Source organism: Pseudomonas sp. AD21 (genome assembly GCF_002878485.1).
Taxonomy (GTDB): domain Bacteria; phylum Pseudomonadota; class Gammaproteobacteria; order Pseudomonadales; family Pseudomonadaceae; genus Aquipseudomonas.
In genome coordinates, this window is record NZ_NQYG01000025.1 from 1 (window position 1) to 57,671 (window position 57,671).

Consider the following 57,671-nt stretch of genomic DNA (forward strand, 5'->3'; position numbering starts at 1 on the left):
CTGGTTATTTCAGGTCGATGTATGACAGGAGACAACTCGGTCGGCCCCCTCTCCCTCCCAGAGGGAGAGGGGACCGATTGGGGGATATTGAAGAAATACACCGACTTGAACGCTCTGCTTTGAATCCATAATCGACTGGTTATTTCAGGTCGATGTATGACAGGAGACAACTCGGTCGGCCCCCCTCTCCCTCCGGGAGAGGGCTGGGGTGAGGGTGCTTTTCGCTTTTCAGACCTTGAACTGATTGATCAACCGCCGCTGCTGCTCAGCCAATTTGGTCAAATCCGCGCTCGCCGAACTCGACTCATCCGCACCGCCCGCCACTTCATTGGCCACTTGCCCGATGTTGATCACATTGCGGTTGATGTCATCCGCCACCGCGCTCTGTTCTTCGGCCGCACTGGCAATCTGCGTGTTCATGTCGTTGATCACCGACACCGCCTGAGTAATCGTTTCCAGCGCTTGAGCCGCTTTCGCCGCGTGCTGCACGCTTTCATCGGTACGGTTCTGGCTGTCTTCCATGACCCGCACGACATCGCGGGTGCCCTGTTGCAGTTGCTGGATCATGCTCTGGATTTCTTCGGTGGCCTTCTGGGTCTTCTGCGCCAGATTGCGCACCTCGTCCGCCACCACGGCAAAACCGCGCCCTTGTTCGCCGGCACGCGCCGCTTCGATCGCCGCGTTCAGCGCCAGCAGGTTGGTCTGTTCGGCGATCCCGCGAATCGCGGTGAGGATCGCGTTGATGTTCTCGCTGTCCTTGGCCAGGGCCTGCACCACCTCCACGGCTTTGCCGATTTCCACCGCCAGCACGCCAATCGAATTCGAGGTGTCACGGACAATCTGCATGCCTTGCCCTGCGGCCTGATCCGCATGGCTGGCGGCTTGCGCGGCCTGGGTGGCGTTGCGCGCGACGTCTTGCGCAGTCGCGGTCATTTCCTGCACGGCGGTGGCGACCTGATCGATCTCGGCCATTTGTTTCTGAATGCCGATGTTGGTGCGAATTGCGATGTCGGCGGTGTGTTCAGAGGAATCGCTGACGCTCTGCACCGACGTCACCACCTGCGTGATCATCGCCTGCAACTTGGCGAGGAAGGTGTTGAAGCCCTTGGCAATCGAGCCGAGCTCATCGCTGCGATCACTGCTCAAGCGACGAGTCAGATCGCCTTCACCTTTGGCGATGTCATCCAGCATGGCGACCATTTGCTTGAGTGGTCGGGCGATGCCGTGACCGACCAGCCAGATCACCAGCAGGCCGACGCCGGCGATGATCAGACCGACGATGGCCATGCCGAAGGTATCGGATTTGCGCTGGGCATCGAGGTCGGCCTGGAGCTTCTGCAGATCCGCCATCACTGCGTTCAGTGGCAATTGCAGCATCAAGGTCCAGCGGGCGTCGGTCTGGCCGATGCCGAACGGCAGGTACAACTCGATGCGGCCCTTGTCCTTGTTGACCGAGTAGGTGACTTCGCCGCGCTTGAGATTGGCCATGTTGGCGATCTGCTCGGCGTCGAGGATGTCGCTGACCTTCTCACCGAACTTGCTTGGGTCCTTGGTGTAGGCAACGATCCGGCCGTTGCCGCCGATCAGGGCCATTTGCCCGGCACCGCTGTAGAGTTTCTGGTTGGCGCCGAGGAGCATGTCCTGGATGAAGTTCACCGACAGGTCGGCGCCGACAATGCCCTGGAATGCGCCGTTGAGCATGATCGGCTCAATGAACGAGGCGAGCATGACGATCTTGTCGCCGACCTTGTACGGCGCCGGATCGATCACGCAGGATTTTTTGCTCTCTTTCGAGCACAGGTAGTATTCGCTGGCGCGCACGCCGGTGGACAGGACTTTCTGGTCGTCGACGTCCGCCAGTTTGTCCAGGCCGAGGGTGCCGTCGTCGTTGCGGAACCACCATGGCAGGAAGCGCCCGTTGGCTGCGTCGATACCCACCACGCTGGTGCCGACGTAGGCTGCGTCATTGTGGTCCAGTGCGTTCTTTTCCCAGCCGATGTAAGTGCCGAGAATCTTCGGATTCTTCTCGACGTTCTCTTTGATCAGGCTGATCAACTGCTCGCGGCTGACGGTCAGGCGCGGCTGACCATCGGCGCCCGGCGTGCCGAGCAGGGCGTTGACGCGCACCAGTCCGCCGGCAATCAGCAGCGGCGCTTCGAGTTCGCGCTGGATCTGGCTGACCTGGGTCTGCGCCAGCGAGGTCAGGCGTTGTTCGATGACTTGCTCGAACTGCGCCTGCGTGCGCTGTTGCACCATCTCTTGCGTACGGGCGCCGGAAAACAGCGCGTACAGCACCAGCGCGGCGACCACGCTGAGGACAATGGCGCCGGCCAGGGCGGCGACGGAAAACTGGATCGACTTGAACTTCATGGGAGCTCCGCACGCAAGAGGACGTCTGCGCTGTTGTATCGGCAGCAGGCATTGCGCCATGAGTGCTGAGCGGAACAATGGGGCGGGGGATGTCGCAAATGGATCGGTGTGCGACGCAGTGGTAGCGGGTTCGCCGGTCGCTGTGAATTTTTTACGACAGGGGTGGTGGGAAACGTCGAAAAGACACTGCAACACGTCTGTTGTATCTGGCGTCGATACAATTACCCGCCTAGGATACGCGCATGTTTTCAGGGAGCTTTTGAATGAACAAGACATTGGTTGTAAGTGCACTGAGCGCAGCGCTGTTGCTGGCCGGTTGTCAGTCGGTCAACACCACCAGCGGCGGAGCCGTGGGGGTGGAGCGCAAGCAGTACATGTTCAGCATGCTGTCCTCGCAAGAGGTCGACCAGATGTATGCCCAGTCCTATCAGAAGACCGTTGGCGAAGCGTCGAGCAAAGGCGTGCTGGACAAGAGCAGCCCGGAGGCCAAGCGGGTTCAGGCGATTGCCAACCGGCTGATCGCCCAGGCGCCGAATTTCCGCCCCGATGCCGCGCAATGGCAGTGGGAGGTCAACCTGATCAAGAGCGATGAGCTCAACGCCAACTGCGGTCCTGGCGGCAAGATCATTTTCTACACCGGGCTGATCGACAGCCTGAAACTCACCGACGATGAAATCGCCGCAGTGATGGGCCATGAAATCGCCCACGCCCTGCGCGAGCACGGTCGTGAAGCGATGTCCAAGGCTTACGGGATCGAAATGGCCAAGCAGGGCGCTGGCGCGTTGTTCGGTCTGGGTCAGGACAGTCTGGCGCTGGCCGACACCGTCGCCAACTACGGCATGACCTTGCCCAACAGCCGCGCCAACGAAAACGAAGCCGACCTGATCGGCCTCGAACTGGCCGCCCGCGCCGGGTACAACCCGAATGCCGCGATCACCCTGTGGAACAAGATGAGCAAGGCCTCGGAAGGCGCACCGCCAGAGTTCATGAGTACCCACCCGGCCTCGGCCAGCCGGATCGCCTCGTTGCAGGCGGCGATTCCGAAGGTCATGCCGCTGTACGAGAAAGCCCCGAAATCCTGAGTCCGTCGCAGTTCCTGTGCCTGATGGGATTGATTGTGGTGAAGGGATTGATTGTGGCGAGGGGATTTATCCCCGATGGGGTGCGAAGCGCGCCCAAAACCTGATGTCTCAGAGTGTCAGGCATACCGCAGTTTAGGTTTGGGGCTGCTTCGCAGCCCCATCGGGGATAAATCCCCTCGCCACAGGTTGTGGGTAGTTCAGTAGATGAAGTTAAACCCAGCCACTGCTCTGCATCGCCTTGTACACCGCAACGATCGCCAGAATGAAGAACGCCGAAGCCGCCAGGCGACGGATCAAGGTCAGCGGCAATTTGTCCGCGGCAAAATTACCCGCCAATACCACCGGCACGTTGGCAATCAACATGCCCGCCGTCGTACCGATAATTACCAGCCACAGCTCAGGGTATTGCGCCGCAAGCATCACCGTGGCGACCTGAGTCTTGTCGCCCATTTCGGCCAGGAAGAACGCGATCAGCGTCGTCAGGAAAGGCCCGAACTTGCGCGCAGTGCTGGCTTCATCGTCGTCCATCTTGTCCGGGACCAGGGTCCACAGGGCAGTGGCGGTGAAGCTTGCGGCGAGAATCCAGTGCAGGACCGAGTCTGAGAAGAAACTGCCGAACCAGGCGCCTACCGCACCGGCTGCTGCGTGGTTGGCCAAGGTCGCGGCGACGATACCGGCAATGATCGGCCAGGGTTTGCGAAAGCGAGCGGCGAGAATCAGCGCGAGCAGTTGCGTCTTGTCGCCGATTTCGGCCAAGGCAACGATTGCGGTGGGAACGAGTAATGAGTCCAGCATCAGGATTTCCTAAGGGGCGGGTCGACACGGCTATGACACGTACAGCCTTCCCGCCCCGGGTAAGGTGTGCGTGTCATAGGTCTTGTCAAACCCTGCGATCCGTCTGGTGCGGACGCTTGGGTCGCATACGCCATGATCTGAGGATCAAGTATGTTGACGTATGCCGGACGAGCTTGGCGCTCGTGGGAGACTACTCCCCTAGGACGGAGCGGATTCTGCCTAGGCAGAACCCATTCGGCAAGTGCTAATTTTCAGCCACGCTTGGCGCGGTAGATGCGGAAACCATTGCCTTCAGCCTTGATCGCACACACGCCCAGATGCTCTTCGATCAGTGGCTGATACTTCAGGAAGCTGTTCGCGACCAAGCGCAGTTCGCCGCCGTTTTTCAGATGTTTCGCCGCTTTTCGCAGCAAGTTTTCGGTGGCGAAATAATCGGTATGAACCCCGACATGGAACGGCGGGGTGCTCAGAATCGCGTTCAAACCCATCGGCGCGGCGTCGATGCCATCACCGGTCAGCACCTCCGCTTCCAGACCGTTGGCAGCCAATGTCAGGCGACTGCTGGCGGCGGCGAACGCATCGACGTCGAGCAAAGTGACCTGATTGTGCGGATACCGACGTTTTACCGCAGCGCCCAACACGCCCGCTCCACAACCGAAATCCAGCAGATGACCGCTCGGCAGTTTGTCCAGATGCTCCAGCAGCAGGGCGCTGCCGCGATCCAGTCGACCATGGCTGAACACGCCCGGCAGGCTGATGACTTTCAACGGGCCTTCGGCCAGCGGCAACTCATAGGTCTGCGCCAGGCTTTCCAGTGATTTGGCTTGCGGCGCGTTGGCCACGGTGACCTGCCACAGTTGGCAATGGCGCGCGCTGTCAAGTTTGCGTGGTTTGCCGAACGGGTTGAGCTGTTTCGATGCGCCTTCGATACCGCTGCGCTTTTCCCCGACCAGAAACACCTCACGCCCGGCCAGACGCGCGGCCACGGCGTTGAGGATGTAGTCGGTCAAATCCTTGGACTTGGGCAAAAACACCACGGCGCTGTCGAACTCGCGCTCCGGCACGTTCACGCCAAAGTGGCTGCGACCTTCGAAGCGCACATCGAGTGCGGCCTGGTCACCGGCATGCCAGCACCAGCCGAACGCATTGGGCAGGCGCCCGAGCAAATCGTCGGCGGGCAAACCGGCCAACAACAGCGAACCCTGGAATAACTCGGGCTGACGAAGCAGTACTTCACTGCGCGGATCCATAACTGCTCCTTGGAAAAAAGTGCCGCAGTTTATCAACTGACGACCCGCAGCGCTTTACCGCTGAAGAACGCCTGCGCGTTTTCGCTCAATTGGCCGACGATGCGCTGCCGCGCCTCGCGACTGCCCCAGGCGTTGTGCGGGGTGACTATAAGGCGTGGAATATCGGCGGCCAGCAATGGATTGCCGTTGACCGGTGGTTCGACGCTCAGCACATCGGTGGCCGCGCCGCCGAGATGGCCGTTGCGCAAAGCATCAGCCAGGGCTTGTTCGTCGATCAGACCTCCACGGGCGGTGTTGACCACAAAGGCGCCGGGTTTCATCGCCGCCAGTTCGTGTGCACCGATGAAGTGCCGGGTGTGTTCGTTGAGCGGGCAATGCAGGGTCAGGGCGTCGATCTGTGGCAGTAACGCCTCCAGCGGCAGGCGATCCGCGCGGGCAGGGCGGCCCGGAATCTGCCCGAGCAGTACGCGCATGCCAAATGCTTCGGCCAGTCGCGCGACGGCGCCGCCGAGTTCGCCGTGACCGAGCAGGCCGAGGGTTTTGCCTTCCAGTTCGACGATCGGGTAGTCCAGCAGGCAGAACTGTTTTGCCTGCTGCCAGCGACCTTCGCCCACCGCTTTCTGGTAGTCAGCCAGGCGCGTGGCGAGGTTGAGCAGCAACATGATCGTGTGTTGCGCCACCGACGGCGTGCCGTAACCCTGACAGTTGCACACGGTGATGCCGTGGGAGCGGGCCGCTTCCAGATCGACGTTGTTGGTGCCGGTGGCGGTGATCAGGATCAGCTTCAGATCGGGGTTGGCGGCCATCGCGGCGGCGTCGATACGGATCTTGTTGGTGATCGCCACGGTGGCACCTTGCAGGCGCTCGCTGACCTGTTCGGGCAAGGTCTGGGCGAACAGTTGCAGGTCGCTGAAGCAGGCGCGCAACGGGCTGAGGTCGAGATCGCCGAGATCCAGAGACGGGTGATCAAGGAATACGGCGCGGCGCGGGTTCGTCATCAACTGTACCTTTTGTGCGGTGAACGGAAGGCGTAATCTGCCGAGCCTACCAGATGAAACAATTGGTTACGCACAGCGCCCGAAAGTCTCATGCGATACATCGCCAAGTGAATAACTTTGTGGCGAGGGGATTTATCACCGATGGCTGCGAAGCAGCCCCAAAAACATTTTTTTTGGGTGTTTCAGGCGCACCGCAAGCAATGGGTTTGCGACTGCTGCGCAGTCGGTCGGGGATAAATCCCCTCACCACAGTAACTGCGTTTCCTACAGATTTTTTAATAGACCAAGCTGCCCCAGAGGAGCCCCCATGTACTGGACCGAGTTCTTGACCGTTGCACTGATCCATCTGCTGGCCGTGGCCAGCCCGGGCCCGGACTTTGCCGTGGTGGTGCGCGAGAGCGTGACCCATGGCCGACGCGCGGGCACCTGGACCGCATTGGGCGTAGGCACGGCGATTTTCCTGCACGTGGGCTATTCGCTGTTGGGCATCGGCCTGATCGTGTCGCAGTCGATCGTGCTGTTCAACGCGTTGAAATGGGCGGCTGCCGCTTACCTGCTGTACATCGGCTTCAAGGCCTTGCGCGCGCAACCGGCGAAACCCGTCACTGACGATCTGCACAAGGAGGCCGGTGTACGTACCGCGCGCGGCGCTTTCACTTCTGGCTTCGTCACCAACGGCCTGAACCCGAAAGCCACGCTGTTCTTCCTCTCGCTGTTCACCGTGGTGATCAACCCGCACACCCCGCTGGCGGTGCAGGCCGGTTACGGGGTTTACCTCGCCGTTGCGACGGCTGTCTGGTTCTGCCTGGTGGCGATGCTGTTCAGTCAGCAACGCGTGCGTGCCGGTTTCGCCCGCATGGGCCACTGGTTCGACCGCACCATGGGCGCGGTGCTGATCGCCATCGGCGTGAAACTCGCGTTCACCGAGATGCACTGAGTAAGCACCGCGATCAACTGTGTGTGCGGGCTTGCTCGCGAATGCGTCGGATCAGTCGACTTCAGAGGTGACTGGAAGACCGCTTTCGCGAGCAAGCCCGCTCCCACAGGGGAGCGAGGCGATTCCTACAACAGTTCGCTGAGTTTGCTCAGGTTGTTGAGGTATTCGCGCGGATTCTCCCCGAGCAAACGGCGAAACATCGCGCTGAACGCCCGCGCGCTGCCGTAACCCAAGTCCCGTGCCACGCTTTGCACGCTGTCCCCGGCGAGCAGGCGCGGCAGGGCTTCCATCAGGCGCAGTTGCTGGCGCCAGGCGTTGAAGCTCATCTTCAGTTGTCGTTGGAACAGCCGCGCCAGGGTGCGTGAGCTGGCACCGACCTGTTGCGCCCAGTCTTCCAGGGTGTTGGGGTGATCGGGTGTGTGCAGCAGCGCCAGACAGATGTTCTGCAGGCGCCGGTCAGTCGGCATCGGAATGTGCAGCGGCAGGTTTTCCAGGCTGGCCAGTTCTTCCAGCATCAACTGCTGGATCAGCGGATTGTCCGCGTGCGGCGGGCCCTGTACGGCGCGCAGGATCAACTCGCGCAGCAGCGGCGTTACCGCCAGCACGCAGCACTGTTGCAGGCTGGCCGGTGACAGCTCGGGGGCGATGAACAGTGAGCGCATCTGCACGTCGCCGGACATGAATATCTCGTGTGCGACTTGTGGCGCAATCCACACCGCGCGGCTCGGCGGAATCACCCAGGCACCCAGGTCGGTGACCACGCGCATGATCCCTCTGACGGCATACAGCAACTGCGCCTCGCGGTGCAGGTGCAGCGGCTGGTGTGCGCCGTCCAGATAATCCCGGGGATAGGCACTCACCGGGCCGTGTTCGAAATGGGTGATTAACATGTCTGATTCGATGACTTGGTTGGCAGGTATGCGCTTTGTCGCCAACTTAGCATAGAGCCGCTGACAACCATCCGCCCATAACAAACACAAGCGTGCCGCCATGAACCAATCTCGAAACGTCATACGTTATGTCAACGCCGCCCATGTGATCGATCACATGTTCATGCTGATTTTTCCCGCCGCCGTGCTCGGCATGACCCAGGCTTTTGGTCTCGACTACGCCGCGCTGATCGGCCTGTCGCTGGGCGGCTTCATTGCCTTTGGCGCCTGCTCGCTACCGGCTGGCTGGTTAGGTGATCACTGGAGTCGGCGGCAGATGATGCTGGTGTTTTTCTTCGGCATTGGCGCCTCGGCGATCTTCACCGGGCTGAGCACTGGCCCGACGATGCTGGTAGTGGGGCTGACCCTGATTGGCATTTTTGCAGCGATCTATCACCCGGTGGGCACCGCTATGCTGGTGGCTTATGCACAGAACCGTGGGCGGGAGATCGGCATCAACGGCATGTGGGGCAACCTTGGCGTGGCGTTTTCGGCGCTGATCACCGGGTTGCTGGTGGCGCAGTTCGGCTGGCGTTCAGCGTTCGTGTTACCGGGGGTGGTGGCAATTGTGCTGGGAATCGGTTTTGCCTTGCAGGTGCGTGAGGAGCCGATCCCGCGGCGTCCGCACACCGCCCTGAAAGGCGTTGCGGGGCAACGGATTTCGATGGTCATGGTGTTCACGGTGCTGGCGCTGGCCACTGCCACCGGCGGCGTGGTGTTCAATGCCACGACCATGACCTACCCGAAGCTGTTTCAGGAGCGTCTGCATGACTTGTTCGCCTCGCCGCAAACCCTTGGCGTGGTGGTCAGCCTGGCGTACGCCTTCGGTGCGGTGGCGCAATTGAGCATCGGCCAGGTGCTGCACCGGGTCAGCCTGAAATGGCCGTTTATTGTGTTGACGCTGTTTCAGGCGCCGCTGTTGTACGCCATGGCGTATGTCGATGGCTGGGCAGTGATCGTGCTCGGTGCGGCGTTCATGTTCGTGGTGTTCGGTCAGGTGACGGTGAACGATTCGATGGTCGCCAATTTCGTTGCGCCGCAGTGGCAGTCACGGGTCTTCGCCCTGCGTTACTGCCTGTCGTTCGGCGCCAGCGCAACGGCGATTCCGCTGATTGCCTATGTCGAACCGCGCCATGGTTTTGTCGGGCTTTACTTGATTCTGGCGGGTTTCGGCGCGTTGACCTTCCTCGCTGCCGTGTTTTTCCCACGCACTCCTTCCGAAGCGGCTGTAGGGCAAACGGCCTGATCGGCGCTGAATACCGGCAAATGCTGGCGCAAAGCTAGCATTTGTACGGTTCTGCAAATCATTCCTTTGGCTGATTTGGCTGGGGTATAACGGCTCTAGAGTAATGCTCTCTACGCCAACACCGTGCAGCCAGAAAAGGGATTCATATGTTGCAGACTCGCGTCATTCCCCCGGCCGATGGGGCCTACCAGTATCCATTGCTGATCAAACGGCTGCTGATGTCCGGCGCCCGTTACGAGAAAACCCGCGAGATCATCTACCGAGACCAGTTGCGCTACAGCTATCCGACCCTGATCGAGCGCGTGGCGCGGCTAGCCAACGTGTTGACGGCGGCCGGGGTGAAGGCGGGTGACACAGTGGCGGTGATGGACTGGGACAGCCATCGCTACCTGGAATGCATGTTCGCCATCCCGATGATCGGCGCGGTGATCCACACCATCAACGTGCGCCTCTCGCCGGAGCAGATCCTCTACACCATGAACCACGCCGAGGACCGCTTTGTGCTGGTCAACAGCGAGTTTGTCGGGCTGTACCAGGCCATCGCGCCGCACCTGACCACGGTGGAGAAAACCCTGCTGCTGACCGATCTGCCGGAGAAGACTGCCGAGCTGCCGAACCTGGTCGGCGAGTACGAGCAACTGCTGGCCGCCGCCAGCACGCAGTACGACTTCCAGGACTTCGACGAAAACTCGGTCGCCACCACGTTCTACACCACCGGCACCACCGGCAACCCGAAGGGCGTGTACTTCACCCATCGGCAACTGGTGCTGCACACCATGGGCGTGTCGACCATCATGGGCGCGATCGACAGCGTGCGGCTGCTCGGCACCAACGACGTGTACATGCCGATTACCCCGATGTTCCATGTGCATGCCTGGGGCCTGCCATACGTGGCGACCATGCTCGGGCTCAAGCAGGTTTATCCGGGGCGTTACGACCCTGAATTCCTGGTCGAGCTGTGGCGCAAGGAGAAGGTCACGTTCTCCCACTGCGTGCCGACCATCCTGCAAATGCTGCTCAACGCCAAAGGCGCGCAGGGCACCGATTTTGGTGGCTGGAAAATCGTCATCGGTGGCAGCGCGCTCAATCGCACGTTGTATGAAACCGCCAAGTCCCGGGGCATTCAACTGACGGCGGCGTACGGCATGTCGGAGACCGGGCCACTGGTCTCATGCGCGCATCTGAATGACGAACTGATGGCCGGCACCGAAGACGAGCGCACCACTTACCGGATCAAGGCCGGTGTGCCGGGGCCGCTGGTCGAAGCGGCGATTGTCGATGCCGAGGGTAACTTTCTCCCGGCCGACGGCGAGACCCAGGGTGAACTGGTGCTGCGTGCGCCGTGGCTCACCGAAGGTTATTTCAACGAGCCGCAGAAGGGCGCCGAACTGTGGGCTGGTGGCTGGTTGCACACCGGTGATGTGGCGACACTCGACAGCATGGGCGTGATCGACATCCGTGACCGGATCAAAGACGTAATCAAGACCGGCGGCGAGTGGATTTCCTCGCTGGACCTCGAGGACCTGATCAGCCGTCACGCGGCGGTACGTGAAGTAGCAGTGGTGGGCATCGCCGATCCGCAGTGGGGCGAGCGCCCGTTTGCGCTGCTGGTGATCCGCGAAGGGCACATGATCGGCGCGCGCGAGCTCAAGGAACACCTCAAGCCATTCGTGGAGTTGGGGCACCTGAGCAAGTGGGCGATTCCGAGCCAGATCGCCCTTGTTACGGAAATTCCCAAGACCAGTGTCGGTAAACTCGACAAGAAGCGCATCCGCCTCGACATCACCGAATGGCAGGCCAACAACAGCACCTTCCTCTCGACGCTCTGAGCGTCTGCTGGCGCGCCGAAAACGGCGCGCCAGACCCACCAAGCAAGCGCTTGGCTTGTTAAATTCAAATTTTCAGCCATCCTTGCGAGGCCGACATGTGTCGGACTGGCGAAAGGACTGTTCCAGAGTGGCCGGCAGCTGCAAATCACACTTTAGAGGGATCAAGCAATACCACCTGCTGGCTATAGTCCGCTCAAGGATTTTTAAGAACGGGGCACACGCACAACACGGGGCGATGCAACTTTGGAGTGACGTCGGGCGGCTACTGGCTCCCGGTCTTCCAGGCGTTTTTAAAAGTACTCACTGCCATAACAATAATGCACATGGAGTAGCGTCGATGACATCAGTAAACCAGTTCTGGCGCCGGGCTAAACTGCCTCTGGCCGTCAGTCTTGCCTCTACGCTCGCCGGGCCCGCATTCGGCGTCAGTTTCAACGTCGGTGAAATCGAAGGTCAGTTCGACTCCTCGCTCTCCCTGGGCATGAGTATTTCGACTCAGCAGCCGAACAAGGATCTTATTGGTGTCAACAACGGCGGCAAGGGCCTGTCCCAGACTTCCGACAACGGTCACCTGAACTTCAAGAGCGGCCAGGCCTTCTCGAAGATCTTCAAGGGCATCCATGATCTCGAACTGAAATACGGTGACACCGGGGTCTTCGTCCGGGGCAAATACTGGTACGACTTCGCGCTGCAGAACCAGGACCTGGAATACAAGGACGTCAGCAACCACAACCGTGATGTCGCGGCGCGTTCTTCCGGCGGGCAGATCCTCGACGCCTTCGTTTACCACAACTACTCGATTGCCGATGAGCCAGGTTCGGTGCGTCTGGGCAAGCAGGTGGTGAACTGGGGTGAAAGTACCTTCATCGGCGGCGGCATCAACTCGATCAACCCGATCGACGTTTCCGCGTTCCGCCGTCCGGGTGCCGAGATCAAGGAAGGCCTGATCCCGGTCAACATGTTCTACGTGTCCCAGAGCATCACCGAAAACCTCTCGGCCGAAGGTTTCTACCAGATCGACTGGCAGAAAACCGTGACCGACAACTGCGGCACGTTCTTCTCGCAGCCGGACATCGTGACCACCGGTTGCGACGACAACCTGCGAGTCCTGAACAAGCGTTCGACGATTCCGGGCATCGCGCTCGGCCCGTTGGCCAACGCTGGCGTCGACGTCAACGATGAAGGTGTGCTGGTGCGCCGTTCGCCTAACCGCAATGCGCGTGACAGCGGGCAGTGGGGCGTGTCTGCCAAGTACATGTTCGACCCGCTGGCCACCGAGTTCGGTGCCTACTTCATGAACTACCACAGCCGTGCGCCGATCTTCAGCGCCACCGGTGCGCCGCAGTCGATTTATAACGGCGTCAAGGCGTTGCCAGGGCCGTTCCAGGCGCTGGGGCCGCTGGTGGTCGCGGGCAACTCGGAATACTTCATCGAATACCCTGAAGACATTCGCCTGTACGGTCTGAGCTTCTCCACCACCCTGCCTACCGGTACGGCGTGGAGCGGTGAGGTCAGCTACCGGCCGAATGCGCCGGTGCAGTTGAACTCCACCGACATCCTGTTCGCCGGCGTGCGGCCGCTGGGTGGCGCGTTGACCAATGCGTCGATCCTCAACGGTGTGCCTGGCCAGGACCTGCACGGCTACAACCGCAAAGAGATCACCCAACTGCAAACCACCCTGACGCACTTCTTCGATCAGGTGATGGGTGCCAACCGTCTGACCCTGGTAGGTGAAGTCGGTGTGACCCACGTCGGTGGCCTGGAAAGCAAATCCGAAGCCCGTTACGGCCGCGACCCAGTGTTCGGTCCGGGTGAGTTGCCATCGACCGGCGGCCTCAACACCTGCTCGCAGATCCTCAACACCTCCACCATCAACGGTGCCGGCCCAGGGGCTTCGCGCGACAACGTTTCCAGCAACTGCAACAACGACGGTTTCACCACGGCCACCTCGTGGGGCTATCGCGCTCGCGCCATCTGGGATTACAGCGACGTGTTCGCCGGTGTGAACCTCAAGCCGAACGTAGCCTGGTCGCACGACGTGAAAGGCTACTCGCCAGGCCCTGGCGGCAACTTCGAGGAAGGTCGCAAAGCGATCAGCCTCGGTCTGGATGCCGAATACCAGAACACCTACACCGCGAGTCTGGCCTACACCAACTTCTTTGGTGGCGACTACAGCACAGTGGATGATCGCGACTTCGTTGCCCTCAGCGTTGGCGTGAACTTCTAAGCAGAGTTTTTTCAGGACGAACATACATATGAAAATAACAAAGAGTCTGTTCCACGCCGGTGTTCTGGGATTGTCGTTGCTGGCGACCAGCGTCATGGCGGCCGTTCCCGCCGCCGAAGCCGACAAGCTGGGCAAGAGCCTGACCCCGATGGGCGCCGAAATGGCCGGTAACGCCGACGGCTCGATCCCGGCCTGGAAACCGCTGCCGAAAAATGCCGGCACGGTCGACAGCAAGGGCTTCCTGTCCGATCCGTTCGGCAGTGAAAAACCACTGTTCACCATCACCGCTCAAAACGTCGACCAGTACAAGGACAAGCTCGCTCCGGGCCAGTACGCGATGTTCAAGCGTTATCCGGACACTTTCAAAATGCCGGTCTACCCGTCCCATCGCGGTTCGACCGTGCCGGATGGCGTGTTCGCCGCCATCAAGAAAAACGCCACCACCACCAATCTGGTCGCTGGCGGCAACGGTCTGGAAAACTTCGACACGGCTGTGCCGTTCCCGATTCCGAAAAGCGGTCTGGAAGTGATCTGGAACCACATCACCCGCTATCGCGGGGGCAGCGTGACCCGTCTGGTGACCCAGGCGACCCCGCAAACCAACGGCTCGTTCAGCCTGGTGTATTTCCAGGACCAGTTCGTGTTCCGCGACAAGATGAAGGACTACGATCCGGCCAACCCGGGCAACATCCTGTTCTACTTCAAGCAGAAAGTGACCGCGCCGGCCCGCCTGGCCGGTACCGTGCTGCTGGTGCACGAAACCCTCGACCAGGTGAAGGAGCCGCGCAAGGCGTGGGTCTACGCGACCGGTCAGCGTCGCGTGCGCCAGGCACCGCAAGTGTCCTATGACGGTCCGGGTACTGCCGCGGACGGTTTGCGTACCTCCGACAACCTCGACATGTACAACGGTGCGCCGGATCGCTATGACTGGAAGCTTGAAGGCAAGAAAGAAATCTACATTGCCTCCAACAGCTACAAGATCGATTCGCCGACCCTCAAGTACACCGACATCATCAAGGCCGGCCATATCAACCAGGACCTGACCCGCTACGAGCTGCGTCGCGTCTGGCACGTGGTGGCAACCCTGAAACCGGGTCAGCGTCACATCTACGCCAAACGTGACTTCTACATCGACGAAGACACCTGGCAGGCAGCGGTCATCGACCATTACGACGGTCGCGGTCAGCTGTGGCGTGTGGCCGAGGCGCATGCCGAGGACTACTACGACAAGCAGGTTCCGTGGTACGCGCTGGAAGCCCTGTATGACCTGCAATCGGGCCGCTACCTGGCACTGGGCATGAAGAACGAAGAGAAATCGGCGTATGACTTCGGCTTCTCTGCCACCAAAAGCGAATTCCAGCCGGGCAACCTGGGCCAGGACGGTATCCGCTAAGCTTTGACCCGAGGCCGCATCCTCGAAAAAACGCCCCGACTGGTTCGGGGCGTTTTTTTTGCGTAGCGATTTTGTAGCCATTTGTAGCAACAACTTCATATGCACGCCGTTTAAGGCTAGTCTGCGGACATCTGCCACGCCGCCAACAGCCATTCAAACAAGAGCCGGCCATGACTGATCTGTCCCCGCTTCCGGGTCCTGCAAGCGTTGCCGTCGCGACACTGGACGGGCGTTTTTTTCGCCCGCCGTTGCCCGACGGATACGTATTGCGACCGCGTCTGTGCGAGCGCCTGAGCGCCGGCCTCGGTGGACGTCTGTTGCTGGTCTGCGCCCCTGCAGGTTTCGGCAAGAGTTCGCTGGCGGTGGAGTTCTGTCAGAGCCTGCCGGCGCACTGGCAAAGTCTCTGGTTGGGCCTGAGCCCGCGAGACAACGACCCGGGGCGGTTTCTCGAGCGATTGCTGGAAGGGCTGCAGGATTACTATCCGGACCTGGGCAGCCGCGCGCTCGGGCTGTTGAAAATGCGCCAGCGCCATCAGCCATTTGCCTTCGAAGAATGGCTCGACGGCTTGCTCGATGAGCTGGCGCTGCAACTGCAACCCACGGCGCCGCTGTTGCTGGTGCTCGACGATTACCATCTCGCCCAAGGGCCGGTGCTCGACCGTTGCCTGCAGTTTTTCCTCAATCACTTGCCCAATGGCTTGCTGGTCATGGTCACCAGTCGTCAGCGCCCGGACTGGCATCTGGCGCGTCTGCGCTTGTCGCGCCAGTTGCTCGAGCTGCATGAACAGGATCTGCGTCTGACCCATGATGAAGCGCTGGCGCTGCTCGACCGGCACAGCAGCTCATTGCGTGGCGAAGCCCTGGAGAACCTGATCCAGCGCAGCGAGGGCTGGGTCGCCGGGCTGCGTTTCTGGTTGCTCGCGGTCTCCGAGGCCGGCAGCGAGGCTGCGTTGCCACCCGCACTGAACGGCGGGGAAGGGCTGATCCGCGATTACCTGCTGGAAGAAGTCATTGATTGTCTGCCCGCCGAGGTGCAGGCGTTTCTCTACGACACCGCGCCTCAAGAGCGATTCTGCAGCGAGCTGTGCGATGCGGTGCGCGAAGCCCACGACAGCGCCGAAATTCTCCGGTTTTTGTTGGCGCATCAGGTATTTCTGGTGCCGTTGGACGAACACGGTCACTGGTATCGCTACCACCATCTGTTTTCCGATTTGCTGCGCAGCCGACCCGTCACCCAGACTCTGGTGCCGGCGGCGACCTTACACCTGCGCGCCTGCCGCTGGTTCAATGCTCAAGGCTTGCTGGATGAAGCGGTAGAGCAGGCCTTGCGCGCCGGTCATCTGGATGTCGCGGCCAACTTGGTGCAGAACCTGTCCGAGGAGCAACTGCTCGCCGAACAGAATGTCGGCATGCTGCTGCGCTGGAAAATGGACTTGCCCGACAGCCTGCTGATCAGTACGCCTCGGTTGATCGTGCTGTACAGCTGGGCGTTGGGGCTCGCCTGTCAGCTTGATGCTGCCGAAGAGTTATCCAGTCATCTGAGCCGCTTTCTGCCGGCACCCTCGGCTTCCGCGCAGAAGTCGATGCTCGCGCAGTGGCTGGCGCTCAGCGGGATCATCGCCCGTGGGCGCGGGCATCGTGAGCTGACCCAGCGCTATTGCAGCGAGGCGCTGGAAAGCCTGCCGGTCAAGCGTTACGGGCAACGGCTGATGTGCCTGTCGACGTTATCCAATCTGGCGATTGCCGACGGCGACCTGTGGCGTGCCCGGGGCTTGAATCGAGAGTCCCTTGAGCTGGCGCAACGCGTCGGCAACCCGTTGTTCGAGGCCCTGGCGCATTACGACCGGGCGCGGGTATTGCAGTCGCGCGGGGAAATTCTGCGCGCACTGGATGAGGTGCATCAGGGCCTCGATCGTCTGCGCGGGCTGTCGGCGCAACGTCTGTACGCGGTGCGTGCGCGGCTGACCCTATACGAAGGTTTTCTGTTGTCCATGCGCCTGCAGCCACAGGCAGCCCGTGCTCGATTGCTGACCGGGCTGGCTGAAGCGCGCGCCTGTCGCGATATCAGCGTGTTGATCGGCCACTGCGTGATCGCTCGTCTGGACGGAAGTTCAGGCGAGTTTGCCAAGGCTTTTGCCGAGCTCGCCGAAGCTGAGCGCCTGATGCATATCTGGGACGTGCCGCCGATCTATTACCTGGCGATGATTACCCTGGTCAAATGCGAACTGTGGCTGGCGCAAGGCCGAATCGATCTGGCCGAGGCCTGGCTGGCACGACTGGGCCAGACCTACACCGGCGAACGCGCAGCGGCGCCACCGGAATTTCATCCACAGCTGCCGTTGCACGTCGAGCTGCAGCAAGCGTTGCTTGATGTGGTTCAAGGGCAACCGATGCTCGCCGAAGGGCGGTTGAATGTGCTGTTGGAAAACGGTCAGCAAACCGGTCGACAGTTGCTGTGTGTGATGGCGCTGGCGCAGAAGGTCGCCTTGTTGCTGGGCACTGGCCGCGAACCGGAGGCGCGCAAGGCGTTGAGTCAAGCGCTGGAAGCGGCGGCTGGTGGCGTGATGCAGCCGTTTGACGCACTGATCAGAGAACATCCGGACTGGTTGCGCAGCCAATTGCACGCCTCACCGGCGTTGGCAGGACAGCAGTTACTGGCGCATTTTCCGCAGGTGCCGGCACGGCCGGTCATTGAGTCCGCGGCTGCCGAACAACTCAGCAGTCGCGAGCTGGCGGTACTGCGTTTGATTGCCCAGGGCTGTTCGAATCAGGAAATCAGCGAGCAATTGTTCATTTCGTTGCATACGGTAAAAACTCATGCCAGCCACATCAACAGCAAGTTGGGGGTGGAGCGGCGTACGCAGGCGGTGGCGCGAGCGAAGGCGCTGGGCGTTTTGACCTAGCGCCGCGAACTTGATCGACGCCAACAAAAACGCCCCGAGCAGTCGGGGCGTTTTTGTTGGCTATCCGACCTGCGAGCAGGTCGGATAGCGGTTGTATCAGGCCACCAGATCGTTGGCGCTGAAGCTGTTCACACCCACCAGCTGGATCTCGAAGTCGGCACCGGTGTTGCCGCTGACGTTGCCTGACAGCACGTGGTCGACGAAGCGCAGTTGGCCTGCGCCGGTGAAATCGGCTGCACCGATGAAAGAGAAACCGTTGAAACCAGCATCCAGCAGGTTGGCATCAAATTTCGTCAGGTCGATTTTGTCGCCCTGTGCGCTGTTGAAGTCAGTGATGACGTCGCGCAGATTGCCAGTACCGGTTTCGTTCCACGCGTTGAACACGAAGGTGTCAGCACCTGAACCACCCGTCAGCGTATCGGTGCCCAGACCGCCGATGAGAATGTCATTGCCGGCTCCGCCGTTGAGCAGGTTGTTGCCGTCATTGCCAGTCAATTTGTTGTTCAGGGCGTTACCGGTACCGTTGAGGTTGCTGCTGCCTGTCAGTTCGAGATTTTCCAGGTTGTCACCCAGAGTCCAGTTCACCGACGACCGTACGGTATCTATTTCACTGGCCAGAGTGCTGGTTTCGATGACCGTGTCGCCGGCGTTGTCGACGATGTAGGTGTCGTTGCCCAGACCGCCGATCATGGTATCGGCGCCCAAGCCGCCATCGAGGGTGTTGTTGCCATCGTTGCCGGTCATGCGGTTGTTCAGCTCGTTGCCGGTACCGTTGAGGTTGGCAGTGCCGATGAGCAGTACGTTCTCGACATTGGCGCCGAGGGTGTAGTCGATGGAGGCGAAGACCCGGTCGATTTCGGTCAGTGAGGTGCCGGTCTCGACAACCACGTCACCGATGTTGTCGACGTAGTAGGTGTCGTTGCCGGCGCCACCGATCATGGTATCGGCGCCCAGGCCGCCATTGAGGGTATTGACCCCGTCAGTACCGGTGAGCACGTTATTCAGGTCGTTGCCGGTCAGATCAAGTACGCCGCTGCCAAACAGTTGGCCGTCCTCGACATTGGCAGACAAGGTGTAGCTGACCGAGGACTTGACCAGATCATGGCCTTCACCGCTCAGTTCGGTGACGATGTCACCAGCGTTGTCGACGATATAGGTATCGTCGCCGGCACCGCCGATCATGGTGTCGGCCCCGGCCTTGCCATCGAGGATGTTGTTGCCGGCGTTACCGGTCATGCGGTTGTTCAGCTCGTTGCCGGTCCCGTTGAGGTTGGCAGTGCCGGTGAGCAGCACGTTCTCGACATTGGCGCCGAGGGTGTAGTCGATGGAGGCGAAGACCCTGTCGATTTCGGTCAGCGAGGTGCCGGTCTCGACAACCACGTCACCGATGTTGTCGACGTAGTAGGTGTCGTTGCCGGCACCGCCGATCATGGTGTCGGCCCCGGCCATACCGTTGAGGGTATTATTCAGATCGTTGCCGGTCAGCTTGTCGTTGAAAGCCGAGCCAATGGCGTTCTCGATCTTGGCACCAATCGCGATCCCGAGTCCGTCATTGACCAAGGTGTTGTTGGTGAGGTCGGTGAAGGCTTTGCCGATCTGACTGTAGGCGCCCTCATTCAAATTGATGTTGACGGCTGCGAGCTGGTTGCTGCCATCAATGGTGTCATTGCCACCTGCATCCCAGATCGTCTCGAAGACGGACTGGTTGGCATCCCATTTGTACACGTTGTCGCCGGTTTGCCAAAGCATGTTGGCGCCATACAGGCTTTGCATCGCAATGATGTCCAGCACCATTGGCGTCGTTGGCTGATAGGAGTAGTTGCTGTTGTAACTCATCACGGTGAAGTGAACGTCATCAAACGACGGATCGAGCAATTGTTTGTTGGCTGCACTTGTATCGAAAGGATGCTTGAGGCCCAGGGCATGTCCGATTTCATGCACAAACGTCAGGTAATCGTAGGTGCCCTTGACCGGATTCGGATCATCGGTAGCCATCCCGACCCATACATCGCCCGCAGCGGGCAGGTTGTCAGGAAAGTAAGCCCAAGCCGCCGTTTTGTTGTCCATCAATCGATAGCCGCCGAAGCGCAGATCACCCACAGTGCCCAGGTTATCGCTGGTGAGGGTGAAATTGATGTTGGCAACGGCGCTCCACGCCCCCAGGGCCCCGATAATCGAAGTCTTCTGCGCGGTCGTCAGTTCATACAGTGCGTTGTATTCATTCTTGGGGCTGTAATTGGTGGCGAAATACGAAGTCCCCGGAGCCATGAAGCTATAGCTGAGGTTGGTCGCCCCGAACGGATTTCAGTCGGATCCGAGCCAGAATTTACCGGCAATAAGGCTGTCGACGAGCGCGTTGCCAGTCAGTGAAGCGGGAAACGTGAAGGAGTACGTCAAGGGCGTAGGCATGCGTGGATTTCCTGAGTGCGCTGCGGCCCTTCCTGAATGCGACCGCTACAAAAAAATGCGATTTTGCACCAGAACCAGACTGTTTGACATCATTGGGCCACTATTTTTCTGATTGGTGGCGTCAAATTACTGACCGGGCGATCTGTATCGGCTTTTGAAGTAGAATTCTGAAACAAGCCCCACTACCGTTCGTCCAGGATTTCCCATGACTGCTCCCAGCCCTGCGCTCATTCGCGAGACCTTCCCCGTCGGCCCGCTCCAGTGCAACTGCACGATCATCGGCGACCCGATCAGCAAAAAAGCCATCGTCGTCGACCCGGGCGGCAATCCCGACCTGATCATGGCGCGCCTCGATGCCCACGGCCTGAAAGTCGTCAGCATCATCCACACCCACGCGCATCTCGATCACTTCCTCGCCTCCGGGCAGATGAAAGAAAAGACGGGGGCGACCCTGCATCTGCACAAAGAGGATCAATTCCTGTGGGACAACCTCGAGATGCAATGCCAGATGTTCGGCGTGCCTTACACCCCGGTGCCGTCGCCGGATCGCTGGTTGAGCGACGATGAAGAACTGGCCTGCGGCTGCGGTGTGGCGCTGCATACGCCGGGACATACACCCGGTTCCATGAGTTTTTGGTTTTCCGAGGCTAAGCTGTTGATTGCCGGCGACACGCTGTTTCGTCGCGGCGTAGGACGCACGGATTTGTGGGGCGGCGATCAGGCGACCATCGTGCGATCGATCAAGCAGCGGCTGTACACCCTGGACGAAGACGCAACAGTGATCACCGGGCATGGCCCGGACACGCGTCTTGGGGATGAAATGCGCGAAAACCCGTTCGTGCGCGCCTAAACATTTTGTCACGAGTGTGCGGCGGAATTTTTCGGCATTGTCATGATCCAACGCCCGCAAAGGTCTATTGCCTAGGGCCGCTGCCACACAGAATGCGAAAAAACCAGGAGCTCTTCATGTTCACCACGCCTCGTTTGATTATTGTTGCTACCGCTGTGGCCATGTTGGCCGGCTGCGCCTCACCTAACCCGTATGACAATCAGGGGCAGGCCGACGGTGGCTCGCAAGGCATGAGCAAAACCGCCAAGTACGGCGGTCTCGGCGCTTTGGCCGGTGCCCTGGCGGGTGCTGCCATCGACCACAACAACCGTGGCAAGGGTGCCTTGATCGGCGCGGCGGTGGTGGGTGCTTCGGCCGCCGGTTACGGTTACTACGCCGACCAGCAAGAGAAAAAACTGCGCGCCAGCATGGCCAACACCGGGGTTGAAGTGCAGCGTCAGGGCGATCAGATCAAACTGATCATGCCGGGCAACATCACCTTCGCCACCGATTCGGCGAACATCGCGCCAAGCTTCTATCAGCCACTGAACAACCTGGCGAATTCGCTGAAAGAGTTCAATCAGAACCAGATCGAAATCGTCGGTTACACCGACAGCACCGGCGCCCGCCAGCACAACATGGACCTGTCCCAGCGTCGTGCGCAGAGCGTGGCAACCTACCTGACTTCGCAAGGTGTCAGCGGTGCCAACCTCTCGGCCCGTGGCGCTGGTCCGGATAACCCGATTGCCAGCAACGGTGACGTCAATGGCCGTGCGCAGAACCGCCGCGTTGAAGTCAACCTGAAGGCGATTCCGGGTCAGCAGTATGGTGGTCAGCAGCAACAGCCGGGTACGGTTCAGCAGTATCCGTAACTGAATGCCTGAATGAAGAAATGCCCGGTCCTGGTGATCGGGCATTTTTTTGTGTGGCCCGTGCCGGCCCCTTCGCGAGCAAGCTCGCTCCCACAGGTGGTGATGGTGTACACAAAATTTGTGTTCCACGCCTGACCCTGTGGGATCGAGCTTGCTCGCGAAGGGGGCATAACAATCAGCCACAAATCATCGGACACAAAAAAGCCCCCGGACACATCACTGTCCGGGGGCTTTTTGTTTGCAGCGAAGGCTGACTACTTCTGCAAACCGCTGATTACTTCTTCAAGCCATAGTGCTCATCGAGCATGCCCGGTGAGTTCGGGGTTTTCGGTGCGTAGTCGCGTGGCGGCTCCTGATCGCGCGGCGGCGTCAGGCGTTCGCGCGGTGCCTGTGCGGCATCGGCGTGCAAAGCGGCGATCAGGCGTTGACGGGTCTGCTCGTCCAGGGCCAGGCGGTTGGCGCCCTCGGCGAGATGATCCTGTACTTCCTGATAGCTCTGGGTCAGCTTCTTGACCAGCATCGCAGTGCTGTTGAAGTGGGTGACCACCTCGTTCTGATAGCTGTCGAAACGCTCCTGGATATCATCCAGTTGACGCTGCGTACGGCTCGGCGCGGCATTCGGTGCGACGCGAGCGATCAGGAATCCAATGGCGACACCCACAACCAGGGCAAGAGTCGGTAACAACCAAACTAAGAGCGAGTGTTCCACGAGTCCTTCCTCTATAAACGGCTTTGCTTTACGTTAACGGCTCGAACCTGCGCTGTATACCGCGATTCACTCGCAATAGATTGGCACAGACAATTTGCTAGACGAGTCGACCCGATTCGAGGTCACGGAGTTCCTTCCTTGCTGATGCGTGAAACCCCTGTAGTGATTGCCGGCCCAGTCGGCCAGATTGAAGCGCTGTACCTGGATAATGAGCAGCCACGCGGCGTCGCGTTGATCTGCCATCCCAACCCGGTGCAGGGCGGCACCATGCTCAACAAGGTCGTCTCGACCCTGCAGCGCACCGCACGTGACGCGGGTCTGATTACCTTGCGCTTCAACTATCGCGGCGTCGGCGCCAGCGAAGGCTCCCACGACATGGGCAGCGGTGAAGTCGACGACGCTCAGGCCGCCGCCGCATGGCTGCGCGAGAAACACCCGGATCTGCCGCTGACCCTGTTCGGTTTCTCCTTTGGCGGATTTGTTGCAGCAAGTCTCGGCGGTCGTCTCGAAGCCCACGGCGTGCAGCTCAAGCACCTGTTCATGGTCGCGCCGGCGGTGATGCGCCTGGGCGATCAGGATCAACTGCCGCAGCAGGGCGAACTCACCGTGATCCAGCCGGAAACCGACGAAGTGATCGATCCGCAACTGGTCTACGACTGGTCGGAACAACTCCATCGCCCCCATGAGCTGCTGAAAGTGGCAGAATGCGGACACTTTTTTCATGGCAAGCTGACCGATCTCAAGGATCTGCTCCTGCCGCGTCTCTCGAATTGATTGCAGTCTGACAAGCGATTACCCATGACGAACCGTACCCGTATCCTCACCGGCATCACCACTACCGGCACGCCGCACCTGGGCAACTACGCCGGCGCCATCCGCCCGGCGATCCTTGCCAGCCGCGACAGCAATGCCGATTCGTTCTACTTCCTGGCCGACTACCACGCCCTGATCAAATGCGATGACCCGCTGCGCATCCAGCGCTCGCGTCTGGAAATCGCCGCGACCTGGCTGGCCGGTGGCCTGGATGTCGACCGCGTGACGTTCTACCGTCAGTCCGACATCCCGGAAATCCCTGAGCTGACCTGGCTGCTGACTTGCGTCGCGGCCAAGGGCCTGCTCAACCGCGCGCACGCCTACAAGGCCTCGGTGGACAAGAACGTCGAGACCGGTGAAGACCCGGATGCGGGCATCACCATGGGCCTCTACAGCTACCCGGTGCTGATGGCGGCGGACATCCTGATGTTCAACGCACACAAGGTGCCGGTCGGTCGTGACCAGATCCAGCACGTGGAAATGGCGCGTGACATCGGTCAGCGCTTCAATCACCTGTTCGGCCAGGGCAAAGAGTTCTTCACCATGCCCGAAGCGCTGATCGAGGAAAGCGTGGCGACATTGCCAGGCCTCGACGGGCGCAAGATGTCGAAAAGCTACGACAACACCATTCCGTTGTTTTCCAGCGCCAAAGAGATGAAGGACGCGATCTCCCGTATCGTCACCGACTCCAAAGCGCCGGGCGAAGCGAAAGATCCGGACAACTCGCACCTGTTCACCTTGTTCCAGGCGTTCGCCACGCCTGCGCAGGCTGACGAGTTCCGCAGCGAACTGCTCGGTGGCTTGGGTTGGGGCGAGGCGAAGAATCGTCTGTTCCAGCTGCTGGACAACGACCTCGGCGAAGCGCGCGACAAGTATCACCAGTTGATCGAGCGCCCGGCAGACCTGGAAGACATCCTGCAAATCGGCGCGAAGAAGGCCCGTGCTGTGGCGACGCCGTTCCTCAATGAATTGCGTGAAGCGGTTGGCCTGCGTTCTTTCGTCAATCAGGTGCAAGTCGCTGCAACCACCAAAAAGAAAGCCGCGAAAGCCGCGCGTTTCGTCAGCTTCCGCGAAGACGACGGCAGCTTCCGTTTCCGTCTGCTGGCGGCCGATGGCGAGCAACTGCTGCTGTCGCGCAACTTCGCCGACGGCAAAACCGCAGGCCAGGTGACCAAGCAACTGCAATCCGGTCAGGCGCTGGACATCCGCAATCAAGACCTGAGCTTCAGTGTCTGGCTGCAAGGCGAGTGCGTCGGCGACAGCCCGGCCTTCGCCGATGCCGCTGCACGTGATGCGGCCATCGAGGCCCTGCGCGTTGCGCTGACCCCGGTTCAGGACTAATCCACGGCGCGGCCCGACCAAGGGCTGATTGCCATTCCTACGGGCCGTCGCTACAGTGACGGCCCGTTTTTGTTGCCTTGCTAACGAATTATGACGCCCCTAGAACGATACCAAGCTGATCTGAAACGCCCGGACTTCTTTCACGACGCCGCGCAGGAAACTGCTGTGCGTCATTTGCAGCGCCTGTACGAAGATCTGATCGCCGCTGACCAGAACAAGCCGGGCCTGCTGAGCAAGCTGTTCGGCAAGAAGGATCAGACGCCGGTCAAGGGTCTGTATTTCTGGGGCGGTGTGGGCCGCGGCAAGACTTACCTGGTCGACACCTTCTTCGAAGCGCTGCCGTTCAAGGAAAAGACCCGTACCCACTTCCACCGCTTCATGAAGCGTGTGCACGAAGAGATGAAAACCCTTGGCGGCGAGAAAAACCCGCTGACCATCATCGCCAAGCGCTTTGCGACTGAATCGCGGGTGATCTGCTTCGATGAATTCTTCGTCTCCGACATCACCGACGCGATGATCCTCGGCACGCTGATGGAAGAACTGTTCAAGAACGGCGTGACCCTGGTCGCGACCTCGAACATCGTCCCGGACGGCCTGTACAAGGACGGCCTGCAGCGTGCACGCTTCTTGCCGGCCATCGCGCTAATCAAGCAGAACACCGAAATCGTCAACGTCGACAGCGGCGTCGACTACCGTCTGCGTCACCTCGAACAGGCGGAGCTGTTCCACTATCCGCTGGACGAAGCGGCTCACGAAAGCCTGCGCAAGAGCTTCCGTGCGCTGACGCCAGAGTGCACTGCAGCGGTCGAGAACGATGTGCTGATGATCGAGAACCGCGAAATCCGCGCCTTGCGCACCTGCGATGACGTGGCCTGGTTCGATTTCCGCGAACTGTGCGACGGCCCACGCAGCCAGAACGACTACATCGAACTGGGCAAGATCTTCCACGCCGTGCTGCTCAGCGGCGTCGAGCAGATGAGTGTCACCACCGACGACATCGCCCGGCGCTTCATCAACATGGTCGACGAGTTCTACGACCGTAACGTCAAGCTGATCATTTCTGCCGAAGTCGAGTTGAAAGACCTGTACACCGGCGGACGCCTGACGTTCGAATTCCAGCGTACGCTGAGCCGTCTGCTGGAGATGCAATCGCACGAATTCTTGTCCCGGGCACACAAGCCTTAAACAGATTCGGCGAATAAAAAGGGCCTGCAATTACAGGCCCTTTTTTTATCTCGAATTCACCGGCCCGCGCACACTGATCATTCCCACGCTCCGCGTGGGAATGCATACCGTGACGCTCTGCGTCACATTCCGGGGCGGACGCAGAGCGTCCATTGGCAGCATTCCCACGCAGAGCGTGGGAACGATCATCGGGGGGGGGTTAAGCTGCCTGCTGAAACTGCTGCCGATACTGGTTCGGCGACAATTCAGTGTGCTGGCGGAACAGCCGCGCAAAGAAGCTCGCGTCGTCGTAGCCGACCTCATAACTGATGGTCTTGATGCTCTTGCGGCTGCCGGACAACAAGCCTTTGGCGGTCTCGATACGCAGGCGTTGCAGGTAATGCAGCGGCTTGTCGCCGGTGGCGGTCTGGAAGCGGCGCATGAAGTTGCGGATGCTCATGCCATGCTCGCGAGCCACGTCTTCGAAGCGGAACTTGTCTGCGAAGTGCTCTTCGAGCCAGTGCTGGATCTGCAGGATGATCACGTCCTGATGCAGCTTCTGGCCGCCGAAACCGATACGCCCCGGCGAATAGCTGCGCTGCACTTCATAAAGAATGTCGCGGGCCACGGCTTGCGCCACGTTGGCCCCGCAGAAGCGTTCGATCAGGTAGATATAGAGATCGCACGCCGACGTCGTGCCGCCGGCGCAATACAGGTTGTCGGCGTCGGTCAGGTGTTTGTCCTGATTGAGGTAAACCTTCGGGAAACGCTCGGCGAACGCATTGAAGAAACGCCAGTAGGTGGTCGCTTCCTTGCCGTTGAGCAACCCGGCCTCGGCCAGCCAGAACACTCCGGTGGCTTCGCCGCAGAGCACGGCGCCACGGGCGTGTTGTTCGCGCAACCACGGCAGAATCTGTGGATAACGACCGCAAAGCGTTTCGAAGTCGTCCCAGAATGCCGGGAGGACGATGACATCGGCGTTTTCCAGGCCGCCGTCCACCGGCATCACCACGTCACTGAAACTGTTTACCGGTTTGCCATCGGGGCTGACCAGGCGCGTTTCGAACGCCGGTGTCAGGCCGTGGCCCAGTTGTTTGCCGTAACGCAGACTGGCCAGATGGAAGAAATCCTTGGCCTGCATGAGAGTGGATGCGAAAACCCGGTCGATTGCCAGGATGCTGACGCGCCGCAAGGGCGTGGAGACTTGCTTGGACATAATTCAACTTTTGTTTTGTTTTTATAAGGGAAAGTGGTCACCAGACGGCTGGATCGTCTTATTTTTTGTCGGATGTGTCCAGTGTCCTGTATCGGAGGTGGGGCTTAGTCTCTGAAGGTCATATCCATTCAACAAGAAAGAAAGGTGCCGCATGATCCCCAGAACCTTGTTCAGCTCCGAGCACGAATTGTTCCGTGACAGCGTACGAACCTTCCTTGAAAAAGAGGCCGTGCCGTTCCATGCGCAATGGGAGAAACAGGGCCACATCGACCGCAAGCTGTGGAACAAGGCAGGGGAGGCGGGGATGCTCTGCTCGCATCTGCCGGAAGAATACGGCGGCCTGGGCGCGGACTTTCTGTACAGCGCGGTGGTGATCGAGGAGGTCGGTCGTCTCGGGTTGACCGGTATCGGTTTCTCACTGCATTCGGACATCGTCGCGCCGTATATCCTGCATTACGGCAGCGAGGCGCTGAAGCACAAGTACCTGCCGAAACTGGTCTCGGGCGAGATGGTCAGTGCCATCGCCATGACCGAGCCGGGCGCCGGCTCCGACCTGCAAGGGGTCAAGACCACCGCAGTGCTGGACGGCGACGAGTACGTGATCAACGGCTCCAAGACATTCATCACCAACGGCTTTCTGGCTGACCTGGTCATCGTCGTCGCCAAGACTGATCCGAAGGCCGGCGCCAAGGGCACCAGTCTGTTTGTGGTGGAGGCGAATACGCCGGGCTTCGAGAAGGGCAAGCGTCTGGAGAAGGTCGGAATGAAGGCCCAGGACACGTCGGAATTGTTTTTCCAGGACGTGCGCGTACCGAAGGAAAACCTCTTGGGGCAGGCCGGGGCAGGGTTTACCTACTTGATGCAGGAACTGCCGCAGGAGCGTCTGACCGTGGCGATCGGTGGTCTGGCCTCAGCCGAAGCTGCGCTGAAATGGACGCTTGATTACACCCGTGATCGCAAGGCGTTCGGCAAGGCGATCGCCGACTTCCAGAACACGCGCTTCAAACTGGCGGAGATGGCCACCGAGATTCAGATCGGCCGGGTCTTCGTCGACCGCTGCCTGGAGCTGCACCTGCAGGGCAAGCTCGACGTGCCGACGGCGGCGATGGCTAAATACTGGGGCACCGACCTGCAATGCAAGGTGCTCGACGAGTGCGTGCAGTTGCACGGCGGCTACGGATTCATGTGGGAATACCCGGTGGCCCGGGCGTGGGCGGATGCGCGTGTGCAGCGGATCTATGCCGGCACCAATGAAATCATGAAGGAGATCATTGCGCGGTCGCTCTGATCTTCGTTTCCACGCTCTGCGTGGGAATGTCGCCGGGGACGCTCCGCGTTCCGCTGTTGAGGCGATCCGACTGGCCTCTTCGCGAGCAGGCTCGCTCCCACAATGGATCGCTGTACCTGTGGGTGCGAGCCTGCTCGCGAAGCTTTTAGCGGTCGATCAAGGCGCCGGATTCGGATGATCCTTGTGAATAGCCTCGATCCCTTCCAGCACTTCATCGGAAAGCTTCAGATCGAAACTGGCAATGTTGGTGTCCAGTTGCTCAAGCGTCGTCGCACCAATGATGTTGCTGGTGACGAACGGTTGCCGGGTCACGAACGCCAGCGCCATTTGCGCCGGATCCAGACCGTGTTCGCGGGCCAGTGCAACGTAACGACTGCACGCTGCTTCCGACTGCGCGTTGAAATAGCGGCTGAAGCGGCTGTAGAGGCTCAGGCGACCTTTCGGCGGACGGGCGCCACCTTCGTACTTGCCTGACAGGAAACCGAACGCCAGTGGTGAATAGGCCAGCAGGCCGCATTGTTCGCGGATGGCGATCTCCGCCAGACCGATCTCGAAGCTGCGGTTGAGCAGGTTGTACGGGTTCTGGATCGACACCGCACGCGGCCAGCCACGGGCCTCGGCCAGGGCGAGGAAGCGCATGGTGCCCCACGGGGTTTCGTTGGACAGGCCGATGTGGCGGATCTTGCCGGCCTTCACTTGCTCGTCGAGCGCTTCGAGGGTGTCTTCGAGCGGGGTCAGGTTGGCTTCGATCTTGTGTTTGTAGCCCAGTTGTCCGAAAAAGTTGGTGCTGCGCTCCGGCCAGTGCAGTTGATAGAGATCGATGTAGTCGGTCTGCAAGCGCTTGAGGCTGGCATCCACCGCTTCGGTGATGTGCTGGCGATTGTGGCGCAGGTTTTTGTCGCGGATGTAGTCGATGGTGTTGCCTGGGCCGGCGATCTTGCTGGCGAGGATCCAGTCGGCGCGGTCGCCGCGACTCTTGAAGTAGTTGCCGATGTAGCGCTCGGTAGTGGCGTAGGTTTCGGCTTTTGGCGGCACCGGGTACATCTCGGCGGTGTCGATGAAGTTGATCCCGGCTTCTTTTGCGTGTTCGATCTGGGCGAAGGCTTCAGCTTCAGTGTTTTGCTCGCCCCAGGTCATGGTGCCGAGGCAGATTGCGCTCACGTTCAGGTCGGTACGGCCTAGCTGGCGATAGTCCATCGGGTGCTCCTTGGGCAAAACAATCATAAAAGCAGGTTGAAATATTTTTCGCAATCTGCATAATTGCCGACCTCTTTCTGCAGTGGAAGTGATGCGCCGCCGCCGAAGAATCTTGCCGTTGAACGGACGCGCCGACCCGAGCCCCCGAAAGCGTCTGTATCCGGCTGCCTTTGACTTGTCAAAGTACGCACTATTCAGTAAGATCCGCCGTCTAATTTACAGGGCGGCCCCTGAGGCTATAAAGAATGAAAACTTTTACTGCTAAACCGGAAACAGTAAAGCGCGACTGGTTTGTCGTCGACGCTGCTGGTCAGACCCTGGGTCGTCTGGCCACCGAAATCGCGAGCCGTCTGCGTGGCAAGCACAAGCCTGAGTACACTCCTCACGTTGACACCGGCGACTACATCGTCGTAATCAACGCTGAGCAGATTCGTGTTACCGGTGCTAAAACCACTGACAAAATGTACTACTCCCACTCCGGTTTCCCGGGCGGCATCAAGTCGATCAACTTTGAAAAGCTGATCGCTAAAGCCCCTGAGCGCGTGATCGAGACCGCGGTTAAAGGCATGCTGCCTAAAAACCCACTGGGTCGCGACATGTACCGTAAGCTGAAAGTCTATGCGGGCGCTGCACACCCACATACTGCTCAGCAGCCCCAAGAACTGAAGTTTTAACGGAATAGTACATTATGTCGGCGACTCAAAATTACGGCACTGGCCGTCGCAAGACCGCAACCGCACGCGTTTTCCTGCGTCCGGGTACTGGTAATATCTCCATCAACAACCGTTCGCTGGATAACTTCTTCGGCCGCGAAACTGCCCGCATGGTAGTTCGTCAGCCGCTGGAGCTGACCGAGACTGTCGAGAAATTCGACATCTACGTCACCGTGATCGGCGGTGGTGTAAGTGGTCAAGCTGGCGCAATCCGCCACGGCATCACTCGCGCTCTGATGGACTACGACGAAACCCTGCGTAGCGCTCTGCGCAAAGCTGGCTTCGTTACCCGCGACGCCCGTGAAGTTGAACGTAAGAAAGTTGGTCTGCGTAAAGCGCGTAAGCGTCCGCAGTACTCGAAGCGTTAATTCGTTTCCACGTTCAAAAAAGAACGCCCGATTCCTCACGGAACCGGGCGTTTTTTTATGCCTGCGATTTATTAAAGAATTGCGCTGTGACAACTTGCCACATTCGTAGACCCCCTATACTACAAGGCTTGAGGGTGGGAGCTCCGGGTAATTCCCTTGTCAGAATTGGGGCTTTTCATTACCATCTCGGCAAAATTTTTATAAGTAACATTGATTTATTTAGTAGATGCCTGATTTAACAGGCCACAAAGCTGATGGGAGAGGACTGAATGAGCAATGACGGCGTGAATGCAGGCCGGCGTCGCTTCTTGGTAGCAGCCACATCCGTGGTGGGTGCTGCAGGAGCGGTGGGGGCTGCGGTCCCGTTCGTGGGGTCATGGTTTCCCAGTGCCAAGGCGAAAGCCGCTGGTGCACCGGTGAAAGTGAATGTCAGCAAGATCGAGCCAGGACAGCAGATGATTGCCGAGTGGCGCGGCCAGCCGGTGTTCATTGTCCGCCGTACTGCGGAAATCCTGGGGAATCTCAAGAAGATCGAGGGCCAGCTCTCCGATCCGACTTCCAAAAACTCCACGCAACCTACCTATGTCGACCCTGAAGTGCGTTCGATCAAGCCGGAAATTCTGCTGCTGATCGGCATTTGCACACACCTGGGTTGCTCACCAACCTTCCGTCCCGAAGTGGCGCCTGCGGATCTGGGTAAAGACTGGGTCGGTGGCTATTTCTGCCCTTGCCACGGTTCCCACTACGATCTGGCTGGCCGCGTCTACAAGTCGCAACCTGCGCCTTTGAATCTGCCAGTTCCCCCGCATTCCTATGAGACCGATGACCTGATTGTCATTGGCGTCGATACGGAGAAAGCGTGATGAGCAAGTTCATGGATTGGGTTGATGCGCGCTTCCCCGCGACCAAAATGTGGGAAGACCATCTCAGCAAGTATTACGCTCCAAAAAACTTCAACTTCTTCTACTTCTTCGGCTCCCTGGCGCTGCTGGTGCTGGTCAACCAGATCGTCACCGGTGTCTGGCTGACGATGAGCTACACGCCGTCGGCAGAAGAGGCGTTTGCCTCCGTTGAATACATCATGCGCGACGTCGAGTACGGCTCGATCCTGCGTCTGCTGCACTCGACCGGCGCTTCGGCGTTCTTCATCGTGGTCTATCTGCACATGTTCCGTGGCCTGCTCTACGGTTCGTATCAGAAGCCTCGTGAGCTGGTGTGGGTCTTCGGCATGCTGATCTACCTGGCACTGATGGCTGAAGCGTTCATGGGTTACCTGCTGCCGTGGGGCCAGATGTCCTACTGGGGTGCCCAGGTAATCATCTCGCTGTTCGGTGCGATTCCGGTCATCGGTAACGACCTGACCCAGTGGATTCGTGGTGACTACCTGATCTCCGGGATCACCTTGAACCGCTTCTTCGCCCTGCACGTTGTCGCGCTACCGATCGTGATTCTCGGTCTGGTGGTGCTGCACATTCTGGCGCTGCATGAAGTCGGCTCGAACAACCCTGACGGCGTCGACATCAAGAAGCACAAAGACGAAAACGGTATTCCGCTGGACGGCATTGCCTTCCACCCGTACTACACCGTGAAAGACATCGTCGGCGTGGTGGTGTTCCTGTTTATCTTCTGCTTTATCGTGTTCTTCTTCCCGGAAATGGGCGGCTACTTCCTCGAAAAACCAAATTTCGAGCAGGCCAATCCGTTCAAGACGCCTGAGCATATTGCACCGGTCTGGTACTTCACGCCGTTCTACGCGATCTTGCGTGCCATTCCGGACAAACTCATGGGCGTTATCGCCATGGGCGCCTCGATTGCCTTGCTGTTCGTGCTGCCATGGCTTGACCGCAGTCCGGTCAAATCGATGCGCTACAAGGGCTGGATGAGCAAAATCTGGCTGGTGGTGTTCTGCATCGCGTTCGTGATCCTCGGCATTCTGGGCGTACTGGCCCCGACGCCGGAGCGCACGCTGGTGTCGCAGATCTGCACCTTCCTGTACTTCGCCTACTTCATTCTGATGCCGTTCTACACCAGGCTCGAGAAGACCAAACCGGTTCCGGAAAGGGTGACTGGCTGATGAAAAAGTTATTTTTTGCTCTGATTTTTGCTGCTTTGCCTGTGCTGTCTTTCGCCGCCGAACACGGTGGCCCAGAGCTGGAAAAAGTCGACATCGATGTGTCCGACAAAGCTGCCCTGCAAGATGGTGCGCGTACCTTTGCCAACTATTGCATGGGTTGCCACAGTGCCAAGTTCCAGCGTTACGAGCGGGTTGCCGATGACCTCGGCATTCCACACGAAATGATGCTCGAGAAACTGGTGTTCACCGGTGCCAAGATCGGCGACCACATGAACATCGGCATGCAGCCGGCGGACGCCAAGACCTGGTTCGGCGCTGCGCCGCCGGATCTGACTCTGGTCGCTCGCGTACGTGGCACTGACTGGCTTTACGGTTATCTGCGCTCGTTCTACGAAGATCCTGCACGTCCATGGGGCGTGAATAACAAGGTCTTCCCGAACGTCGGCATGCCTAACGTGCTGGTCGGTCTGCAAGGTCGCCAGGTGGTTGGTTGCAAACAGGTACAGATCGTCGAAGACGGCAAGAAGCAATATGATCCACTGACCGGTACGCCGCTGACCCATGAAGCGTGCGATCAGTTGACCATCGTGCCGAAAACCGGTGCTCTGAACGAAGAGCAGTTCGATGAGAAGGTCAAGAATCTGGTAACCTTCCTGGCTTACTCGGCTAACCCGGTTAAGCTGCAACATCAGCGCATCGGTACTTATGTCTTGCTGTACCTGGCGTTCTTCTTTGTGTTCGCCTACCTGCTCAAGCGTGAATACTGGAAAGACGTGCACTGATACGCTTCAAGCATTGCTGTTAATCGCGCGCGCCCAAGGGCGCCTCCGATAACGCAGCGTCTGGTCAGCCAGGCGTTGCGGGAGGCGCCCTCTGGGCGCGCGCGTTTTTCCGGTTCCGACAATTTCAACAAGCGAGGAGGATCGCCATGGGCGTGACCAATCGGTTGGCCTGTTACTCCGACCCCGCCGACCACTATTCCCACCGAGTGCGCATTGTGCTTGCAGAGAAGGGTGTCAGCGCCGAGATCATTTATGTGGAAGCTGGTCGCCAGCCGCCTAAACTGATTGAGGTAAACCCTTACGGCAGTCTGCCGACGCTGGTCGATCGTGACCTGGCGTTGTGGGAGTCGACCGTGGTGATGGAATATCTGGATGAGCGTTACCCGCATCCGCCATTGATGCCGGTTTACCCGGTGGCGCGTGCCAACAGCCGTTTGCTGATTCATCGTATTCAGCGCGACTGGTGTGGTCTGGTGGATCTGATTCTGGATCCCAAGTCCAAGGAGGCCGCGCGAGTCGTGGCGCGCAAGGAATTGCGTGAAAGCCTGACGGGCGTGTCGCCATTGTTTGCCGACAAGCCGTTTTTCCTCAGTGAGGAACAAAGTCTGGTGGATTGCTGCCTATTGCCAATACTCTGGCGTTTGCCGATTCTGGGTATTGAACTGCCGCGGCCAGCCAAGCCGCTGCTTGATTATATGGAGCGCTCGTTTGCGCGTGAGGCTTTCCAGGCGAGTCTGTCTGGTGTCGAACGCGATATGCGCTAAGGCTTAAGGAGCCGCTATGAACTCCAGTCGACCTTATCTGGTCCGCGCGCTCTACGAGTGGATTGTTGATAACGATTGCACCCCGCACATGCTGGTCAACTCCGAGTACCCGGCGGTGCAGGTGCCGCAGGGTTTCGCCAGTGACGGGCAGATTGTCCTGAACATTTCGCCCAGTGCTGTTCGGCATTTGCACATGGACAACGACGTGGTGACCTTCGAGGGTCGCTTTGGTGGTGTCCCGCACAGTCTGTACGTGCCAATCAGTGCGATTCTGGGTATCTATGCCCGGGAAAACGGTCAGGGCATGGTGTTCGATCTCGAGTCGCCGATGGATGACGAAGACGATATCGAGCCGGATGACGACTTGCCGCCACCGGACAGCGAGCCGCCCCGCCCAAGTGGCCGGCCAAGCCTGAAAGTGGTGAAGTAATAAAAAAGGCGATCCGGATGGATCGCCTTTTTTATGTCTGCGCGTTGGGTGTCAGTCGATGTATTCGAACAGCTTGACGATCTTTTGCACGCCGGAAACGCCTTGCACCAGGTTGGTCGCCTGTTGGGCTTCCTGTTTGGTCAGCAGGCCCAGCAGATAGACGATGCCGTTCTCGGTCACGACTTTGATGCGCGAGCCTGGAATGCTGGCATCGGTCAGCATCTGGGTCTTGATCTTGGTGGTCAGCCAGGAGTCGTTCTGGCGGGCGAGGAAGCTTGAAGGCGTGATCACTTGCAGCTCGTTGTGCACCTTCTTCACGCGCTGGACGTTGGCAGCGGCCTGTTCGGCCTTGGCCTTGAGGTCTTCGCGCGGCGTCTGGCCGGCAAGCAACACCACGCCGTTGAAGCTGGTGACGACGATGTGCGAGTCCTTGTCCAGGGCCGGGTCGGCCTTGGCCACGTTGACGCCGACTTTGGTCTCGATCAGCGAGTCGTCGATTTTGCTGCCGAAGGTTCGGGTGCCGCGGTCGTCTTCAATCGGTGCTTCACGGCTGGCATTCACCACCGAAGTGCAGCCGCTGATGCCGAGGCACAGGGTCAAGGCCAGAAGGCCAAGGCGATTAGGGGTCATTCTTCACTCCCGAACAATTGGCTGTCGATCAGATCGCAGAGGCAATGGATCGCCAGCAGATGGACTTCTTGAATACGTGCGGTGACATGGGCCGGTACACGGATTTCGACGTCTTCAGGCAACAGCAACGATGCCATGCCGCCGCCATCGCGGCCAGTCAATGCTACGACAACCATTTCGCGATCATGTGCGGCCTGGATCGCTTGAATAATGTTTGCCGAGTTGCCGCTGGTCGAAATGGCCAGCAACACATCGCCTGGCTGACCGAGTGCGCGGATCTGCTTGGAGAACACTTCGTTGTAGCTGTAGTCATTGGCGATCGAGGTGATCGTCGAGCTGTCCGTGGTCAGGGCGATGGCGGGCAGGCTCGGGCGTTCGCGTTCGAAGCGGTTCAGCAGCTCCGAGGAAAAGTGCTGGGCGTCGCCGGCAGAGCCGCCGTTGCCACAGGAAAGCATTTTGCCTTCGTTCAGCAGGGCGTTGACCATGATCTGGCTGGCTTGCTCGATGTGCGGTGCAAGTACGTCCATCGCCTGTTGCTTGGTGTCGATACTGGCCTGGAAAAGCTGGCGAATTCGGGATTGCATGTCCATCTGTGTGACCTTAAGTGGCGCGGCTGTTCGGCACATGAATGTGCAGCCCGCAAAGCAAAGAGCAAAAATTGTCGGTGAAAGTGTCCGGTGTGATGTGCGGAGAATCAACCATCGAAAGCATTCTGCAACCAGTTCAACTGATTCGGGTGCCTGTCGATGGCCACCACGTCGAAGCGGCAAGGGGAATCGGCCCAGTGCGACTCGCGCTGAAGAAAATACTGCGCGGCGAAAATCAGTTTCTGCCGTTTGCGCTCATCGATGCTAGCGAGCGCGCCACCCCATTGAGTGTTTTTTCTGTAGCGGACTTCAACGAATACTACTGTATCGCCATCAAGCATGACCAGATCAAGCTCGCCGCGTTTGCATGACCAGTTCTGCGCCAGCAGGCGCAGACCCTGGTGTTGCAGATGCTCGAGCGCCTGGCGCTCGGCATCCTTACCGCTTTGCAGGTGCGAGCTGTCGGGCATCAGCGCGGCGTGTCCGGCAGGCGTTGAACCTGACCGCTGACGAACTGTGCCCAAGGCAGCTGACGCACGACGCGTTGGGTCTGGGTCATGCCGAGGTTGCCCGATTCACCTTCGATGCGGCTGTCTGGCAGGGCTTTGAGTTGGCCCAGGCGCGGAGCCAGGCGATAGGCGTCCACGCCCATCGCGTACAGGCGGCCAAGGCTGCCGGCAGCCTGCGGCCACTGTGCAACCACTTGTTGGCGCAGCGGATCGCTGGTCTCCAGCAGCCACGGTGTTTCACAGAAGCGAATGCCGTTCATGTCGTTGTACTGATTCACATCGCCGCTGGCGCTGTAGACGTGGGAGGTGGCGTAGACCGGAACGTCACCGGCGTACTGGAAGTTCAGCGTCGGCTTGATCTGCTGTGCCTGTTGCGGAGTGGCGGCCAGGAAGATGAATTCGATGTCCTGACGACGCGAAGGCTGCGCGGCGACGTTGGTGCCGGCGGCGTTCTGCAGGCTCTTGGCGCGGGCTTCGCTTTGACGCAGCTGGAACATGTCGGCGATCTGCTGGGCCAGTTGCACCGGCTGATCAACGCGTTCGGTGGCGACGATGCTGCCGCCGTTGGCCTGCCAATCCTGGCTGAATGCGCGCAACACGCGGTCGCCCCATTCGCCTTTCGGCACCATGATTGCGGCGCGATGCAGGCCATCAGCACGGGCACGGCGCGAGACTTCGCGGGCTTCGTCTTCAGCGGCCAGACCGAACTGGAACAGTTGCGCCGGGCCCTGATCGCCTTCGCTGTAGTTCAGTGCGAGGGTGGTGATCGGCAGTTGCGGGCGAGTGCTCAGTTGTTTGACCAGTGGCTTTTCCAGTGGACCAACCACCAGTTGCACGCCATCGGCCTGCGCCTTGCGGTAGAACTCGTCCATCGAGGTCAGTTTCGAGCTGTCATAGAACTCGATGGCAGGCGGCTTCTGTCCGGCTTGTTGGGCCTGGTAGTGCGCCGCCATGAAGCCTTCACGCAGGGCTTTGCCAACGGCGGCCAGCGGGCCGTCCTGTGGCAGCAGCAGGGCGATCTTGCTCAGGGGCTGGCTGGCCAGCTCCTTGAGTTTGGTCAGCGGCAGCGGCAGGTTGATCGCAGCCGGGTGCTTTGGATTCTGCGCACGCCAGGCATCGATCGCGGCTTGCTGCTGTTCCAGGGTGCCGGCAGTTTTCACCGCCAGGGCCAGTCCCATCCAGCCACCGAGATCGTCGGAGGTGTTGGGTTGCAGTTGATCGGTCGGCAGCGAGGCGATCAGGGTCCAGATCGCTTCGTGGTTCTTGCTGGCGGCTTCGCCTTTGAGCATTGGCGCGATAAAGATGCGCTCGCGTGCGGCAGGCAGGGTCTGGCCGTCGGCTTCCAGTGCGCGGGCGTGCACTGTGCCGGTGCGCACCTGCTGCTCTTCCGGCATCTCGCTCAGGTGCTGCAGGCTTGGATGGCTCAGAGCGGTCAGCGCAGCTTTTGGCTGATTGCGAGTCATTGCCAGTTCAGCAGACAGGGTGTTGGCGAAAATCTGCTGGCCAGGCTTCAACTGCTCCATTGGCACTTGTTGCAGGATCTGCGCGGACTGGCCAGCGTTGCCCTGGCGGTAAGCCAGGTCTGCCGCGCTCAGGCGCAACAGAGCGGCTTTTTCCGGGGTCTTGGCCTGGGTAGCCTGTTCGAGCAGTTGCTCGATGCTGGCATCTGGGGTCCGTGGAAGTTCGCCAAGGCTGGAGGAAGGGGAGCTGGCGCAGGCCGCCAGCAAGGCAGCGAGGCAGAGGGCAGTGAACAGCCGCAGGCAAGCGATCATGTAAGTGTTCCTGATACTCGATCAAATTAGCGTGGAATTGTACCCAAGCACTGGCCGGGGCGCGATGTTACTGGAGTGAAACCGTCAATTTAGCTGAAGTAAATGTTGCGGCATCGCACAAAGACGCACAAAACCGGCGTCGGCCGGAACGCATCGCAAGCCTCGGGACGCGTTACAATGCCGGCTTTACCGATCATGAGGTGTGCGCTTTGACTGCTCCAGGTTCCCTGAATTCCGCTGCTGGCTCGCTTTATGTGGTGGCGACGCCCATCGGCAACCTGGACGACATCAGTGCCCGGGCCCTGAAAATCCTTCGCGAGGTGGCATTGATTGCCGCTGAGGACACGCGCCACTCGGCGCGGTTGATGCAGCACTTCGGCATTGCCACGCCGTTGGCCGCATGCCATGAACACAACGAGCGTGATGAAGGTAGCCGCTTTATCACTCGGCTGCTGGCCGGCGACAATGTTGCGCTGATTTCCGATGCGGGTACGCCGCTGATTTCCGATCCGGGGTATCACCTGGTGCGTCAGGCACGGGCGGCGGGGATCAATGTGGTGCCGGTGCCGGGTGCCTGCGCGTTGATCGCGGCGCTGTCAGCGGCGGGACTGCCATCGGATCGCTTCATTTTTGAAGGGTTTCTGCCGGCCAAGTCGGTGGGGCGCAAGGCGCGACTGGAAGCGGTTAAAGAAGAGCCGCGCACGCTGATTTTCTATGAGGCCCCGCACCGCATTCTCGAATGCCTGCAGGACATGGAAGCGGTGTTCGGTGGCGAGCGTCAGGCCTTGCTGGCCCGCGAAATCACCAAGACGTTCGAAACGCTTAAAGGTTTGCCGCTGGCCGAGCTGCGGGCATTTGTCGAGTCCGACAGCAATCAGCAGCGCGGCGAGTGCGTGGTACTGGTGGCTGGCTGGTCGGCGCCGGAGTCTGAAGATGCGGTCAGCAGCGAGGCGATGCGCATCCTCGATTTGCTGCTGGAAGAGATGCCGCTCAAGCGCGCCGCCGCGCTGGCCGCACAAATCACCGGTGAGCGCAAAAACGTGCTTTACCAGGTTGCGCTGGACAAGCAGAAGGGCGAGTAACCCGTCGCGCAGACAGGTTTCGCGGCTATTAGCGCTTGTTCTTCGGGCGCTCTGCCGTTAACCTGCGCGGCGGAGAGTCGATCGGACAGTCGCTGCCCTCTATGAAAATTAGGGGGGGGAGGAAAGTCCGGGCTCCATAGGGCGAAGTGCCAGGTAATGCCTGGGAGGCGTGAGCCTACGGAAAGTGCCACAGAAAATAACCGCCTAAGCGCTTCGGCGCCGGTAAGGGTGAAAAGGTGCGGTAAGAGCGCACCGCACGTCTGGCAACAGTTCGTGGCTAGGTAAACCCCACTTGGAGCAAGACCAAATAGGGTCCCAAGGCGTGGCCCGCGCTGGGACCGGGTAGGTTGCTAAAGATGTCCAGTGATGGCCATCGTAGACGAATGACTGTTCAAGACAGAACCCGGCTTACAGATCGACTCTCCACCTTTTTCTTTCCCTGCTTGAATCAAAGGCATCAGGGCTGTGTATTATCGGCAGGCCTGCGCTAAAGTCCGGCAGCGGCAAATGCAGTAATAGCCATTTCCCACCTTGCTTCAATCAACAGCAGAAGCGCTTTTGTAATACCGAAAAAATCTTACTCTTAACAAATTACTTTAACTTTCGAGCGCAGCTATCCGTGCTGCATCAAGTTATTGGTCAAAAGTATCCGCCAAATTGTCGTTACCCCTCCTTTTAAGCTCCTAAATCTCCGTTCTGTAAGGCTTTTCCTTTAATCCGCGCCTTGACGGTGTGGTGGGCGCATTCCTATAGTGTGCGCAAGTGGCGGAAAGTGGCATGAAGTGGGTTTTTTGAGCTCAAAACGATAAAAATTGGAGAAACGCTGACGTGTTTCGCGGAGCTAACGCTATCAGTCTCGATGCAAAGGGCCGTCTCGCCATGCCGAGCCGGTACCGTGACGAGCTCGTTTCGCGTAGTTCCGGCCAATTAATCGTCACGATTGATGCCGTTGACCCATGTTTGTGCGTTTACCCGCTCGACGAGTGGGAAATTATTGAAACCAAGTTGCGCGCGCTCCCTTCGCTTCGAGAAGAGAACCGTCGCCTGCAACGGTTATTGATTGGTAATGCCGTCGATCTCGAACTCGATGGCAGTGGTCGTTTTCTGGTTCCGCCGCGTCTGCGCGAATACGCCAAGCTCGATAAGCGCGCGATGCTGGTAGGCCAACTGAACAAGTTCCAACTGTGGGACGAGGATGCATGGAACGCGGTATCTGCCGCTGACCTTGCTGCTATTCAACAACCGGGCGCCATGCCTGACGAACTGCGTGATTTGATCCTGTGACTATTGATAGCGGCTTTAACCACATCACCGTACTGCTTGACGAAGCCGTCGAGGCTCTCGCCGTACGTCCTGATGGCTGCTATCTGGACGGTACGTTCGGACGCGGCGGGCACAGCCGGTTGATCCTCAGCCAGCTCGGGCCGGACGGTCGGCTCATCGGATTCGACAAAGATCCACAAGCGATTGCCACCGGGCAAACGCTAGCGGCCGAAGACGGCCGCTTTGTCGTTGTGCAGCGCAGCTTTGCCGAGCTGGGTTCGGAAGTGTCCGAGCGCGGTCTGGCCGGCAAGGTCAGCGGTATCCTGCTGGATCTCGGTGTGTCTTCGCCGCAGCTTGACGACGCCGAGCGTGGCTTCAGCTTCCTCAACGACGGCCCGCTGGACATGCGCATGGATCCGTCCCGTGGCATCAGCGCCGCCGAGTTCGTCAACACCGCGCCGGTGGAAGAAATCGCCCGGGTGTTCAAGGAATACGGTGAAGAACGTTTCTCCGGCCGCATGGCCCGTGCCGTGGCCGAGCGTCGCGATATCAAGCCGTTCGAGCGCACCGCCGATCTGGCTGAAGTGTTGAAAGTCGCCAACCCGGCGTGGGAGAAGGGCAAGAACCCGGCGACCCGTGCTTTCCAGGGTTTGCGCATTCACGTCAACAACGAACTGGGCGATCTGGAAACCGGCCTCGAAGCCGCGCTGGATGCGCTGGAAGTGGGCGGCCGCCTGGTCGTCATCAGCTTCCACTCGCTGGAAGACCGCATCGTCAAACTGTTCATGCGCAAGCTGGTGAAAGGCGAAGCCGACAACCTGCCGCGCAACCTGCCGGTTCGCCATGTCGCGTTCGAACCGAAAATCAAAGTCCATGGCAAAGCGCAGACGGCCTCCGACGCCGAACTCAAAGCCAACCCACGTTCCCGTAGCGCTGTCATGCGTGTCGCGGAGAAGTTGCGGTGAGCAAGCTTTTCGCCAAGCCTCTGCCGGGCGGCAGCTTTTTCATGCTGCTGCTGTTTATCGGCGTGCTCGTGTCGGCCATCGGCGTGTCTTACAGCGCGCACTGGAACCGGCAGTTGCTCAACACCCTTTACAACGAACTCAGCGTGCGCGACAAGGCGCAGGCCGAGTGGGGGCGCCTGATTCTCGAGCAAAGCACCTGGACCGCGCACAGTCGGATCGAAGTGCTGGCCACCGAACAATTGAAAATGCACATCCCGGGCGCGGCTGACGTGAAGATGGTGGCGCCATGATGAAACTCGAAGGGGCACTTTTCCCGTGGCGCTTCCGTTTGATGGTGGCACTGCTCGGTGTCATGGTCGCGGCGATCTGCTGGCGCATCATCGACCTGCAAGTGGTTGACCGGGACTTCCTCAAGGGGCAGGGCGACGCCCGCAGTCTCCGTCACATTCCGATTCCGGCTCACCGTGGTCTGATCACTGACCGTAACGGCGAGCCTTTGGCCGTGAGTACCCCGGTGACCACCCTGTGGGCCAACGCCAAGGAAATGCAGACCGCCAAAGAGAAGTGGCCGGCATTGGCGGCAGCGCTGGGGCAGGATCCGAAAGCCTTGGCCGAACGCCTTGAGGCCCAGGCCAACAAGGAATTCATTTATCTGGTGCGCGGGTTGACCCCCGAGCAAGGCCAGACCGTGCTCGACCTGAAAGTGCCGGGCGTCTACGGCATCGAAGAGTTCCGCCGCTTCTATCCGGCCGGTGAAGTCACCGCGCACATGGTCGGCTTTACCGACATCGACGATCACGGACGCGAAGGTGTCGAGCTGGCCTACGACGAATGGCTGGCCGGGGTGCCGGGCAAACGGCAGGTCATCAAGGATCGGCGCGGTCGGCTGATCAAGGATGTCCAGGTCACCAAGAACGCCAAGGCCGGCAAGCCCTTGGCGTTGTCGATTGACCTGCGTCTGCAATACCTGGCCAACCGCGAGCTGCGCAACGCGATCATCGAGAACGGCGCCAAGGCCGGCAGCCTGGTGATCATGGACGTGAAGACCGGCGAGATTCTCGCCATGGTCAACCAGCCGACCTACAACCCGAACAACCGTCGCAACCTGCAACCGGCGATGATGCGTAACCGCGCGATGATCGACGTGTTCGAACCGGGTTCGACCATGAAAGCGATCTCGATGAGCGCGGCCATCGAGTCCGGGCGCTGGAAACCGACCGACACCGTCGAGGTGTATCCGGGCACGCTGCAGATCGGTAAATACACGATCAAGGACGTTTCCAAGAGCGAAGGTCCGGTGCTGGACATGACCGGTATTCTGATCAATTCCAGTAACGTCGGCATGAGTAAGGTCGCGTTCGATATCGGCGGTGAAACCATTTACCGTCTCGCGCAGAAAGTCGGTCTGGGCCAGGACACCGGCCTCGGCTTCCCGGGCGAGCGTGTCGGCAACCTGCCGAACTACCGCGACTGGCGCAAGGCTGAAACCGCGACACTGTCGTACGGTTACGGTATTTCCGTGACCGCGATCCAGCTGGTGCATGCATTCTCGGCGTTGGCCAACAACGGTCGTCTCGCACCGCTGACCCTGATCAAAACCGACAAGCCGCCGCAGACCACTCAGGTCTTGCCGGAAGCCGTGGCGAAAACCATGCAGGGCATGCTCACCCAAGTGATCGAAGCACCGCGCGGCGTGTTCCGTGCGCAGGTGCCGGCGTATCACGTGGCCGGCAAGTCCGGTACTGCACGTAAAACCTCGGTGGGCACCAAGGGCTACGCCGAAAACTCCTACCGCTCGCTGTTCGCCGGTTTCGGCCCGATGAGCGATCCGCGTTACGCCATCGTGGTGGTGATCGATGAACCGTCCAAGGCCGGTTACTTCGGTGGTCTGGTTTCGGCGCCGGTGTTCAGCCGTGTGATGTCCGGCACCCTGCGTCTGATGAACGTGACGCCGGACAACCTGCCGACCACCCAACAGGCCAACGCTACGCCGGCCGTTCCGCTGAAAGCCAATGGAGGGCGCGGCTGATGTCATTAAGTCTGAACAAGATATTCCCCCACGCCGGCCACGATCTGTTGATCCGTGAATTGGCGCTGGACAGCCGTAACGTACGCGCGGGTGATTTGTTCCTCGCCGTGCCTGGCGGCAAGTTCGATGGCCGTGCGCACATCGCCGATGCCTTGCAGCGCGGCGCGGCGGCGGTTGCCTATGAAGTGGAAGGCGCCACCGTGCTGCCGATCACTGAAGTGCCGTTGATTCCGGTCAAGGGCCTGGCTGCGCAGTTGTCCGACATTGCCGGGCGTTTTTATGGCGAGCCAAGCCGTCACCTGAACCTGATCGGCGTCACTGGCACCAACGGTAAAACCAGCGTGACCCAATTGGTTGCGCAGGCGCTGGATCTGCTCGGTCAGCATTGCGGCATCGTCGGTACCTTGGGTTCCGGCTTCTACGGCGCGCTGGAAAGCGGCCTGCACACCACCCCGAACCCGATTGCCGTGCAAGCGACCCTGGCCGACCTGAAAAAGGCCGGGGCCAAAGCAGTGGCCATGGAAGTTTCTTCCCACGGTCTGGATCAGGGCCGGGTCACCGCGTTGGCGTTCGACGTGGCGGTGATGACCAACCTGTCCCGCGATCACCTGGATTATCACGGCACCATGGAGGCGTACGCCGAGGCCAAGGCCAAGCTGTTCGCCTGGAGTGACTTGAAGTGCCGCGTGGTCAATCTCGACGACGATTTCGGTCGGCAACTGGCCGCCGAAAAACGTGAGTCGCGTTTGATCAGCTACAGCCTGCTCGACAGCAGCGCCTATCTGTATGTCCGCGAAGCGCAGTTCGATGATCACGGCGTGCGCGCTACGCTGGTGACGCCGCAGGGCGAGCACCATTTGCGCAGCACACTGCTCGGCCGCTTCAATCTGAGCAACGTGCTGGCGGCAGTTGGTGCCTTGCTCGGTCTGGACTATGCCCTCGACGAAATTCTCAAGGTGCTGCCGAAACTCGAAGGCCCGGCCGGGCGCATGCAGCGTCTGGGCGGCGGTACTCAGCCATTGGTGGTGGTCGATTACGCCCACACCCCGGACGCGCTGGAAAAAGTCCTGAGCGCGCTGCGTCCTCACGTCAAAGGCCAGTTGCTGTGCCTGTTCGGTTGCGGTGGTGATCGCGATCGCGGCAAGCGTCCGCTGATGGCCGAAGTGGTCGAGCGTCTGGCTGACCGCGTGCTGGTCACCGATGACAACCCACGCACCGAAGACCCTGCGGTGATTTTTGATGACATCCGCGCAGGCTTCACCGCTGTGGATAAAGTCACCTTTGTTGCCGGCCGTGGTCAGGCCATTGCCCAGCTGATTGCTGGCGCCTCGGCGGATGACGTGATTGTCCTGGCCGGTAAAGGTCACGAGGACTATCAGGAAATCAACGGTGAGCGCCACGCGTTCTCCGATCTGGTCGAAGCCGATCATGCTCTCACTGCATGGGAGGTGGCCCATGCTTAAGGCCCTGACATTGAGCGAACTGATCAACGTGCTCGACGCGCGTCTGATCAGCAGCGATGCAAGTTTCGACGGCGTCAGCATCGACAGCCGTGCGATCAAGCCAGGTCAGCTGTTTATTGCCCTGACCGGTCCGCGTTTTGACGGTCATGATTACCTGAACGACGTTGCCGGCAAAGGCGCCGTCGCGGCGCTGGTCGAGCGCGAAGTGCCCGACAGCACCTTGCCGCAACTGCTGGTCAAGGACACCCGTCAGGCCCTTGGCCAGTTGGGTGCGTTGAACCGTGCCGCGTTCAGTCGGCCGGTCGCTGCCATCACCGGTTCCAGCGGCAAGACCACGGTCAAGGAGATGCTCGCGAGCATCCTGCGCACCCGCGGTGCCGTGCTCGCCACGCGCGGCAACCTGAACAACGATCTGGGCGCACCGCTGACCCTGCTCGAACTGGCCCCGGAACATACGGCGGCCGTGATCGAACTGGGCGCCTCGCGCCTGGGTGAAATCGCCTACACCGTAGGGCTGACCAAACCGCACGTGGCGATTCTGAACAATGCCGGCACCGCGCACGTCGGTGAATTCGGCGGTCCGGAAAAAATCGTCGAAGCCAAAGGCGAGATCATCGACGGTCTGGCGGCGGATGGCGTTGCCGTGCTCAACCTCGACGACAAGGCCTTCGGTATCTGGAAGGCTCGCGCCGGTGCACGCAAGGTGCTGACCTTCTCTCTGAGCAACCCTCAGGCAGACTTCTACGCCAGCGACCTTAGCTCCGATGCCCGTGGTTGCCCGGCCTTCAACCTGCATACACCTGAAGGTGTCGAGCATGTTCAGTTGAACCTGCTCGGCACACACAACGTCGCCAATGCCATGGCCGCCGCCGCTGCCGCTCACGCCCTGGGCGTGTCGCTGTTCGGCATTGCCACCGGGCTTGGCGCCGTGCAACCGGTCAAGGGGCGTACCGTCGCGCAACTGGCGCAGAACGGCATGCGCGTGATCGATGACACTTACAACGCAAACCCCACCTCCATGTGCGCTGCCGTTGATATACTCGCCGGCTTTTCCGGCCGCACCGTCCTGGTGCTCGGAGATATCGGCGAGTTGGGCGACTGGGCGGAGCAGGGGCACCGCGACGTGGGCGAGTACGCCCGGGGCAAGGTTTCCGCGCTTTACGCGGTCGGACCGAACATGGTTCACGCCGTAAACGCATTCGGTAAAGAGGCGCATCACTTCGGTACGCAAGCCGAACTGATCCAGGCCCTCGATGCCGAGCAGGACACAAACACCACCATTTTGATCAAGGGTTCGCGCAGTGCAGCGATGGAAAACATCGTTGCGGCTCTGTGCGGGTCCAGTCTGGAGAAACATTAATGCTGCTGCTGCTAGCGGAGTATCTGCAACAGTTCTACAAAGGCTTCGCGGTCTTCCAGTACCTGACCCTGCGCGGGATCCTCGGTGTGCTGACCGCGCTGGTTTTGTCGCTGTGCTATGGCCCGTGGATGATCCGCACTCTGCAGAACCGTCAGATCGGCCAGTCCGTTCGCAATGACGGCCCGCAATCGCACCTGTCCAAGTCGGGCACACCGACCATGGGCGGCGCACTGATTCTGTCCTCCATCGGTGTCAGCACCCTGTTGTGGGCTGACCTGAGCAACCGCTACGTGTGGGTGGTGCTGTTGGTGACCCTGCTGTTCGGCGCTATCGGCTGGGTCGACGATTACCGCAAGGTCATCGAGAAGAACTCCCGTGGCTTGCCAAGCCGCTGGAAGTATTTCTGGCAATCGGTGTTCGGCCTGGGCGCGGCGATCTTTCTTTATATGACCGCGACCACACCGGTGGAAACCACGCTGATCCTGCCGATGCTCAAGGACTACAGCATTCCGCTGGGCGCCGGCTTCATCGTGCTGACCTACTTTGTGATCGTCGGCTCGAGCAACGCGGTCAACCTGACTGACGGCCTCGACGGCCTGGCGATCATGCCGACGGTAATGGTCGGCGGCGGTCTGGGCATCTTCTGCTACCTGTCGGGTAACGTGAAATTCGCTGAATACCTGCTGATCCCTTACGTGCCGGGCGCGGGCGAGCTGATCGTGTTCTGCGGTGCGCTGATCGGTGCCGGCCTCGGATTCCTCTGGTTCAACACCTATCCGGCGCAAGTGTTCATGGGCGACGTCGGCGCACTCGCGCTGGGCGCGGCACTGGGCACCATTGCAGTGATCGTGCGTCAGGAAATCGTGCTGTTCATCATGGGCGGTGTGTTCGTGATGGAAACCCTCTCCGTGGTTATCCAGGTTGCTTCCTTCAAGTTGACCGGTCGCCGTGTGTTCCGCATGGCACCGATTCACCACCACTTTGAACTCAAGGGCTGGCCCGAGCCACGCGTGATCGTCCGTTTCTGGATCATCACCGTGATTCTCGTGCTGATCGGCCTTGCCACCCTGAAGCTGAGGTAGAACGAGTGTCTCTGATCGCTTCTGACCACTTCCGCATCGTTGTCGGCCTCGGCAAGAGCGGCATGTCCCTGGTTCGCTTCCTGGCGAACCGGGGCGTGTCGTTTGCCGTCGCCGATACGCGGGACAATCCACCGGAACTGGCCACGCTCAAGCGTGACTATCCGCACGTGGAAGTGCGTTGTGGCGAGCTGGACGTCGAATTCCTGTGCCGTGCCGACGAGCTCTACGTGAGCCCCGGTCTGGCGCTGGCGACCCCGGCCCTGCAAGCCGCTGCAGCCCGTGGCGTGAAAATGTCCGGCGATATCGAGCTGTTCGCGCGTAACGCGCAGGCGCCGATCGTGGCTATCACCGGTTCCAACGCGAAAAGCACCGTCACCACCCTGGTCGGCGAGATGGCAGCAGCGGCCGGCAAACGCGTCGCGGTGGGCGGCAACCTCGGTACGCCGGCGCTGGACTTGCTCGGCGACGACGTCGAGCTGTACGTGATGGAGCTGTCGAGCTTCCAGCTGGAAACCACCGACCAGCTCAACGCTGAAGTGGCCACCGTGCTGAACATCAGCGAAGACCACATGGACCGCTACAGCGGCCTGCCGGCGTACCACCTGGCCAAGCACCGGATCTTCCGTGGGGCGAAGCAGTTCGTGGTCAATCGTCAGGACGCCCTCAGCCGTCCGTTGATCGGTGAAGGTCAGCCATGCTGGACCTTCGGCCTGAACAAACCTGATTTCAAGGCGTTCGGTCTGCGTGAAGAGAACGGCGAGAAATACCTGGCCTTCGAATTCCAGAACCTGATGCCGGTGCGCGAACTGAAGGTTCGTGGCGCGCATAACCAGTCCAATGCCCTGGCGGCACTGGCGCTCGGTCATGCGGTCGGCCTGCCGTTCGATGCAATGCTTGCGGCCCTGCGCAACTTCACCGGTCTCGAACACCGCTGCCAGTGGCTGCGCGATCTGGATGGCGTCGGCTACTACAACGATTCCAAGGCCACCAATGTTGGCGCCGCTCTGGCCGCCATCGAAGGTCTGGGGGCGGACATCGACGGCAAGGTCGTGCTGATCGCCGGTGGCGACGGCAAGGGCGCCGAGTTCAACGACTTGCGCGCACCAGTGGCAACCAACTGCCGTGCGGTGATCCTGATGGGCCGCGACTCCGACAAGATCGGTGCGGCCATCGGTGACGCCGTGCCGCTGATTCGTGCGACCTCGCTGGTCGACGCCGTCGCACAATGCCGCGCAGCCGCCCAGCCGGGCGACGTGGTGCTGCTGTCGCCGGCCTGCGCCAGTTTCGACATGTTCAAGAATTACGAAGACCGTGGTCACCAGTTCGTCCGCGCCGTGGAGGATCTGGCATGAGCCTGCGCAATATCATCAAGCCGTACCCGTCGCCGATCATCACCGGCCGTGGCATCGACCTCGACTTCCCGATGCTCGCCGGCTGCCTGGCGCTGCTGGGCCTGGGCCTGATCATGATTGCCTCGGCGTCCACCGAAGTGGCGGCGGCGCAATCGGGCAGCGCGCTTTACTACATGATTCGCCACCTTATTTATGTCGTGCTGGGTCTGGGCGCGTGCATCGTCACCATGATGATTCCGATCGCCACCTGGCAACGCCTTGGCTGGCTGATGCTGATCGGTGCCTTTGGCTTGCTGGTGATGGTGATCATCCCGGGCATCGGCCGTGAAGTGAACGGTTCGATGCGCTGGATCGGTTTCAGCTTCTTCAACGTGCAGCCATCCGAGATCGCCAAGGTATTCGTGGTGATCTACCTCGCCGGTTACCTGGTGCGTCGCCAGAAAGAAGTGCGCGAGAGCTGGATGGGCTTCTTCAAGCCGTTCATCGTACTGCTGCCGATGGCAGGCCTGTTGCTGATGGAGCCGGACTTCGGCGCCACCGTCGTGATGATGGGCGCTGCGGCAGCGATGCTGTTCCTTGGCGGGGTCGGGTTGTTCCGCTTCTCGCTGATGGTGGTGTTGGCGGTCGGGGCCGTGGTCTTGCTGATTCAGATGCAGCCTTATCGAATGGCGCGTCTGACCAACTTCGCAGACCCATGGGCCGACCAGTTCGGCGCCGGTTATCAGTTGTCGCAGGCGTTGATCGCCTTCGGTCGCGGTGAATGGCTGGGCGTTGGCCTGGGCAACAGCGTGCAGAAGCAGTTCTACCTGCCGGAAGCGCACACCGACTTCGTGTTCTCGGTACTGGCCGAAGAGCTGGGCGCCGTCGGTTCGCTGTGCACCGTCGCGCTATTCGTCTTCGTGTGTATTCGTGGCATGTACATCGGGCTGTGGGCCGAAAAGGCCAAGCAGTTCTTCGCCGCCTACGTGGCTTACGGTCTGTCGTTCCTGTGGATTGGCCAGTTCCTGATCAACATCGGGGTGAACGTCGGCCTGCTGCCAACCAAGGGTCTGACCTTGCCGTTCCTCAGTTACGGCGGCAGTTCCCTGGTGATCTGCTGTGCCTGCCTCGGCTTGTTATTGAGGATCGAGTGGGAGAGTCGAACCCACCTGGGCAGTGAAGAGATGGAGTTCCATGAGAGCGACTTCGCCGAGGAGCCGAACCATGGGCGCTAACGTATTGATCATGGCCGGCGGAACCGGCGGCCACGTGTTCCCGGCGCTGTCCTGTGCCCGCGAATTCCAGGCGCGCGGCTACACCGTGCACTGGCTCGGCACGCCACGCGGGATCGAAAACGATCTGGTACCGGCCGCAGGTCTTGAATTGCATCGCATCAATGCCACGGGGTTGCGTGGCAAGGGCAAGCTGTCGCTGCTCAAGGCGCCGTTCATGTTGCTGAAGTCGGTCTGGCAGGCGCGGGCGGTCATTCGTCGCTTGAAGCCAGTCTGTGTGGTCGGCTTCGGTGGTTATGTGACCGGCCCCGGCGGGATCGCTGCCAAACTGGCCGGTGTGCCGGTGATCGTTCACGAGCAGAACGCCGTGGCCGGCACCGCCAATCGGTTGCTGGTGCCGTTCGCCGCCCGGGTGTGTGAAGCGTTCCCCGACACCTTTACTCTGTCGGACACCCGCCGTACCACCGGAAACCCGGTGCGCAGCGAGCTGTTCCTCGAAACATCGCGACCTGCCCTGGCGGGTCGCAAAGCGCGTTTGCTGATCCTTGGCGGAAGCCTGGGCGCAGAACCGTTGAACAAGTTGCTGCCTGAAGCCCTGGCCCAAGTCCCTGTCGATTTGCGCCCGGAAGTGTTTCATCAGGCTGGCAAAAACCACGATGAAGTGACTGCAGAGCGCTACCGCGCCGCCGGCGTCGATGCGCAGGTGCAGCCGTTCATCAAAGACATGGCCCAGGCCTATGGCTGGGCTGACCTGGTGGTGTGCCGCGCAGGCGCGTTGACCATCAGTGAGCTGGCTGCCGCCGGTCTGCCCTCGATGCTGGTGCCTTTGCCCCACGCGATCGACGATCACCAGACCCGCAACGCCGATTATTTGGCCCGTGAAGGCGCTGCCTTCCTGATGCCGCAAAGAACGACTGGTGCCGCGGACCTTGCCGCGCGCCTGACAGAGGTCTTGATGCAACCGCAACGACTCGAAGATATGGCCCAAGCGGCCCGCCGTCTGGCGAAACCCGATGCCACCCGTAGCGTGGTCGATACCTGTCTGGAGGTGGCCCATGGTTGAGAATCAGAAAGCCATGCCACAACCGGAAATGCGCCGCATCCGTCGCATCCACTTCGTCGGCATCGGCGGCGTGGGCATGTGCGGGATTGCTGAAGTGTTGTTGAACCTGGGCTATGAAGTCTCCGGTTCCGACTTGAAAGCTTCGCCTGTGACCGAGCGTCTGGAATCGTTCGGCGCGCATATTTTCATCGGCCACCGTGCCGAGAACGCTGCGACCGCCGATGTGCTGGTGGTGTCGAGCGCCGTGAACACTTCCAACCCGGAAGTCGCGACTGCTCTTGAGCGTCGTATTCCGGTAGTGCCGCGTGCCGAAATGCTCGCCGAGCTGATGCGCTATCGCCACGGCATCGCCGTCGCCGGTACCCACGGCAAAACCACCACCACCAGCCTGATCGCTTCGGTGTTCGCTGCCGGTGGTCTGGACCCGACCTTCGTTATCGGTGGCCGTCTGAATGCTGCGGGCACCAATGCCCAGCTCGGCACCAGCCGTTACCTGATCGCCGAAGCCGATGAAAGCGATGCGAGCTTCCTGCATCTGCAACCGCTGGTGGCCGTGGTCACCAACATCGACGCCGACCACATGGCGACCTACGACGGCGACTTCAACAAACTGAAGAAAACCTTCGTCGAGTTCCTGCACAACCTGCCGTTCTACGGTTTGGCGGTGATGTGCCTGGACGATCCGGTGGTGCGCGAAATCCTCCCGCTGGTGAAACGTCCGACCGTGACCTACGGCTTCAGCGAAGACGCTGACGTGCGCGCGATCAATGTGCGCCAGCAAGGCATGCAGACCTTCTTCACCGTGCTGCGTCCTGACCGCGAGCCGCTGGATGTTTCCGTGAACATGCCGGGCAACCACAACGTGCTCAATTCGCTGGCAACCATTTGCATCGCCACCGACGAAGGCGTCAGTGATGAAGCCATCGTCCAAGGGCTGTCGGGCTTCCAGGGTGTTGGTCGGCGCTTCCAGGTCTACGGCGAACTGCCGGTGGACGGCGGCAACGTGATGCTGGTCGATGACTACGGTCACCACCCGACCGAAGTCGCGGCGGTGATCAAAGCCGTACGCGGTGGCTGGCCGGAGCGCCGTCTGGTGATGGTTTACCAGCCGCACCGTTACAGCCGCACCCGCGATCTGTACGACGACTTCGTCAATGTACTGGCCGATGCCAACGTGTTGCTGCTGATGGAAGTCTATCCGGCCGGCGAAGAGCCGATCCCCGGCGCCGACAGCCGCAAGCTATGCAACAGCATCCGCCAGCGTGGTCAGCTCGACCCGATCTACATCGAACGTGGCGTCGATCTGGCGCCACTGGTCAAGCCGCTGCTGCGTGCCGGCGACATCCTGCTGTGCCAGGGCGCCGGTGATATCGGCGGTCTCGCGCCGAAGCTGTTGAAAAGTGAATTGTTCGCTGGCGCCGTGGCGGCGTCGGTCGAGGGGAAGTTGAAATGACTGCTGCCTACGCCAACCTGTTCTCCACGATCGCGCCGAAAGACTTCGGCCGTGTCGCCGTGCTCTTTGGCGGCCTGAGTGCCGAGCGTGAGGTTTCGCTGAAATCCGGTAACGCCGTGCTCGACGCGCTGCAGAGCGCTGGCGTGGACGCGTTCGGCATCGACGTTGGCGACGACATTCTGCAACGTCTGCTCAGCGAAAAGATCGACCGCGCCTTCATCATTCTTCACGGCCGTGGCGGTGAAGACGGCTCCATGCAGGGCCTGCTCGAAGTGGCGGGTATTCCGTACACCGGCAGCGGCATTCTGGCTTCGGCACTGGCGATGGACAAACTGCGTACCAAGCAGGTCTGGCACAGCCTCGGGATTCCGACGCCGCGTCACGCCGTGCTGTGCAGCGAAGCCGATTGTATTTCGGCGGCGACGGAACTGGGCTTCCCTTTGATCGTCAAACCGGCGCATGAAGGTTCAAGTATCGGGATGGCCAAAGTGAGTTCTGCGTCCGAGTTGATCGACGCATGGAAAGCGGCCAGTACCTACGATTCGCAAGTCTTGGTCGAGCAATGGATTCAAGGTCCGGAGTTCACCATCGCCACCCTGCGTGACCAGGTGTTGCCTCCTATCGCCCTGGGTACACCGCACACGTTCTACGACTACGACGCCAAGTACATCGCCAACGATACCCAGTATCGGATTCCGTGCGGGCTGGATGCCGCCAAGGAACAGGAACTCATGGATCTCACGGCCAAGGCCTGTGAGGCGCTGGGTATTGCCGGTTGGGGCAGGGCGGACGTGATGCAGGACGCCGACGGGCAGTTCTGGTTCCTGGAAGTGAACACCGCACCGGGCATGACCGATCACAGCCTGGTACCGATGGCGGCGAAAGCGGCTGGTCTGGATTTCCAGCAACTGGTCCTGGCCATTCTGGCCGCCAGTGTTGAAGGCTCCGGTAATAAAGAGGCGCGAGGTTAAGACCATGCAAGGCGCTCAGCTCAGACATCAGCCACCCGCACCCGGCCGCAAGCCGGTGCCGCGGGGTGCCAGCCGAATGGTGGCCAAAGAGCCGATGTCCGTGCGCCTGCCGAAAGCCAATTTCGGCTTTCTGAAAAGCCTGTTCTGGCCGGTGCTGCTGGTGGTGCTGGGTTTTGGAACCTACGAAGGCGCGCAGCGTTTGTTGCCGTACGCCGACCGGCCGATCACCAAGATCGCCGTGCAGGGTGACCTGAGCTACATCAGCCAGCAAGCGGTGCAGCAGCGGATTGCCCCGTACGTGGCGTCGAGCTTCTTCACCATCGACCTGGCCGGCATGCGCACCGAGCTTGAGCAGATGCCCTGGATCGCCCACGCCGAAGTACGTCGGGTGTGGCCGGACCAGGTGGTGATCCGCCTCGAAGAGCAACTGCCCGTGGCCCGTTGGGGCGACGAGTCGCTACTGAACAACCAGGGCCAGGCGTTCACGCCAAAGGAGCTGGCGAACTACGAACACCTGCCACAGTTGTTCGGCCCACAACGGGCCCAGCAGCAAGTGATGCAGCAATATCAGGTGCTGAGCCAGATGCTAAGGCCGCTGGGCTTCTCGATTGCACGCCTGGAATTGCGTGAACGCGGCAGCTGGTTCCTGACCACCGGTGCCGGCAGTTCCGGTCCCGGCATCGAGTTGCTGCTGGGACGCGGCAACCTGGTGGAAAAGATGCGCCGCTTCATCGCCATCTATGACAAAACGCTTAAAGACCAGATTACGAACATTGCGCGCATCGATCTGCGCTACGCCAACGGCCTCGCCGTTGGCTGGCGGGAACCTGTAGCGCCGACGACAGACAAACCCGCTGTCGCAAAGAATTAAGAAGAGGCAGGACCCATGGCAAACGTGCAAAGCGGCAAAATGATCGTCGGTCTGGATATCGGCACCTCCAAAGTGGTGGCGCTGGTAGGCGAGGTCGCGGACGACGGCACGCTGGAAATCGTCGGTATCGGTACTCATCCGTCCCGCGGTCTGAAGAAGGGCGTGGTGGTGAACATCGAGTCCACCGTGCAGTCGATCCAGCGCGCGATCGAAGAAGCCCAACTGATGGCGGGCTGCCGCATTCACTCGGCGTTCGTCGGCGTGGCCGGCAATCACATCCGCAGCCTGAACTCCCACGGCATCGTCGCGATTCGTGATCGCGAAGTCAGCTCGGCTGACCTTGAGCGTGTACTCGACGCCGCCCAGGCCGTGGCGATCCCGGCTGACCAGCGCGTGCTGCACACCCTGCCGCAGGACTACGTGATCGATAACCAGGAAGGCGTGCGCGAGCCACTGGGCATGTCCGGCGTACGTCTGGAAGCCAAGGTTCACGTGGTCACCTGCGCCGTCAACGCCGCACAGAACATTGAAAAATGCGTGCGCCGCTGCGGTCTGGAAATCGACGACATCATTCTCGAGCAACTGGCCTCGGCCTACTCGGTGCTGACCGACGACGAAAAAGAGCTGGGCGTGTGCCTGGTCGACATCGGCGGCGGCACCACCGACATCGCGATCTTCACCGAAGGCGCGATCCGCCACACCGCGGTGATCCCGATTGCCGGTGATCAGGTGACCAACGACATCGCCATGGCGTTGCGCACCCCGACCCAGTACGCCGAAGAAATCAAGATCCGTTACGCCTGCGCCCTGGCCAAACTGGCCGGTGCCGGCGAAACCATCAAGGTGCCAAGCGTTGGCGACCGTCCACCACGCGAGCTGTCGCGTCAGGCCCTGGCCGAAGTGGTCGAGCCGCGTTACGACGAACTGTTCACCCTGATCCAGGCGGAGCTGCGTCGCAGCGGCTACGAAGACCTGATCCCGGCAGGCATCGTCCTGACCGGCGGTACGTCGAAGATGGAAGGCGCTACTGAACTGGCCGAAGAAATCTTCCACATGCCGGTTCGCCTGGGCGTGCCGCATGGCGTGAAGGGCCTGGATGACGTGGTTCGCAACCCGATTTATTCCACTGGCGTTGGCTTGTTGATGTACGGCCTGCAGAAGCAGTCCGACGGGATCTCGTTCTCGGGCATCGGCAGCCGCGACAGCTACAGCAACGATGAGCCACAGGCGCCGTTGCTGGACCGATTGAAGAAGTGGGTTCAAGGCAACTTCTAAAGCTTTACCGCAACACCGCTACAAAAATGCAGTAGGCGAAAAAACTAGAGAATGTAAGGAGAGGGAAAATGTTCGAACTCGTAGACAACATCCCCGCAAGCCCGGTAATCAAAGTTATCGGTGTTGGCGGTGGCGGCGGCAACGCTGTCAACCACATGGTCAAGAGCAACATCGAAGGCGTTGAATTCATCTGCGCCAACACTGATGCTCAAGCGCTGAAAAACATCGGCGCGCGCACCATCCTGCAACTGGGCACCGGCGTGACCAAAGGTCTCGGCGCTGGCGCCAACCCTGAAGTAGGTCGTCAGGCCGCTCTCGAAGACCGTGAGCGCATTGCCGAAGTCCTGCAGGGCACCAACATGGTGTTCATTACCACTGGCATGGGCGGTGGTACCGGTACCGGTGCTGCACCGATCATCGCCGAAGTGGCCAAGGAAATGGGCATTCTGACCGTAGCGGTCGTGACCCGTCCGTTCCCGTTCGAAGGTCGCAAGCGTATGCAGATCGCCGACGAAGGCATCCGCATGCTGTCCGAAAGCGTCGACTCGCTGATCACCATTCCCAACGAGAAGCTGCTGACCATCCTCGGTAAAGACGCCAGCCTGCTGTCGGCTTTCGCCAAGGCAGACGATGTACTGGCCGGTGCCGTTCGCGGTATCTCCGACATCATCAAGCGTCCGGGCATGATCAACGTCGACTTCGCCGACGTGCGTACCGTGATGAGCGAAATGGGCATGGCGATGATGGGCACTGGCTGCGCCAGCGGTCCGAACCGTGCACGTGAAGCCACTGAAGCGGCCATCCGCAACCCGTTGCTGGAAGACGTGAACCTGCAAGGTGCCCGCGGCATCCTGGTGAATATCACTGCTGGTCCTGACCTGTCCCTGGGTGAGTACTCCGACGTGGGTAGCATCATCGAAGCCTTCGCTTCCGAGCACGCGATGGTCAAGGTCGGTACCGTTATCGATCCGGACATGCGCGACGAGCTGCACGTGACTGTGGTTGCCACTGGTCTGGGCGCGAAAATCGAGAAGCCTGTGAAGGTCATCGACAACACCGTTCACACCTCCATGGCGTCTGCTCAGGTTCAACAACCGGCCCCTGCTCGTCAGGATGCACCGGCGGTGAACTACCGTGACCTGGACCGTCCGACCGTCATGCGCAACCAGGCTCAGGCCGGTGCTGCGACTGCCGCGAAGATGAATCCGCAGGACGATCTGGACTACCTGGACATCCCGGCATTCCTGCGTCGTCAGGCCGATTGATGGAATGTATCAGGGCTATGACGGTGATTGGTGTTCAGCAAAGGCTCGGTCTGCTATTATCGCCAGCCTTTGTTGATACCAGTTCGCAATTTGCGCTGAAGCGGCCCAAGCCATGATTAAACAACGCACACTGAAAAATATTATCCGTGCCACAGGTGTAGGCCTGCATTCCGGGGAGAAGGTCTACCTGACCCTCAAGCCTGCGCCTGTCGACACTGGCATTGTGTTTTGTCGCGCTGACCTCGACCCTGTGGTGCAGATTCCTGCCCGCGCGGAAAACGTCGGTGAAACCACTATGTCGACGACGCTGATCAACGGCGACGTCAAAGTGGACACGGTAGAGCACTTGCTCTCGGCCATGGCTGGCCTGGGCATCGATAACGCCTACGTCGAGCTCTCCGCGTCCGAAGTCCCGATCATGGATGGCAGCGCTGGACCGTTCGTATTCCTGATTCAATCGGCAGGCCTGGAAGAGCAGGACGCCGCCAAGAAATTCATCCGCATCCTGCGTGAAGTGACAGTGGAAGACGGCGACAAACG

The 57,671-nt window shown here is 60.2% G+C and carries 50 protein-coding genes, 1 other RNA gene, 1 pseudogene and 1 riboswitch (1 of these 53 running past the window's edge); of the genes and pseudogenes, 38 read left to right on the forward strand and 14 right to left on the reverse strand.

Annotated features, from left to right (window positions below; translation table 11 throughout):
- Positions 1-228 precede the first annotated feature (228 nt).
- On the reverse strand, positions 229-1,071 hold the full coding sequence (locus PseAD21_RS30310; RefSeq protein ID WP_371859066.1) for a methyl-accepting chemotaxis protein: 843 nt from the start codon (positions 1,069-1,071) through the stop codon (positions 229-231).
- A gap of 12 nt (positions 1,072-1,083) precedes the next feature.
- Positions 1,084-2,646: pseudogene (locus PseAD21_RS30315) on the reverse strand (HAMP domain-containing protein); the annotation flags it as partial.
- Between PseAD21_RS30315 and PseAD21_RS16285 the strand changes: the two are divergent.
- The gene (locus tag PseAD21_RS16285; protein WP_102356565.1) at positions 2,634-3,452 is read left to right on the forward strand and encodes a M48 family metallopeptidase; all 819 of its coding nucleotides are present in this window, start codon (positions 2,634-2,636) and stop codon (positions 3,450-3,452) included. The pseudogene PseAD21_RS30315 and the gene PseAD21_RS16285 sit on opposite strands and share 13 nt — an antisense overlap.
- Before the next feature lie 210 nt (positions 3,453-3,662).
- Here PseAD21_RS16285 and PseAD21_RS16290 read toward each other — a convergent pair whose 3' ends face one another.
- From PseAD21_RS16290 to PseAD21_RS16300, 3 genes are all read right to left on the reverse strand, one after another.
- The gene (locus PseAD21_RS16290) at positions 3,663-4,247 is read right to left on the reverse strand and encodes a TMEM165/GDT1 family protein (protein WP_102356566.1); all 585 of its coding nucleotides are present in this window, start codon (positions 4,245-4,247) and stop codon (positions 3,663-3,665) included.
- 88 nt (positions 4,248-4,335) lie between these two features.
- A riboswitch (yybP-ykoY riboswitch) is annotated at positions 4,336-4,458 on the reverse strand.
- Positions 4,459-4,498: 40 nt separating this feature from the next.
- On the reverse strand, positions 4,499-5,497 hold the full coding sequence (locus tag PseAD21_RS16295; protein WP_102356567.1) for a class I SAM-dependent methyltransferase: 999 nt from the start codon (positions 5,495-5,497) through the stop codon (positions 4,499-4,501).
- 32 nt (positions 5,498-5,529) lie between these two features.
- Entirely contained in the window at positions 5,530-6,495 is a 966-nt protein-coding gene (locus PseAD21_RS16300) for a 2-hydroxyacid dehydrogenase (RefSeq protein ID WP_102356568.1), read from the reverse strand.
- Positions 6,496-6,802: 307 nt separating this feature from the next.
- Here PseAD21_RS16300 and PseAD21_RS16305 point away from each other — a divergent pair, with 307 nt between their 5' ends.
- Positions 6,803-7,432 (forward strand): LysE family translocator, encoded by a 630-nt coding sequence (locus tag PseAD21_RS16305; RefSeq protein WP_102356569.1) that lies wholly within the window; start codon positions 6,803-6,805, stop codon positions 7,430-7,432.
- A 125-nt stretch (positions 7,433-7,557) separates the two neighbouring features.
- Here the strand turns inward: PseAD21_RS16305 and PseAD21_RS16310 are convergent, their stop codons facing one another.
- Positions 7,558-8,322 carry a helix-turn-helix domain-containing protein gene (locus PseAD21_RS16310; protein ID WP_102356570.1) on the reverse strand — a complete coding sequence of 255 codons (765 nt, stop codon included), beginning with the start codon at positions 8,320-8,322 and terminating at the stop codon, positions 7,558-7,560.
- A gap of 100 nt (positions 8,323-8,422) precedes the next feature.
- Here PseAD21_RS16310 and PseAD21_RS16315 point away from each other — a divergent pair, with 100 nt between their 5' ends.
- The 5 genes from PseAD21_RS16315 (at position 8,423) to PseAD21_RS16335 (ending at position 17,959) form a co-directional block, all read left to right on the forward strand.
- Positions 8,423-9,607 (forward strand): MFS transporter, encoded by a 1,185-nt coding sequence (locus PseAD21_RS16315; RefSeq protein ID WP_102356571.1) that lies wholly within the window; start codon positions 8,423-8,425, stop codon positions 9,605-9,607.
- A 146-nt stretch (positions 9,608-9,753) separates the two neighbouring features.
- The gene (locus tag PseAD21_RS16320; protein ID WP_102356572.1) at positions 9,754-11,436 is read left to right on the forward strand and encodes a fatty acid--CoA ligase; all 1,683 of its coding nucleotides are present in this window, start codon (positions 9,754-9,756) and stop codon (positions 11,434-11,436) included.
- A 337-nt stretch (positions 11,437-11,773) separates the two neighbouring features.
- A complete protein-coding gene (locus PseAD21_RS16325; protein WP_102356573.1) occupies positions 11,774-13,663 on the forward strand; it encodes a DUF1302 domain-containing protein in 1,890 nt (629 codons plus the stop codon).
- Positions 13,664-13,691: 28 nt separating this feature from the next.
- A complete protein-coding gene (locus PseAD21_RS16330; protein ID WP_102356574.1) occupies positions 13,692-15,056 on the forward strand; it encodes a DUF1329 domain-containing protein in 1,365 nt (454 codons plus the stop codon).
- Positions 15,057-15,226: 170 nt separating this feature from the next.
- Entirely contained in the window at positions 15,227-17,959 is a 2,733-nt protein-coding gene (locus PseAD21_RS16335) for a LuxR C-terminal-related transcriptional regulator (RefSeq protein ID WP_102356575.1), read from the forward strand.
- A 96-nt stretch (positions 17,960-18,055) separates the two neighbouring features.
- Here PseAD21_RS16335 and PseAD21_RS16340 read toward each other — a convergent pair whose 3' ends face one another.
- Complete coding sequence (locus tag PseAD21_RS16340) at positions 18,056-20,227, reverse strand: M10 family metallopeptidase C-terminal domain-containing protein (RefSeq protein WP_102356576.1); 2,172 nt, start codon at positions 20,225-20,227, stop codon at positions 18,056-18,058.
- A 346-nt stretch (positions 20,228-20,573) separates the two neighbouring features.
- On the opposite strand from PseAD21_RS16340, the gene PseAD21_RS16345 reads away from it, so the two are divergent.
- Positions 20,574-21,218: an MBL fold metallo-hydrolase gene (locus PseAD21_RS16345; protein WP_102356577.1), complete on the forward strand. Its 645-nt coding sequence runs from the start codon at positions 20,574-20,576 to the stop codon at positions 21,216-21,218.
- A gap of 116 nt (positions 21,219-21,334) precedes the next feature.
- Complete coding sequence (locus PseAD21_RS16350; RefSeq protein ID WP_102356578.1) at positions 21,335-22,069, forward strand: OmpA family protein; 735 nt, start codon at positions 21,335-21,337, stop codon at positions 22,067-22,069.
- A gap of 274 nt (positions 22,070-22,343) precedes the next feature.
- Here PseAD21_RS16350 and PseAD21_RS16355 read toward each other — a convergent pair whose 3' ends face one another.
- The gene (locus PseAD21_RS16355; RefSeq protein WP_064392879.1) at positions 22,344-22,778 is read right to left on the reverse strand and encodes a YhcB family protein; all 435 of its coding nucleotides are present in this window, start codon (positions 22,776-22,778) and stop codon (positions 22,344-22,346) included.
- Positions 22,779-22,922: 144 nt separating this feature from the next.
- On the opposite strand from PseAD21_RS16355, the gene PseAD21_RS16360 reads away from it, so the two are divergent.
- From PseAD21_RS16360 to zapE, 3 genes are all read left to right on the forward strand, one after another.
- Positions 22,923-23,552, forward strand: coding sequence for an alpha/beta hydrolase (locus tag PseAD21_RS16360; protein ID WP_102356611.1), 630 nt, complete (start codon positions 22,923-22,925; stop codon positions 23,550-23,552).
- 24 nt (positions 23,553-23,576) lie between these two features.
- Entirely contained in the window at positions 23,577-24,932 is a 1,356-nt protein-coding gene (locus PseAD21_RS16365; protein ID WP_102356579.1) for a tryptophan--tRNA ligase, read from the forward strand.
- A gap of 90 nt (positions 24,933-25,022) precedes the next feature.
- The gene (gene zapE, locus PseAD21_RS16370; protein ID WP_102356580.1) at positions 25,023-26,117 is read left to right on the forward strand and encodes a cell division protein ZapE; all 1,095 of its coding nucleotides are present in this window, start codon (positions 25,023-25,025) and stop codon (positions 26,115-26,117) included.
- Positions 26,118-26,316: 199 nt separating this feature from the next.
- On the opposite strand, the gene PseAD21_RS16375 is transcribed toward zapE, so the two are convergent.
- On the reverse strand, positions 26,317-27,213 hold the full coding sequence (locus tag PseAD21_RS16375) for a GlxA family transcriptional regulator (RefSeq protein WP_178082134.1): 897 nt from the start codon (positions 27,211-27,213) through the stop codon (positions 26,317-26,319).
- Positions 27,214-27,463: 250 nt separating this feature from the next.
- On the opposite strand from PseAD21_RS16375, the gene PseAD21_RS16380 reads away from it, so the two are divergent.
- Entirely contained in the window at positions 27,464-28,600 is a 1,137-nt protein-coding gene (locus PseAD21_RS16380) for an acyl-CoA dehydrogenase family protein (RefSeq protein WP_102356582.1), read from the forward strand.
- Between the two features lie 156 nt (positions 28,601-28,756).
- Here the strand turns inward: PseAD21_RS16380 and PseAD21_RS16390 are convergent, their stop codons facing one another.
- Positions 28,757-29,797: an NADP(H)-dependent aldo-keto reductase gene (locus PseAD21_RS16390; protein WP_102356584.1), complete on the reverse strand. Its 1,041-nt coding sequence runs from the start codon at positions 29,795-29,797 to the stop codon at positions 28,757-28,759.
- A gap of 245 nt (positions 29,798-30,042) precedes the next feature.
- Between PseAD21_RS16390 and rplM the strand changes: the two genes are divergently transcribed.
- From rplM to PseAD21_RS16425, 7 genes are all read left to right on the forward strand, one after another.
- Positions 30,043-30,471, forward strand: coding sequence for a 50S ribosomal protein L13 (gene rplM / locus PseAD21_RS16395; RefSeq protein WP_007917032.1), 429 nt, complete (start codon positions 30,043-30,045; stop codon positions 30,469-30,471).
- A gap of 14 nt (positions 30,472-30,485) precedes the next feature.
- A complete protein-coding gene (gene rpsI, locus PseAD21_RS16400) occupies positions 30,486-30,878 on the forward strand; it encodes a 30S ribosomal protein S9 (RefSeq protein WP_003228056.1) in 393 nt (130 codons plus the stop codon).
- 269 nt (positions 30,879-31,147) lie between these two features.
- Positions 31,148-31,741, forward strand: a complete 594-nt coding sequence (gene petA / locus PseAD21_RS16405) for a ubiquinol-cytochrome c reductase iron-sulfur subunit (protein ID WP_003228055.1) — start codon at positions 31,148-31,150, stop codon at positions 31,739-31,741.
- Positions 31,741-32,952, forward strand: a complete 1,212-nt coding sequence (locus PseAD21_RS16410; protein ID WP_025109300.1) for a cytochrome bc complex cytochrome b subunit — start codon at positions 31,741-31,743, stop codon at positions 32,950-32,952. Before petA ends, PseAD21_RS16410 begins: the two co-directional genes overlap by 1 nt.
- Positions 32,952-33,734: a cytochrome c1 gene (locus PseAD21_RS16415; protein ID WP_064589123.1), complete on the forward strand. Its 783-nt coding sequence runs from the start codon at positions 32,952-32,954 to the stop codon at positions 33,732-33,734. The genes PseAD21_RS16410 and PseAD21_RS16415 overlap by 1 nt, the downstream gene beginning before the upstream one ends.
- Before the next feature lie 146 nt (positions 33,735-33,880).
- On the forward strand, positions 33,881-34,498 hold the full coding sequence (locus PseAD21_RS16420) for a glutathione S-transferase N-terminal domain-containing protein (RefSeq protein ID WP_007917025.1): 618 nt from the start codon (positions 33,881-33,883) through the stop codon (positions 34,496-34,498).
- Positions 34,499-34,514: 16 nt separating this feature from the next.
- The gene (locus PseAD21_RS16425) at positions 34,515-34,928 is read left to right on the forward strand and encodes a ClpXP protease specificity-enhancing factor (protein ID WP_003228047.1); all 414 of its coding nucleotides are present in this window, start codon (positions 34,515-34,517) and stop codon (positions 34,926-34,928) included.
- Between the two features lie 51 nt (positions 34,929-34,979).
- On the opposite strand, the gene PseAD21_RS16430 is transcribed toward PseAD21_RS16425, so the two are convergent.
- From PseAD21_RS16430 to PseAD21_RS16445, 4 genes are all read right to left on the reverse strand, one after another.
- Positions 34,980-35,558 (reverse strand): BON domain-containing protein, encoded by a 579-nt coding sequence (locus PseAD21_RS16430; RefSeq protein WP_102356585.1) that lies wholly within the window; start codon positions 35,556-35,558, stop codon positions 34,980-34,982.
- A complete protein-coding gene (locus PseAD21_RS16435; protein WP_025109297.1) occupies positions 35,555-36,148 on the reverse strand; it encodes a phosphoheptose isomerase in 594 nt (197 codons plus the stop codon). The genes PseAD21_RS16430 and PseAD21_RS16435 overlap by 4 nt, the downstream gene beginning before the upstream one ends.
- 104 nt (positions 36,149-36,252) lie before the next feature.
- The gene (locus PseAD21_RS16440) at positions 36,253-36,615 is read right to left on the reverse strand and encodes a YraN family protein (protein ID WP_102356586.1); all 363 of its coding nucleotides are present in this window, start codon (positions 36,613-36,615) and stop codon (positions 36,253-36,255) included.
- Positions 36,615-38,426 carry a penicillin-binding protein activator gene (locus PseAD21_RS16445; protein WP_102356587.1) on the reverse strand — a complete coding sequence of 604 codons (1,812 nt, stop codon included), beginning with the start codon at positions 38,424-38,426 and terminating at the stop codon, positions 36,615-36,617. Before PseAD21_RS16445 ends, PseAD21_RS16440 begins: the two co-directional genes overlap by 1 nt.
- 209 nt (positions 38,427-38,635) lie before the next feature.
- Here PseAD21_RS16445 and rsmI point away from each other — a divergent pair, with 209 nt between their 5' ends.
- From rsmI to lpxC, 18 genes are all read left to right on the forward strand, one after another.
- Entirely contained in the window at positions 38,636-39,508 is an 873-nt protein-coding gene (gene rsmI / locus PseAD21_RS16450) for a 16S rRNA (cytidine(1402)-2'-O)-methyltransferase (protein ID WP_102356588.1), read from the forward strand.
- 73 nt (positions 39,509-39,581) lie between these two features.
- Positions 39,582-39,935: RNase P RNA component class A (gene rnpB / locus PseAD21_RS16455), an RNA gene on the forward strand.
- A 401-nt stretch (positions 39,936-40,336) separates the two neighbouring features.
- The gene (gene mraZ, locus PseAD21_RS16460; protein WP_003205355.1) at positions 40,337-40,792 is read left to right on the forward strand and encodes a division/cell wall cluster transcriptional repressor MraZ; all 456 of its coding nucleotides are present in this window, start codon (positions 40,337-40,339) and stop codon (positions 40,790-40,792) included.
- Entirely contained in the window at positions 40,789-41,736 is a 948-nt protein-coding gene (rsmH, locus tag PseAD21_RS16465) for a 16S rRNA (cytosine(1402)-N(4))-methyltransferase RsmH (protein ID WP_371859065.1), read from the forward strand. The genes mraZ and rsmH overlap by 4 nt, the downstream gene beginning before the upstream one ends.
- Positions 41,733-42,026 (forward strand): cell division protein FtsL, encoded by a 294-nt coding sequence (gene ftsL / locus PseAD21_RS16470; protein WP_007956777.1) that lies wholly within the window; start codon positions 41,733-41,735, stop codon positions 42,024-42,026. The genes rsmH and ftsL overlap by 4 nt, the downstream gene beginning before the upstream one ends.
- Entirely contained in the window at positions 42,026-43,765 is a 1,740-nt protein-coding gene (locus PseAD21_RS16475) for a penicillin-binding protein 2 (protein WP_178082136.1), read from the forward strand. Before ftsL ends, PseAD21_RS16475 begins: the two co-directional genes overlap by 1 nt.
- Positions 43,765-45,228, forward strand: coding sequence for a UDP-N-acetylmuramoyl-L-alanyl-D-glutamate--2,6-diaminopimelate ligase (locus tag PseAD21_RS16480; RefSeq protein ID WP_102356590.1), 1,464 nt, complete (start codon positions 43,765-43,767; stop codon positions 45,226-45,228). The genes PseAD21_RS16475 and PseAD21_RS16480 overlap by 1 nt, the downstream gene beginning before the upstream one ends.
- On the forward strand, positions 45,221-46,588 hold the full coding sequence (gene murF, locus PseAD21_RS16485) for a UDP-N-acetylmuramoyl-tripeptide--D-alanyl-D-alanine ligase (protein WP_102356591.1): 1,368 nt from the start codon (positions 45,221-45,223) through the stop codon (positions 46,586-46,588). The genes PseAD21_RS16480 and murF overlap by 8 nt, the downstream gene beginning before the upstream one ends.
- Positions 46,588-47,670, forward strand: a complete 1,083-nt coding sequence (gene mraY / locus PseAD21_RS16490) for a phospho-N-acetylmuramoyl-pentapeptide-transferase (protein WP_025109289.1) — start codon at positions 46,588-46,590, stop codon at positions 47,668-47,670. The genes murF and mraY overlap by 1 nt, the downstream gene beginning before the upstream one ends.
- A 5-nt stretch (positions 47,671-47,675) precedes the next feature.
- Complete coding sequence (gene murD / locus PseAD21_RS16495) at positions 47,676-49,022, forward strand: UDP-N-acetylmuramoyl-L-alanine--D-glutamate ligase (protein ID WP_102356592.1); 1,347 nt, start codon at positions 47,676-47,678, stop codon at positions 49,020-49,022.
- The gene (ftsW, locus tag PseAD21_RS16500; RefSeq protein ID WP_102356593.1) at positions 49,019-50,236 is read left to right on the forward strand and encodes a putative lipid II flippase FtsW; all 1,218 of its coding nucleotides are present in this window, start codon (positions 49,019-49,021) and stop codon (positions 50,234-50,236) included. Before murD ends, ftsW begins: the two co-directional genes overlap by 4 nt.
- Positions 50,226-51,296, forward strand: a complete 1,071-nt coding sequence (gene murG / locus PseAD21_RS16505; protein WP_102356594.1) for an undecaprenyldiphospho-muramoylpentapeptide beta-N-acetylglucosaminyltransferase — start codon at positions 50,226-50,228, stop codon at positions 51,294-51,296. The genes ftsW and murG overlap by 11 nt, the downstream gene beginning before the upstream one ends.
- Positions 51,289-52,749, forward strand: a complete 1,461-nt coding sequence (murC, locus tag PseAD21_RS16510; protein WP_102356595.1) for a UDP-N-acetylmuramate--L-alanine ligase — start codon at positions 51,289-51,291, stop codon at positions 52,747-52,749. The genes murG and murC overlap by 8 nt, the downstream gene beginning before the upstream one ends.
- A complete protein-coding gene (locus tag PseAD21_RS16515) occupies positions 52,746-53,720 on the forward strand; it encodes a D-alanine--D-alanine ligase (protein WP_102356596.1) in 975 nt (324 codons plus the stop codon). The genes murC and PseAD21_RS16515 overlap by 4 nt, the downstream gene beginning before the upstream one ends.
- 4 nt (positions 53,721-53,724) lie before the next feature.
- Positions 53,725-54,591 (forward strand): cell division protein FtsQ/DivIB, encoded by an 867-nt coding sequence (locus PseAD21_RS16520; RefSeq protein ID WP_025109283.1) that lies wholly within the window; start codon positions 53,725-53,727, stop codon positions 54,589-54,591.
- A gap of 15 nt (positions 54,592-54,606) precedes the next feature.
- Positions 54,607-55,866, forward strand: a complete 1,260-nt coding sequence (gene ftsA / locus PseAD21_RS16525) for a cell division protein FtsA (protein ID WP_003228014.1) — start codon at positions 54,607-54,609, stop codon at positions 55,864-55,866.
- A gap of 68 nt (positions 55,867-55,934) precedes the next feature.
- Complete coding sequence (gene ftsZ, locus PseAD21_RS16530) at positions 55,935-57,131, forward strand: cell division protein FtsZ (protein ID WP_102356597.1); 1,197 nt, start codon at positions 55,935-55,937, stop codon at positions 57,129-57,131.
- Positions 57,132-57,243: 112 nt separating this feature from the next.
- Positions 57,244-57,671: the start of a UDP-3-O-acyl-N-acetylglucosamine deacetylase gene (lpxC, locus tag PseAD21_RS16535; protein ID WP_007961638.1), read on the forward strand. Its footprint extends 484 nt past the window's final position; only the first 428 of its 912 coding nucleotides appear in the window; its start codon is at positions 57,244-57,246; its stop codon lies beyond the right edge, outside the window.

Bases quoted from the DNA above. Each gene is read 5' to 3' on its own strand.
- PseAD21_RS16315 (WP_102356571.1), top strand. From the start codon at position 8,423: ATGAACCAATCTCGAAACGTCATACGTTATGTCAACGCCGCCCATGTG.
- PseAD21_RS16330 (WP_102356574.1), top strand. From the start codon at position 13,692: ATGAAAATAACAAAGAGTCTGTTCCACGCCGGTGTTCTGGGATTGTCG.
- PseAD21_RS16310 (WP_102356570.1), bottom strand. From the start codon at position 8,322: ATGTTAATCACCCATTTCGAACACGGCCCGGTGAGTGCCTATCCCCGG.
- PseAD21_RS16515 (WP_102356596.1), top strand. From the start codon at position 52,746: ATGACTGCTGCCTACGCCAACCTGTTCTCCACGATCGCGCCGAAAGAC.
- PseAD21_RS30310 (WP_371859066.1), bottom strand. From the start codon at position 1,071: ATGATCACGCAGGTGGTGACGTCGGTGCAGAGCGTCAGCGATTCCTCT.
- PseAD21_RS16320 (WP_102356572.1), top strand. From the start codon at position 9,754: ATGTTGCAGACTCGCGTCATTCCCCCGGCCGATGGGGCCTACCAGTAT.
- petA (WP_003228055.1), top strand. From the start codon at position 31,148: ATGAGCAATGACGGCGTGAATGCAGGCCGGCGTCGCTTCTTGGTAGCA.
- PseAD21_RS16295 (WP_102356567.1), bottom strand. From the start codon at position 5,497: ATGGATCCGCGCAGTGAAGTACTGCTTCGTCAGCCCGAGTTATTCCAG.
- zapE (WP_102356580.1), top strand. From the start codon at position 25,023: ATGACGCCCCTAGAACGATACCAAGCTGATCTGAAACGCCCGGACTTC.
- PseAD21_RS16285 (WP_102356565.1), top strand. From the start codon at position 2,634: ATGAACAAGACATTGGTTGTAAGTGCACTGAGCGCAGCGCTGTTGCTG.
- ftsA (WP_003228014.1), top strand. From the start codon at position 54,607: ATGGCAAACGTGCAAAGCGGCAAAATGATCGTCGGTCTGGATATCGGC.
- PseAD21_RS16410 (WP_025109300.1), top strand. From the start codon at position 31,741: ATGAGCAAGTTCATGGATTGGGTTGATGCGCGCTTCCCCGCGACCAAA.
- PseAD21_RS16480 (WP_102356590.1), top strand. From the start codon at position 43,765: ATGTCATTAAGTCTGAACAAGATATTCCCCCACGCCGGCCACGATCTG.
- rplM (WP_007917032.1), top strand. From the start codon at position 30,043: ATGAAAACTTTTACTGCTAAACCGGAAACAGTAAAGCGCGACTGGTTT.
- PseAD21_RS16380 (WP_102356582.1), top strand. From the start codon at position 27,464: ATGATCCCCAGAACCTTGTTCAGCTCCGAGCACGAATTGTTCCGTGAC.
- rpsI (WP_003228056.1), top strand. From the start codon at position 30,486: ATGTCGGCGACTCAAAATTACGGCACTGGCCGTCGCAAGACCGCAACC.
- PseAD21_RS16340 (WP_102356576.1), bottom strand. From the start codon at position 20,227: ATGGCTCCGGGGACTTCGTATTTCGCCACCAATTACAGCCCCAAGAAT.
- PseAD21_RS16440 (WP_102356586.1), bottom strand. From the start codon at position 36,615: ATGCCCGACAGCTCGCACCTGCAAAGCGGTAAGGATGCCGAGCGCCAG.
- PseAD21_RS16365 (WP_102356579.1), top strand. From the start codon at position 23,577: ATGACGAACCGTACCCGTATCCTCACCGGCATCACCACTACCGGCACG.
- murC (WP_102356595.1), top strand. From the start codon at position 51,289: ATGGTTGAGAATCAGAAAGCCATGCCACAACCGGAAATGCGCCGCATC.
- PseAD21_RS16430 (WP_102356585.1), bottom strand. From the start codon at position 35,558: ATGACCCCTAATCGCCTTGGCCTTCTGGCCTTGACCCTGTGCCTCGGC.
- PseAD21_RS16390 (WP_102356584.1), bottom strand. From the start codon at position 29,797: ATGGACTATCGCCAGCTAGGCCGTACCGACCTGAACGTGAGCGCAATC.
- PseAD21_RS16300 (WP_102356568.1), bottom strand. From the start codon at position 6,495: ATGACGAACCCGCGCCGCGCCGTATTCCTTGATCACCCGTCTCTGGAT.
- PseAD21_RS16475 (WP_178082136.1), top strand. From the start codon at position 42,026: ATGAAACTCGAAGGGGCACTTTTCCCGTGGCGCTTCCGTTTGATGGTG.
- ftsZ (WP_102356597.1), top strand. From the start codon at position 55,935: ATGTTCGAACTCGTAGACAACATCCCCGCAAGCCCGGTAATCAAAGTT.
- PseAD21_RS16325 (WP_102356573.1), top strand. From the start codon at position 11,774: ATGACATCAGTAAACCAGTTCTGGCGCCGGGCTAAACTGCCTCTGGCC.
- PseAD21_RS16425 (WP_003228047.1), top strand. From the start codon at position 34,515: ATGAACTCCAGTCGACCTTATCTGGTCCGCGCGCTCTACGAGTGGATT.
- PseAD21_RS16345 (WP_102356577.1), top strand. From the start codon at position 20,574: ATGACTGCTCCCAGCCCTGCGCTCATTCGCGAGACCTTCCCCGTCGGC.
- ftsW (WP_102356593.1), top strand. From the start codon at position 49,019: ATGAGCCTGCGCAATATCATCAAGCCGTACCCGTCGCCGATCATCACC.
- murG (WP_102356594.1), top strand. From the start codon at position 50,226: ATGGGCGCTAACGTATTGATCATGGCCGGCGGAACCGGCGGCCACGTG.
- PseAD21_RS16305 (WP_102356569.1), top strand. From the start codon at position 6,803: ATGTACTGGACCGAGTTCTTGACCGTTGCACTGATCCATCTGCTGGCC.
- PseAD21_RS16520 (WP_025109283.1), top strand. From the start codon at position 53,725: ATGCAAGGCGCTCAGCTCAGACATCAGCCACCCGCACCCGGCCGCAAG.
- PseAD21_RS16415 (WP_064589123.1), top strand. From the start codon at position 32,952: ATGAAAAAGTTATTTTTTGCTCTGATTTTTGCTGCTTTGCCTGTGCTG.
- mraY (WP_025109289.1), top strand. From the start codon at position 46,588: ATGCTGCTGCTGCTAGCGGAGTATCTGCAACAGTTCTACAAAGGCTTC.
- PseAD21_RS16290 (WP_102356566.1), bottom strand. From the start codon at position 4,247: ATGCTGGACTCATTACTCGTTCCCACCGCAATCGTTGCCTTGGCCGAA.
- PseAD21_RS16350 (WP_102356578.1), top strand. From the start codon at position 21,335: ATGTTCACCACGCCTCGTTTGATTATTGTTGCTACCGCTGTGGCCATG.
- PseAD21_RS16360 (WP_102356611.1), top strand. From the start codon at position 22,923: ATGCGTGAAACCCCTGTAGTGATTGCCGGCCCAGTCGGCCAGATTGAA.
- PseAD21_RS16435 (WP_025109297.1), bottom strand. From the start codon at position 36,148: ATGGACATGCAATCCCGAATTCGCCAGCTTTTCCAGGCCAGTATCGAC.
- PseAD21_RS16420 (WP_007917025.1), top strand. From the start codon at position 33,881: ATGGGCGTGACCAATCGGTTGGCCTGTTACTCCGACCCCGCCGACCAC.
- PseAD21_RS16445 (WP_102356587.1), bottom strand. From the start codon at position 38,426: ATGATCGCTTGCCTGCGGCTGTTCACTGCCCTCTGCCTCGCTGCCTTG.
- murF (WP_102356591.1), top strand. From the start codon at position 45,221: ATGCTTAAGGCCCTGACATTGAGCGAACTGATCAACGTGCTCGACGCG.
- PseAD21_RS16335 (WP_102356575.1), top strand. From the start codon at position 15,227: ATGACTGATCTGTCCCCGCTTCCGGGTCCTGCAAGCGTTGCCGTCGCG.